Source organism: Chromobacterium sp. Ag138 (assembly GCF_055181315.1).
In genome coordinates this window covers 4,232,653-4,278,057 of record NZ_JBUPWA010000001.1, presented here as the reverse complement: position 1 = coordinate 4,278,057, position 45,405 = coordinate 4,232,653, and the positions used below count along the sequence as shown (strand labels likewise).

Genomic DNA, 45,405 nt, shown 5'->3' with positions numbered 1-45,405 from the left:
GCCGAGCGCAAGGTGATACTCGCCTCGTCGCTCGGCACGGTGTTCGAATGGTATGACTTCTTCCTGTACGGCGCGCTGGCCGCCATCATCGGCAAGCAGTTCTTCTCCGGCGTCAACGAGACCACCGCCTTCATCTTCGCGCTGATGACCTTCGCCGCCGGCTTCGTGGTGCGGCCGTTCGGCGCGCTGGTGTTCGGCCGGCTGGGCGACATGGTGGGCCGCAAGTACACCTTCCTCGCCACCATCGTCATCATGGGCCTGTCCACCTTTCTAGTGGGCATGCTGCCCGGCTACGCCACGCTGGGCATCGCCGCGCCGCTGCTGCTGGTGTCGCTGCGCATGCTGCAGGGCCTGGCCATCGGCGGCGAATACGGCGGCGCGGCCATCTACGTGGCCGAGCACGCGCCGGACCACAAGCGCGGCGGCTACACCAGCTGGATCCAGGTCACCGCCGGCGCCGGCCTGCTGCTGTCTCTGCTGGTGATCCTGGCCTGCCGCAAGCTCACCGGCGAAGCCTTCAACGAGTGGGGCTGGCGCCTGCCCTTCCTGTTGTCCATCATCCTGCTGGCGATCTCCACCTGGATCCGGCTGTCGATGCAGGAGTCTCCCGCCTTCCTGAAAATGAAGGCCGAGGGCAAGCACTCCAAGGCGCCGATCAGTGAAGCCTTCGGCAACTGGGACAACCTGAAAGTGGTGCTGATCTCGCTGTTCGGCTTCAACGGCGGCCAGGCGGTGACCTTCTACTGCGCGCAGTTCTATTCGCTGTTCTTCCTGACGCAGATCCTGAAAGTCGACCCGCAAACCGCCAACCTGATGCTGATCGCGTCGCTGATCCTGACCACGCCGCTGTTCCTGTATTTCGGCCACCTGTCCGACCGCATCGGCCGCAAGCCGGTGCTGATCGCCGGCCTGGCGCTGGGCCTGGCGCTGACCTTCCCCGCCTTCCGCTGGCTGACCGACTACGCCAACCCGGACGTCGCCTCCGCCCAGTCCCGCGCGCCGGTGACGGTGGTGGCGGACCCGGCCAGCTGCCACTTCCAGTTCGACCCCATCGGCAAAGCCAAGCTGAACACCCCGTGCGACCAGGCCAAGGCGCTGCTGGCCAAGAGCGGCGTGCCCTACCAGCAGAAAACCGCGCCGGCCGGCGTCACCGAAATCCATATCGGCGCAAGCGTTCAGCAGGGGTTCGACAAGAAAGCGCTGCAGGACGCGCTGAAAGCCGCCGGTTATCCGGACAAGGCCGACCCGGCCAAGATCAACCACCCGATGGTGATCCTGGTGCTGGTGCTGCTGTCGGTGATCTCCGCGCTGACCTATGGCCCGCTGGCCGCGATGATGGTGGAGCTGTTCCCCACCCGCATCCGCTACACCTCGATGTCGCTGCCCTATCACCTGGGCAACGGCTGGATCGGCGGACTGATGCCGACTGTCGCCTTCTCGCTGGTGGTCTACACCGGCGACATCCTGTACGGCTTGTGGTATCCGATCGTGGTCTACGCCGTCAGCCTTGTTGTCAGCCTGCTGTTCCTGAAGGAAACCTTCCGCAACGACATCCATCGCCACTGAACCTTAAGCACATCCCATCGCACCGCACCTTGCCCCCGCGGCCGCCCCCTCCTCCGAGGGGGCTTTTACTTCAGCGCCATCGCCAGACCCTCTCCCAGCAAAACCAAGGCTCGCGCACCAGCCCCCCGCCTTTCCCTCTGCATCACCAAAAACCGAGCAATCCCGTAAAAATGCAATAACTTGAAATTATCCCTGCCAGCAAAGCCGCGCCCGCCGCGGCGCCCCAAGCAAAACCGCGCGCTGCGGCCAACCCACTATTTTTCATTTTTTATTACTAATAATTCAATCAAACATGGGCTTGATGTTTACAATTGCTGTGCCTATACTTTGCTTAACAGAACAAATTAAATATAAGCAAATTAATTTAAACAGTTTGTTTATATCCTGCGCACAACAGCGCGCGGGCCGCCAACAGGGAGACTCAAATGAAAAAAGCCATACTGACTCTGGCAGCGCTGGCCGCTCTGCAATCCGGCTTTGCCATGGCCTCCAACGGCGGCACCGTCAACTTCAGCGGCTCCATCGTCAAGGAACCCTGCGCCCAGAACAGCAGCACGCTGCTCAGCTACGCGCAAAATCCCCATCAATACCAGGCCGCCCGCAAGATGGCGTCCGGCCAATCCTGCTCCGGCATGGACAACACCCAGTCGCTGAGCATCGCCGCCGTCAACATGACCGGCTCGACCACCCAAAGCAACGGACAGCTGGTCACCATCGTCTACAACTGACCTGACACCACGCAAAAAAGCCTTCGGCCGTTTGGCCGAAGGCTTTTTTCATTGTCGCCGCAGACGGATCGGCTATTGGTACAGCATGTCGATCGTGATCGCCGTCTGCAGGCTGCCCGCCACGATGTTCGCCGTCCGCATGTATTCCACGAACACGCCCAGTTGTGCCATCTGCGACTGCACGTTCACCACCCGGGTGTTGTTGGTGCTGTTGGCGCCGATATTGGCGCCGTCGGCCGAACTGCCAAAGTTGATGGCGACGCCCTGCGCCGAGCCGCCGGTATTGGCGAACAGCACCGGATTGTTCGAATCGGCCGTTCCCGAGAAGCGGAAAGTCGCCGTCCTCACGCCGGTCGAGCAATTGGCGGCAGTGATGGTGAAGGTTTTGCGGGACAGCGCGCTGCCCACCGACGCGAACTGGCCGCTGGCGACCGTGGGCAGATTCACCGTGTACTGTCCGTTCGCGCTCAGATCGCAGGTGCCGCCGGGCGTGAAGGTGACGCTGCCGTTGATCAGCTGATTGAAGTTGATGCCGGGCGCGGCATTGATGCCGCCGATGCCGTCCAGCTGGAACACCGAGTACTGATTGATCGAAGAAGTGCCGCTGGACGGCGCGCCCGTGGTCTTCAACAACACAATCGAATACTGCAGGATCCGATTGACGGAACCGCCCCTCGGCACATAGATGCCGGTGTCGATCGCGCCGCTGCTCTGGGTGTAAGTCTGGCCATTGAAGATGATGCCGATCTGCAAGCCGGGGGCCAAAGCCACCCGCTTCGGATTCACCCAGAAATACACGTTCTCGCCTATGCTCTGCGAGCAGTACAGGCTGAGATTCTGCAGCGACGACTGCCAGATGATGGTGCCGACCGGCGCGTTGGCGGAGACGAACAAATTGCCCGGCAGATTGAACGTGGAGGTCACATTGCCGGAACTGTTGCTGCCGTTCCAGCAACCCAGCGCGTGGCTGGTCGCCGGCATGGCCAGCATCAGCGCCAGCAGCCATCCATATACTCCGCGGCAGATCAGATTCTTCATTTTCCTATCGCTTTCCCGGTATCTCTAGTGGCTCGCGCCCAATGTCACAGCGGCTCGCAAACCGCATCGGTCCGCATATAGGCCGCGTCGCCCGTCTTCTGCGGCAGTTGATAGCTGAAACGGCATTGCTGGCCGGCATCGCTGCCCCAGCTCGCCGTCAACGGCTTGCCTTCCACGCCGCGCAGGAAGGCGCGACCGCCCTGCCCCACCATGGTGAGGAAATCGTCGCCGCCGCTGACCGTCGCGCCCACCGGCAGATGGCTGCCGTCCGGACGCTTCAGCGTCACGATCACCGGCTTGCCCTGCTGGGTGTTGAATTTCAGCATCACGATGGCCCCCGCGCGCGGCGCGTCCTGCACGCTGGTTTCCTGCAATTCCACGTCTTGATCCATGCCCTTCGGATCCAGCGTGATTTCATTGCGGCGGTACGGCATCAGCGAGGACACCACCGCGTAGCCGTTCTTGTTGACGCGCACGCCGTTGGTATTGCTCACCGCCGCGCCTTCGGCTCCCGGCGCCTCCACCACGGCGAAGGATTCGCCCAGCGACTGGGCCGCCGTAACGCCCCCCGGATGGAACACCAGCGCACCGCTGATGCCGGCATTCGCCTGGGAGTTGCCGCCGCTCGAGCTCGCGCCCGCGGTCAGCGTCGCCACCGAGGTGGCGTACTGCACGCTGCCGCCGCCGCCGCCGCTGTTGGCGCCGGCGCTGCTGCGGTTGCCGCTGGCGTAGACGTTGTAGCTGAGGTTGCGCAACTCGCCGGTGGTGCCGCTCAGATTGATCTGCGCGTTGCCGCTGCGATCGCTGCTGCCGCTGACGCTGGTGCTCAGCAGCGGAGAATACGGCTCGCGGCCCAGCGGCATCGACAGGCTCAGCATGTACTGGTTGACGATGCGGCCGGTCGAATCCTGGGTGCGGCCGGCGGACAGGTTCAGGCTCACCGACTTGAAGCTGTTGCTGTAACCCAGCTGGTAAGTCAGATCCCGGCCCTTCTGGTTCCAGTAATCCTGAGTGGAGCCGGTGAAGAACAGTTGCCCGCGGCCATCGCCCAGCGGCTGGTCGGCGTTGAGCTGGAATTTGTTCTTGGCGCGGTAGACCACGCCGACCTGGTTGATCAGGTTGGCGTAGTCGCGCAGTTCCAGATAGCCATCGGTGGAGAAGCGATAGGCGGCGACCGTGAAGTTGGTGCGCGTCGATTCCATCAGCTTGCTGTAGGTTACCCGGTAGCTCTGGCCCTGCATATTGGCGGCGTTGGCGTTGTACGGCAGATTGCTGGCCCAGGACTGGGTCACGTCTAGCGCCAGCGCGCCCAGCGGCGTATTGACGCCGGAGCCGAACAACGCCGACTGGTAATGGTCGGCGGCGATCAGGCCGCCATACAGGGTCAGGCTGTTGCTGATGCCGCGCTGGTAGGTCGCCTGCACGAAATCGGGACGCTTGTTGAGCGAGTTGTCGCGCCATTGCGCCGCGGTGACCGCGTAGCGGGATTGCCCTTCGCGCAGCAGCTGGGGCACGGCGGCGTAAGGCACGACGAATTTGCGAACGCGGCCGTCCGCCTCGGTGACCGTCACTTCCAGGTCGCCGGAGAAGCCGGTGTTGTAGAGATCGTCGATGCTGAATTCGCCCGGCGGCACCACGTTCTCGTAAATCAGATTGCCGTTCTGGCGAATCGAGACTTTGGCGTTGGTCTCGGCGACGCCGCGCACCACCGGCGCGTAACCCTGCATCGACTCCGGCAGCATGCGGTCGTCGGAGCTCAGCTGCACGCCGCGGAAGGGCACGCTGCTGAACATGTCGGAGGGCGTGAAGTAATCGCCCAGGGTCAGCACCGAGTGCCAGTCGGTCACATCGCGCTGGGTATAGGCGGACGCGCCCTGGTAGTTGCGCTGGCTCCGGCCGTTGCCGCTATCCTGTTGCGTCAATGAGCCGTTATAGCGGAAGCGCCACAAGCCGATGTTCAGGCCGGCGTTGGCGCCGAAATAATATTGCGTCGACTTGCCGGCGCCGCCGTTGTCGTAGCGATAGCCATTGGCGTTGTAATTGAGGAAGCCGGCGAACGGCGCGCCGGCGTCCCAGTATTCGGGCGCGACGTAGCCGCGCGCCTGGGCCCGCATGTATTTCTGCGGAATGCTGACATCCAGGCGCAGGTCGGAGCTGTTGAAGCTGGAAAATGCGCCGGGCACCACCGCGGCGATGTCGACGCAGCGGGCGGGCTCGTCCCGTCCCGGCGCGCCGGCGGCATTCCCCACCTTGGCGAAGTCCACGCCCAGCTCGTCCAGCATCGCGCGATTGAAGCAGGCCAGCACCTTGCCTTCGGCCATTTCCTTCATCTGCACGTCGCGGCGGCCGATCCAGACACTATTGGCGTAGACGTCGGCGCGGTAATTGCCCGGAAACGCTCCGCCCATCTGGTTGAAGCGGGAAAGATCGACTTTTTTCCCGTTGGAATTCTGATTGATGAAGACGGGATTGAACTGCACATCGCCCAACGCGGCGTTTTCCGCCGCGGACGTATCCGCCAAGGCAGCCTGGCCGCCGAACAAGCCGAAAATCAACAGGCTGAGCGGGCGAAGGGCCCAGCTGTGATCGGACTGTCGTGTCATCAAGTGCTTCATGGCTAGATCGTCTCCTGCGGGAGCGCGCAGCCCCGGCAGGCCTACGCTGGAATTATCAGGGAGCTAAGGGCGCGCTGTGCATGACTGGAGCGCCGTAATCGTTGATGCTTTCGTAAGTGAGCTTCGCGCCGGCATCCGGCTTGAGTTTCAAGTCCTTCAGCGCGAAATCGTGGCTGCCGCCCGGCGGCACCATGCCGCCGTCGGTTTCGTACTCATGCTTGCCCACCAGCAGCATCGCCCGGTTCAGCGAGACGTTGTACGCGGCGCGGTTGGACGCGCGCAGGATGTAGCCCTTGCCGCCTGCCTGCGGCAGCAAAGACCAGAAAAGCTTGTCGGCTGCGTCGTCCGGCGTGCCCGGCAGGCCGGCGGGACGATAGAACAGCTTGATGCGGGAACGGAAAGCCACTTGCATGAAATTGCGCTGCTCGTTGCCGGCCTTCGGCAGCGGCGGCACATCCAGCACGTTCAGCCAGAACACCGATTCCCGCTCTTTGGGCAGATCGGCGCCGGTGAAGGTCAGGCGCAAGGTTTGGCCTTTGGCCGGGTCCACGCGGAAAATCGGCGGCATGATCAGGAAAGGCGCGTCGGCGGTGTCGGGAACCGATTTCTCGTTGCCGCTGTCGGCCCACACCTGCACCAGGGACGGCTCCTTGCCCGGATTGTTGACCTTGACGGTCACTTCGCGGTCTTCCGCCTTGTACACGACGCGGGTTCCGGAAACCACCACGCCGGCCGAGGCCGCGCTGCTCCATACCGAGCCGGCGACCGCCAGGGCGAGCGCTCCTCGCCATACTGCTTGTTTCATTTCCTAACCCGCCTCCATGCAAAAGATGCCGGCGGGCGGCTCGCGGGCCGCCTGCCGGATGACGCCTGTTACTGGTAGGTCATCGAGTACTGAACGCTGGTATTCACCGAACCCGCGCCAGCCGCGCCGGTGGCGATGTACTGAGCGTAGTAGCCCATGGTGGCGGAGCCGCCGCTGATGGCGACTTGCTGGGAGTTGGCGTTGGTGCTCAGGTTGATGGCGTTGAAGGTGTTGTTCAGCAGTTGAACTTCAACGTTGGAGGCCGAGCCTGCGCCGGTGCTGTTCAGCAGGTTGCCGGAAGTCGGGTTCACGGTCGGGCCCACTTCGAAGCGGGTCTGCGCGCTCTTCAGGCTGGACGGGCAGTTGCTCAGGTTGATCGCGAACGGGGTCGCGCCGGCGGTCTGGCCCGCGCTGGCCAGCGAGGAGGCGCCGACGGTCGGCAGGTTCACGGTGACGTTGGTACCGGAGGTGCCGGCGATGGTGCAAGTCTGGGCAACAATGTTTCCAGTGACGGTGATTTTGCCGTCAGCGGCCATGGCGCCGGAAGAGTACACGCCCAAGGCGATCAGAGCTGCAGTTACGATCTGTTTCATTTAAAAGTCTCCGTTGAAATTGCAGGCAGTGCGTTTGCCCGATTGCTTGCCCGCAGGGGGCAGAAGTTGAAGAGCTGTCCGACACGTCAAGGCATCTTCGGCAATCTTGCGATCCCTGCCTGCACTTGAGATGTTCCGGCGCCGAGTCCGTCCCGCGGCCGGCTTCATTGCCGCCAATTTTCAACAAGGCAATAATCAGATTTCACAAAACACATCAAATCTGATCAAAGCCATCTGACAGTCGTTCGTCATCAGATTGAAAAAACAGGCGGGCAAACCCCTGAAGATCGGCGGCGGACACCGTTGAAAACGGCGGTCCGTCGCCTTCCATGGCTGGACAATGCTCAGCTTCATCGCATCCAGCATCCCTTGAGGGAGCCTCCGCTTGCGCGGTTTAGCTGCGACATGGGCATAAGGTTAAATCAAAAAAGACATAACTTTCAACATCCTCTTACTTGAGCATTTATGTCAAAGTTAAAATCAATCCATTGATTGCAAAGGGATTTTCTCAAGATAACAGTTTGTCATGACTGTACTGGCGTGTCGCATTATTGCATCAAATTAACAACATTTTAAACTTTTAATTTAATAAATACGCCAAATTCCAAAGAAAAAGCAAATCATGATGACATTTTCATTTTCATTGCCAAAAATGCCCCAGCCGCCACTATCCGCTCCGTCATCGCGCAGTTAGACTGGACAGCTGCGCACCGAACGGAACCCGCCCGACATGACGCCCGCCTCCAGCCAATACCTGACGCTCAATCAACGCCGCTGCCATCTGCGCCGCTGGGGCGACGACGACGCGCCGCTGCTGGTGCTGCTGCACGGCTGGATGGACAGCTCAGCCACGTTCCAATTCATGGTGGACGCGCTGCGGGAAGACTGGCAAGTCGTCGCGCCCGACTGGCGCGGCTTCGGCGATAGCCAATGGAATGACGGCAGCTATTATTTCCCCGACTATCTGGCCGACCTGGACGACCTGCTGCGCCAGCTGTCGCCGGACCGGCCGGTCAACCTGCTGGGGCACAGCATGGGATCGATGATCGCCGGCATCTATGCCGGCGTCTGTCCGCAAAGAGTAGCGAAGCTGGTGCTGGCCGAAGGCTTCGGCCTCAACCCCACCCGGCCGGCCGAGGCGCCCGGCCGTTACAGCCGCTGGCTGCGGGAAACCAGCCAGGCCATGAGGTTCGAACCGCTGGCCGATGCGGAACAGGCGGCGAGCAAGCTGATCGCCCGCAATCCGGGGCTGACGCCCGAGCGGGCGCTTTGGCTGGCCGCGGAACTGACCAGGCCGGTAGACGGCGGCGTGGTCTACCGCGCCGACCCGCGCCATAAAATGGTCAATCCGGTGCTGTATCGGCTGGAGGAGGCGATGGCCTGTTGGCGCCGCATCACCGCGCCGGTGCTGTGGCTGCTGGGCGAACATCCGTTCGGCCACCCTGTCGTCAACGACGTGATGGCCACGCTGGACCAACGCCGCGCCTGCTTCGCCCGCCTCAGCGAGGCCACGATCGCCGGCGCCGGCCATATGCTGCAATGGGAAAAGCCGGAACAGATGGCGGCCGAAGTCGAGCGCTTCCTGCTGCGGCAAGACTGAGCGCCACCAATAAAGTCTCGCGGAAGACCTGATCCCAGCAGCGCCGGCCATAAGACAAGGAGGCGCGCCTCAGGATCAGGCTTTTAGATAGCGGGTAGAAAAGGGCGGTAACGGCTCCGGCCCTCGGCGTCTAGCCCAGATAGCGCGCTTCCAGATGGGCGCGGTAATGCGCCGGATTCAACGCTTCGCCGGTGGCGCGCCTGACCAGTTCGTCGGTGGTCCAGCGGCTGCCCTGGGTCCAGATGTTTTCGCGCAGCCAACCGAACACCGGCTCCAGTTTCCCGCCGCCGATCTTGTCGTCCAGCCCCGGCTCCCGCCGCCGCAACGTCGCGAAATACTGCGCCGCATACATCGCGCCCAGCGTATAGCTGGGGAAATAGCCGAAAGTGTCGGTCCAGTGGATGTCCTGCAGACAACCGTCGCGATAATTGCCGCGCGTGTCCACGCCCAGATAGGCCATCATCTTTTCATCCCATAGCGCCGGCACGTCTTCGGCTTCGATCTCGCCGTCGATCAGCGCGCGCTCGATCTCAAAGCGCAGGAACACGTGCGCCGGGTAGCACAGCTCGTCGGCGTCGACGCGGATGTAGCCGGGTTCGACCCGGGTGAACAGCTTGGCCAGGTTGTCGGCGTCGAAAGCCGGCTGATCGCCGAAGTGGCGTCGCAGCATCGGCGCCAGCAGCTGCAGGAAACCGCGGCTGCAACCCAATTGCATTTCGAACGACAGGCTCTGGCTCTCGTGTATGCCCATCGAACGGGCGCGCCCGACCGGCAGCGACAGCAAATCTCGCGGCAGGCCCTGCTCGTAGCGGGCATGGCCGGTCTCATGAATGATGCCCATCAGGCTCTGGACGAAATCATCGTCGCGATAACGGGTGGTGATGCGCACGTCCTCCGGCACTCCGCCGCAGAACGGATGGGCGCTGACATCCAGCCTGCCGCCGTCGAAATCGAATCCCAGCAGCTTCATCGCCTCCAGGCCCAATTCGCGTTGCCGCTCGACCGGAAACGGCCCCTGCGGCCGGATCACCGTCTCGCCGGCCTGCTTGGCGCGTACCTGGGCGATCAAGCCGGGCAGCCAGGTCTTCACGTCGTCGAAGATGCGCGCGATCTCGGCGCTTCGCATGCCGGGCTCGTACTTGTCCAGCAACGCGTCGTAGCGGCTGACGCCGTTGGCCTCGGCCAGCAGCGCCGCCTCTTCCCGCGCCAGCTTCAGCACCTCGCGGAAATTGGGCAGGAAACCGCGCCAGTCATTGTTCTTGCGCTGGCCGCGCCAGGCATGCTCGCAACGCGCGGCGGCCAGCGTTTTGGCCTCCACCAGCTCGGCGGGCAGCAGATTGGCCTGCCGCCACTCGCGGCGCATCTCGCGCAAGTTGGCGCGTTGCAGCTCGTCCAGATCTTCCTGCTCCGCGCTGGCCAGCTGCAGCGCCAGTTCCGGCGCGGTGATCAACTGATGCATCAGCACCTGCAGCTCGGCCTGGGCGGCGGCGCGCGCCTCGTTGCCCTTGGCCGGCATCATCGTCGCCTGGTCCCAGCTGGCGATGGAACCCAGATGGCCGAAATGATGCAGCCGTTGAAAAGTGCGGGTCAGGCTCTGATAGGCCGTCTGCTGTCCCATTGCATTCTCCTCTGTGTAGAAAATGCATGTTCACACCGCCAGCCGATCGGGTCAATCATGAGAATTCATCCATATGGGAAAAGGATGAAAAGCGCAACGCACATGGCAGACACAAAATCAACTGATGAGTTTTACTCACCAATATCCTTCACTGCGCCCCCGCTTTTCCGATGGTGGGAAAAGGGGAAGGACTGCCAGTAGCCGAAGTACTCGCGCACCAGCGCCAACAGCCGCTGCCGGGCCCCTGCGTCCGCCAGATGCTGCAACAAGGCGTCCACCGCCATCCGGTAATGGCTGGAAGTGGGAGGATGAGGGTCGAGCAGGAAAAGCAAGGCCTTGAGCATATGTTCGCGCTGGCGGATGTCGGCCTCGTCGGCGCCGTCTTCGAACGACTTGCCCAGATACAGGCCCAGCGAGGGCGGAAAGCGCGAAAAACCGGATTCGCGCATCGCGCCCAGCAGCGCGTCGAAATCGCCATGCCAGGGGAAATCCGGGTTATGGATGGAAAAGCCGGCGCGGGCCGTCATCTCCACCATTTTCTTCATGTCGTCGAGCCAGAAGTAATAGAACTCTCGGGCGCAGGTGATGGCCAGCACCCGCTCGGATTGCCCGCAATCCGCGACAAAGCCGCCGACATGGGCGTGATAGTCGCCGGAAGTCCGCTTGGCGCCGGCGAGCCGGGCCAGCAAGCGCCGCAGCATTTCCCGCCGCGCCGCCACCACCCCGTCGTCGGCGCCCAGCCGGGCGATCAGCTTCAGATAGGCATCCAGCGTCGCCTCGCGCGGATTCATGCCCCAGCCCTCGCAACCATCGCACTCTCCCATGGCGGCGGAAACGCCGCGCCTCCGATAGCGATAACGCAGCCGGAGCCGACAGGAGGACAGACGGCGCTAGACGCGGCGCGGACGCAGCGCCAGCCGCAGATCCCGTCCCACCTTGCCGATGTCGGCGATATTCAGCTCGATCTTGTCGGCCAGATCCTCCAGCGCCGGCCAGGCGAACAGGCCGCGCGCGGCGTCGCCGGCCAGCGACGGCGCCAGGTACAGCACGATCTCGTCCACCAGCCCGGCCCGCAACATGGCGCCGTTGAGGCCGGCGCCGGCCTCGACCATCAGTTCGTTGACGCCGCGCGCCGCCAACTGCCCCAGCAAATCCGCCAGATCGGCCTTGCCGTCGCGGCGCGCCAGCGTCAGCACCGCCACGCCGCGTTCGCGAAAGGCAGCCAGTCCGGCCTCATCCGCCTCGCAAGTGGCTAGCAGAGCTTCGCCGTCCTGGTAGACCCGCGCGCCGGCATCGGTGCGCAGGCTGCCGTCCAGCACCACCCGCAAGGGTTGCGCCGCCACCTGCAGCTCGCGCACGGTCAGTTGCGGATCGTCGGCCAGCACGGTGCCGCTGCCGGTCAGAATCGCGCCATGCGCGGCGCGCAGCCGCTGCACGTCCATCCTCGCCTCCGGCCCGGTGATCCACTTGCTGCGGCCGTTCAGCAGCGCGGTCTTGCCGTCCAGCGTGGCGGCCGCCTTCAGCGTCACCCAGGGCCGGCCGCGCTCGACTCGCGACAGGAAGCCGCGGTGCGTCCAGCGCGCCTCGGCCTCCATCAGCCCGGCAGACGCCTCGACGCCGGCCGCGCGCAGCATGGCGATGCCGCGCCCCGCCACTTCATGATAGGGGTCCACCATCGCCGCCACCACCCGCGCGATTCCCTCCGCGATCAGGCGCGCCGCGCACGGCGGCGTGCGGCCATGGTGGCTGCACGGCTCCAGCGTCACGTAGGCGGTGGCGCCGCGCGGGCTTTCGCCGCGCGCCAGGCAGTCCTTGATCGCCTGGATCTCGGCATGGTCCGATCCAACCGCCAGCGTCGCGCCCTCTCCCACCACCCGGCCATGATTGACCAGCACGCAGCCGACGCCGGGGTTCGGCGCCGCCCGTCGCGTCGCGCCCTCGGCCAGGCGCAGCGCGCGCTGCATGTACAGGTAGTCGTCGGCGCGGTAGTCCGTCATGTTCGATTCTTCCACTCATCGGCCAGCAGGCCGTAACAACGCATATTCCAGAAACGGCCGCGCAGGAACTGCGCGTCGCGCAGCTCGCCCTCCAGCCGGAAGCCCAGACGCTCGGCGACGCGGCAACTGCGCAGGTTCTCCGGCGCGCAGCCCAGCTCCAGCCGGTGCAGGCCCAGGTCCTCGAAAGCGTAGCGCAACAACTGCTCCAGCGCGCGGGACATCACGCCCCGGCCGACGTGGCTGTCGGCCAGCCAATAACCCAGCCGCGCATAGCGATGGGCGGCGCTGATGCCGTGCAGCGAACAGATGCCGGCGATTTCGCCGTCCGCCAGTATCACCCGGTGCGCGCAGCGGCCCTCGTCGTTGCCCTCTGCCTGCAGCCGGAGAAAAGCCTCGGCATCCGCCGCCGATCGCGGCCTGACGATGCCCGACAGCCACTGCGACAAGGTATCGCGGTGGCGCTCGATCAGCGCGTAGACCAGCGGGGCATCGCGCGCCGGTTCCGGCGGGCGGATCTCCACCACGCTCATCGCCGCGCCCGCCACTCGCCGGCCAGCATGCTGTACTGGCAGGCGTCATGATAGCGGCCATGCAGGTGGAGCCCCTCGCGCTGCGCGCCCTCGCGGATGAAGCCCAGGCGCTCCGCCACCGCGCGGCTGCGAGCGTTCTCCACGCCGGCCAGGATGGCGATCCGGTTCAGCTCCAGCGCGCCGAATCCGGCATCCAGGGCTTGCGCCGCGGCCTCGCCCATCACGCCCTTGCCTACGAAACGGTCCGCCAGCCAGTAGCCCAGGAAGCCCGACCGGTGCAGCTTGCTGATGCCGTGGATGTCGATGCAGCCGGCCAGCTCTCCGTCCAGCGCGATCAGCCAGGACGCGCAGACCGCGCCGCTGCGCGCGCCCTCGGCGACGCCGGCCAGGAACTGCCGGCTGTCCTCCGCGCTGCGGGTGGCGTCCACCCAGGGCAGCCAGGCCCGCAGCGTTTCGCGGCTTTCGTCTATCAATGCGAACAACCGCTCGGCGTAGGCAACGTCGGGCGGCAACAGGGCAACGCGTTTCTGGGCAATGACAGTCATGGCGTCTCGCGAAATGACAATTAAATTGCCAAAGCTAATCAAGCTGCCGACAAGCTGTCAATGCGAGGACTTCTGAATTTCCTTGATCGCGTCGGTAAATTCGGAAATATCCTGGAAACTGCGATAAACCGACGCGAAACGCACATAGGCCACCTTGTCCAGGCGCGCCAGCTCGTTCATCACCATCTCGCCGATCTGGCGGCTGCTGACCTCGCGCTCGCCCAGCTGCAGCAGCTTGTGGCAGATGCGGTCTATCGCCTCGTCCACCAGTGTGGTGGACACCGGCCGCTTGTGCAGCGCGCGCAGGAAGCTGGTGCGGACTTTCTCGATGTCGAACTCGGAACGGTGCCCGGCGGTCTTCACCACCTGCGGCATGCGCACATCGGCGGTTTCGAAGGTCGTGAAACGCTTGTCGCAGACCGGGCAGCGGCGGCGGCGGCGGATGCTGCTGCCGTCCTCGCTGACGCGGGAATCGATCACCTGAGTGTCCGGGTTGCCACAAAACGCGCATTTCATGACAATAATCCTGTGAGTTGCAATAGTTGGATGTTATCAGCAATGCCGTCCGGCCGCACCGCCGGCCATGGCTCAAACCGGCCCAGGCAAAGAAAAAGCCGCCCCTGCGGGCGGCTTTCTGCATCCGGACGAACCGGTTGATTACTTGGCGTACACCGGGAAGCGGTGGCACAGCGCGGTGGCCTTCTCGGCGATGCGGGCGATCAGCGCGTCGTCGTTCGGGTTGTCCAGCACGTCGGCGACCATATTGGCCACTTCGATGGCTTCGGCTTCCTTGAAGCCGCGCGTGGTGATGGCCGGCGAGCCGATGCGCACGCCCGAGGTGACGAACGGGGTTTCCGGATCGTTCGGGATCGAGTTCTTGTTGACCGTGATGTGGGCGCGGCCCAGCAGCGCGTCGGCTTGCTTGCCGGTCAGTCCCTTGGGACGCAGGTCGACCAGGAACACGTGGCTCTCGGTGCGGCCGGACACGATGCGCAGGCCGCGCTCGGCCAGGGTCTTGGCCATGATGGCGGCGTTCTTCAGCACCTGCTGCTGGTATTCCTTGAATTCCGGCTGCAGCGCTTCCTTGAAGGCGATGGCCTTGGCCGCGATCACGTGCTCCAGCGGGCCGCCTTGCAGCGTCGGGAACACATTGCTGTTGATGCTCCTCTCGAACTCCGCCTTGGCCAAAATGATGCCGCCGCGCGGGCCGCGCAAAGTCTTGTGGGTGGTGGAGGTCACGAAGTCGGCGTGCGGCACCGGGTTCGGGTACAGGCCCGCGGCCACCAGGCCGGCGTAGTGGGCCATGTCGACCATGAAGTAAGCGCCGACCTTCTTGGCGATCTGGCCCATGCGCTCGAAGTCGAAACGCAGCGCGTAGGCGGACGCGCCGCCGATGATCAGCTTCGGCTTGGTTTCCATCGCCACGCGCTCCATGTCGTCGTAGTCGATTTCTTCCTTGTCGTTCAAACCGTAGGCGACGATGTTGAACATCTTGCCGGACAGGTTGGCCGGGGAGCCGTGGGTCAGGTGGCCGCCGTGGCCCAGGTTCATGCCCATCACGATGTCGCCCGGCTTCAGGATGGAGAAGTACACCGCCTGGTTGGCCTGGGAGCCGGAGTGCGGCTGCACGTTGGCGTATTCGGCGCCGAACAGCTGCTTGACGCGATCGATGGCCAGCTGCTCGACGACGTCCACATGCTCGCAACCGCCGTAGAAGCGCTTGCCCGGGTAGCCTTCGGCGTACTTGTTGGTCAGCTGGGAGCCTTGGGCTTCCATGACGGCCGGGCTGGTGTAGTTTTCCGAGGCGATCAGCTCGATGTGATCTTCCTGGCGTTGGCATTCAGCCGCGATGGCGGCGGCGAGTTCTGGGTCGAATTTGGCGATCGTCTGGTCAGCAGCGAACATCTTTGACTCATCCATCAAAGGGTTAACGATCCGGGCATTCTACACGAAATGCCCGGATCGAAACCTTAACGTGAAGCAAGCTCGCCGAGGCCGCGCCGCGCCTCTCACACCGCCCAGCAGGAGCAGCCGAGCGCGCCGAAAAAGCCCTTGGCGTCCGATACTGGCAGCGCCGTCCCCCAGGCCCGCGCATGCTGGTGGCCGTGCAGGCCGCAGGCGCTGGCGCAGCCGCAAGCGGCCGCGGCCTGGCGATGCAGCGAATGGCGGCCGGCGCCTTGCGGATCGCCCCAGGCGGCGTAGCCCTTGAAGGTCCGCGCCGGCGACCAGTCCGGCATCGCCGGCGGCAAGGGATTGTCGTCCAGCTCGGCGAAACCGCCCGCGGCGTAGACGACGCGGCCGCCCACCATGGTCAGCTCCGACACCAGGAAAGAGATGTCGTCCTCCGGGCAGGAGAAGAAGTCCTTGTCCGGCACGACCAGATCGGCCAGCTGCCCCACTTCGATGCGGCCGCGCCCGCCCTCCTCGTTGCTGAACCAGGCCACGTTCTCGGTCCACATCCGCAGCGCGGTTTCGCGGTCCAGGCAGTTGCGCTGCGGGTAGAGCCGCAGGCCGCCGACGGTCTTGCCGGTGATCATCCAGGCCAGCGACACCCAGGGATTGTAGGAGGCGACGCGGGTGGCGTCGGTGCCGGCCGACACTTTCAGTCCTTTTTCCAGCATGCGGGCGATGGGCGGCGTGGCCTCGGCCGCCGCCGCGCCGTAGCGCTCGACGAAATACTCGCCCTGATAGGCCATCCGGTGCTGCACCGCGATGCCGCCGCCCAGCGCGGCGATGCGGTCCATCGAGCGTTCGGAGATGGTCTCGGCATGGTCGAAGAACCAGTTCAGCCCTTGCAGGGGGATGTCGCGGTCCACCTTCTCGAACACGTCCAGCGCGCGGGAGATGGTTTCGTCGTAAGTGGCGTGCAAGCGCCACGGCCAGCGGTTCTGCGCCAGGATGCGCACCACTTCTTCCAGCTCGCCCTCCATTTCCGGCGCCATGTCCGGCCGCGGCTGGCGAAAGTCCTCGAAATCGGCGGCGGAAAACACCAGCATCTCGCCGGCGCCGTTGTGGCGGAAATAGTCGTCGCCCTGCTTGTAGCGGACGCTGCCGGTCCAGGCCAGGAAATCCTCCTTTTCCGCCTTCGGTTTCTGGGTGAACAGGTTGTAGGCCAGCCGCACCGTCATCTGCCCGGCCTCGGCCAGTTGCCGGATCACCTCGTAATCGTCCGGGTAGTTCTGGAAGCCGCCGCCGGCGTCGATGACGCCGGTCACGCCCAGGCGGTTCAATTCGCGCATGAAGTGGCGGGTTGAGTTGAGCTGGTAGTCGAACGGCAGCTTGGGGCCCTTGGCCAGCGTCGCGTACAGGATGGCGGCGTTGGGCTTGGCCAGCAGCAGGCCGGTAGGGTTGCCGCCGCCGTCGCGGACGATCTCCCCGCCCGGCGGCGCCGGCGTGTCGCGGCCGTAGCCGACGGCGCGCAGCGCGGCGCCGTTGAGCAGGGCGCGGTCGTACAGGTGCAGCAGGAAAACCGGCGTGTCCGGCGCGATGGCGTTGATTTCGTCCAGCGTCGGCAACCGTTTCTCGACGAACTGGTGCTCGGTGAAGCCGCCCACCACCCGCACCCATTGCGGCGCGGGCGTGACCGCCACCTGCCGCCGCAGCATGTCCATCGCGTCGGCCAGCGAGCGCACGCCGTCCCAGCGCAGCTCCATATTGAAGTTGAGTCCGCCGCGCACCAGGTGGGTGTGGTTGTCGATCAGGCCGGGCAACGCGCGCCGCCCCTTGAGATCGACGACGCGGGTGGCCGGCCCGGCCAGCGCCATGATCTCGGCCTCCTCCCCCACTGCCAGGAAGCGGCCATCCTTGACGGCGACGGCGCTTGCCTGCGGCCGCCGCCGGTCCAGCGTGGCGATGCGGCCATTGCGCAGAATCACATCAGCTGTAGCCATGATGGCTTCTCCCTTGGATATCGGCCGCCGCCGGCGGATAGGCGCGGCCGGCGGCGGCGCGGCGATCAGCCTTCGTGGCCGCCGAACATGGTTTTCGCGTAACGGATGCCCAGGCCGTAGCCGCCGCCCAGCTTGGCGGCGATGCCGGTGGTCAGCTCATAGGTGTCGGCGCGCGCCCAGTCGCGCTGCAGCTCCAGCAGATACTGCAACGAAGTGATCGGCCGCGCGCCGGCCTGCACCATGCGCTGCATCGCGCGCTCGTGCGCCTCGGCCGAAATGTCGCCGCAGGCGTCGGCGATCACGTAGACCTCGAAGCCCTGGTGCAGCGCGGACAGCGCCGGTCCGACGATGCAGACGCTGGTCCACAGGCCGGCCAGCACGATGCGGCCCTTGCCGATCTGGTTGACGCGGTCGATCACCGCGGCGTCTTCCCAGGTGTTCATCGACGTGCGGTCCAGCATGCGCAGGTCAGGGAACGGCGCGGTCACCTCGTCGAACATCGGGCCGGAGAAGCTTTTCTCGGCCACGGTGGTGAGGATGGCGGACACGCCGAATCCGGCGGCGGCGCTGGCGACCAGGCCGGCGTTGTTGCGCAGCGTCGGGATGTCGATGGAATGGGTGGCGAAGGCCATCTGCGACTGGTAGTCGATCAGGATCAGGGTGTGATCGCGCGGGGTCAGCAGCAAGGGGCTGGGCGCGGCGCTAGCGGTCGGTTTCATCACGGTTTCTCCATTCTGTGCATGGCGGCGGCCGGTTCGGTAAGCCGGCGCCAGAGGGGCCGCCGCCCCTGCGCGCCAGGCGTGTCATTCCCGGGTGTCCACCAGAATCAGTTCGGCGTCCTCGCCGGCCTCGACGCGGACCACATCCTCGTCGCGGATGGCCGCGCCGTCGCCTGTCTGCAGCGCCACGCCGTTCACCCGGGCCGATCCGGCCGACAGCACCAGATAGCCGCAACGGCCGGCGCCCAGCCGGTAGTCGGCGCTTTCGCCGGCCTTCAGCGTGGCGCCCAGCACCCGGGCGTCGGCGCGTATCGGCAGGGCCTCGTCGTCTCCGCCCATGCCGCTGGCCAGCGCGACGAAGACGCCGGAGCGGTCGGCCTTGGGAAAGGGCTTGCTGCCCCAGGCCGGCTCGCCGCCGCGGCTGTCCGGGTAGATCCAGATCTGGAAGATGCGGGTCGCGATCGGCTCCAGGTTGTATTCGGAATGAACGATGCCGCTGCCGGCGCTCATCACCTGCACGTCGCCGGCTTCGGTGCGCCCGCGGTTGCCCAGATTGTCCTGATGGCTGATCGCGCCCTCCCGGACATAGGTGATGATCTCCATGTCGGCGTGCGGGTGCGGGGCGAAGCCGCTGCCCGCGGCGATGGCGTCGTCGTTCCACACCCGCAGCGCGCCCCAGTGCATGCGCGCCGTGTCGCGGTAGTCGGCGAAAGAGAAATGGTGTTTGGCGTCGAGCCATCCGTGTTGGGCTGCGCCCAGGCTGGCGTAGGGGCGGTGTTCGATCATGGCTTGCTCCTGCGATGGCGGAAGAATGATGTAGCCACTATAAACAGCCGGCATCAGGATTAAAATGGAATAGATTGAATAGCATCATTTCTATTTTGATCATAATCAACGCGCCATCCTGGCAGTTGACTGCTAGACTTTGCCCCCGACCTCCCCCTTTCCGGCATGGAACATGAAACGACTTCCCGATCTTGAAGCCTGGGCCATCTTCGCCAAAGTGGCCGAATGCGGCTCCTTCGCCCGCGCGGCCGAAGAACTCGCGCTGTCGCAGGCCACCGTATCCAAGGCGGTGACGCGGCTGGAAGCGCGGGTGAAAACCACGCTGCTCCATCGCACTTCGCGCCGGCTGGCGCTGACGGCGGCTGGCGAAGCCGCGCTGGAACGGGCATCTCGCATCCTGGCGGAAGGCGAGGCGGTGGAGGCCGATGTCGCCGAGCAGTCCGGCAGCCTGCGCGGAACGGTGCGCGTCGCCGCGCCGATGTCCTTCGGCATCTCCCACCTGGCCCCTTTGCTGCCGGAATTCATGGCGCGCCATCCCGAGGTGGAGCTCGATTTTCACTTCAGCGACGAACAGGTGGACCTGGTGGCGAACCGGATGGACCTGGCGCTGCGCATCGCCTCGCCCGCCGATTCCAGCCTGCTGGCCAGGCGCTTGTGCGCGGTGCGCATCCTGCTGGTCGGCGCGCCCTCGTATTTCGAGCGCCACGGCAGGCCGCGCCATCCGAGCGAGCTGGCCGGACACCGCGCCTTGCGCTACAGCAACGCGCAAGACCGCCATTGGCGTTTCCGCCATGCGGAGCAAGGAGAGTTCGCGCTGGAAATGCCGACGGCGCTGCGCGTCAACAACGCCGAAGCGCTGGCGCCGGCGCTGCGGGCGGGGCTGGGACTGGCCTTGCAACCCGAGTTTCTGGCCTGGGAGGACTTGCAATCGGGCCGGCTGGAAGCCGCGATGCCGGGCTGGGAGATCGATCCCATCGCGCTGTACATCCTGACGCCGCCGGGACGCGGGCGGCCGGCACGGGTGCAGACGCTGATAGCCTATCTGGCGGCGAAACTGGCCGGCGCGCCCTGGGCGCGGGCGGGGGACTCCGCCGGCTGACAGGCAAGATAAAGCCCCGCTCGAAGCGGGGCTGATTTTCGAAGATCGCGGCCTTACAGATCGTCGGCGGTGAAGAACAGCGGCACGCCATCCCGGCTTTCCGGCTGCAGCTCCGCCAGCACATGCACGTCGCGCACATGGCATTCTCGCATCAGCTCGCGGAAGTTCTCTTCTATCAGCTTGACGTTGTCCAGCGACGCCAGCGGCCAGACGAAGCCTTCCCAATTGCGCTCATCGCCCTTGGCCGACAGGGTGAAGTGCAACTCGCCGTTGTCGTGGGCGGATAGAATCGCCACCGGGTCCTTGTCCAGCTCGCGCAAGCGGCGGATCTGGCTGCTGGCGAACACCTGCAGCGCCACTTCGAAGCGGGCGAAGTTGCCGGCCACCAGCGCCTGCATCGCCGGCAGCGGCGGACGGGCGATCGGGAACAGCGTCACGCCTTCGGTCTTCAGCTGCTCGCCGAGGAATTTCATCACCGGCATGCCCCAGGCGCCGACCGAGCCGCCCAGCTTCACCGGCGGCTCCTCGCCGTCGCGCAGGGTCGCCGCGCCCAGCAGATAGCGCAGGAACACGCCCTCCTCTTTCACCGTGACCGGCGCCGGCTGGTTCGGCAAACCGCCGCGCGCGTCCGCGCCCTGGCGCGACATCTCGTACAGCTTGACCGCGTCGAGGCCGGTCAGGCTGTCCGGGTGCAGCAGCGCGCCGCCCAGCGCGGCGTCGCCGTCGGCGCTGAATACGCCGTGCCGGCGCAAGAGATCGTTCAAGCCGTCGATGTCCGCGATCTCGGCCAGCAGCGTCGCCTGCTCGCGGCTGCCCGCCACCAGCACCAGCGGCAGCGCGAACAGCGCCACATTGGCGCTGCCGCCCTCCACCGTCTGGCGCAAGGCGTCCCACACCACCTGATAGCAAGCCTGCGACGGCACCATCGCCAGCGCGACGGAGATGGACAGCAGCTCACGCCGCTGCAGCATCTCGTCCATCGCGCCCGCCAACGCCTGCCGCCACATCTCGCGGTCGTCCGCGCTCGGCGCGTCCAGCGCCGACTGGGCGTGGTGGATCAGACGGTTGGTCAGGGAAACCTGCGGGTGGTACTGGCGCGGATCGGGAAGAATATGGCGGACGGCGTCCATGGTGCTGACATCCTGCAACTATCGAAAACGCCTATTGTGGCACAGCCGCCACGTTCTTGCGCGAAGGGAAGCGAGCCATGCCAACGGGCTGAAGCAATGGAAAATCAGGCACTTCAGCAGGCAATGTATCAAGGCGCGACAAAAACTTACATTTCTCGACATTTTCGAAAACGCACATGTTGACACTCGGTACCGCAATCCGGATAATCCGTTCTCGTTGAGATGCAGCAATTGCTTCTTGATAGTTTCTCCTCTATTTCTCCTTTGTAGACTTGGCGCGGGCCGTAAGGCACCGCGCATTTTTTTTGCCCTCCGCCAGCCGCACGCCCCCAAAAATATTAAAAATCATTGCGATACGGACATTCCGTCACAATAGCGCCTTCCAGAACGACGCGTTGCTTCCAGGCCCGCGCAAAGCGCCGCGACCACCGCCATGCTCACGCTCTGCAGTCTATCAAAATGACAATGATGTATAATTGAAAATAACTAAATTCCATATGAATTTAACAGATATTTCATTTTCGAAACAAAACGAATCTTCTGCAGGCAGTATTGTTCGGTTTTTCACGAAGTGAACCGAGCAAACTGAGTGAAAAGCATGGAGAAGGGGCATGTGGACGGACTGCGCGCCGCTTGACGAGTTCCCTACTGTCTGACAGCGCAGGCATATGCTAACAGGATCGCGCTGCGGCATTATGACAATAATCAATACCCAACAACTTTGATCCAGCCGGGAGCGCACCCATGGCCCGGCAAAGCCGGAACCGTCCTCGGCGCCGTACGGTCTCAGCCTTTTCCGCCTCCTTGAACAGCCCGCATGCCGATACACAGCCTTTGCCTCGCCGGCTTCCGCTCGATACGCAAGCTGACGCTTGAACTCGATTCGCTCAACGTCGTCGTCGGCGCCAATGGCTGCGGCAAATCCAATCTGTACAAAGCCATCCAGCTGCTGCACGCGGCGGCCGAAGGCCGCTTGTCCGCCGCGCTGGCCGAGGAAGGCGGCGCGCAGAAGGCGATGTGGGCCGGCGGCGCCCGCCGCGGCGACAAGGCGCGCGCGCCGAAGCGGATGATCCTGTCCGCGCGTCTGGACGACTACGACTACGAGCTGCAGCTGGGCTATCCGGAACCCAGCCTCAGCCTGTTCGCGCTGGACCCGCTGGTGAAGGAGGAAAGCCTGTGGCTGGCCGGGCACGGCCGGCGGCCTTCCACGCTGCTGCTGGAGCGCCGCAACCAGGCCGCCTTTCTCTGCGGCGTGGAGGGCGAACGGAACAGCTACCCGGCCAGCCTGCGCGCCGAGGAGTCCATCTTTGGCCAACTGGCCGAGCCGCACCGCTATCCGGAACTGTCCCAGGTCCGCGAAACGCTACGCAACTGGCGCTTCTACCACGAGTTCGCCGTCTGGCCCGGCTCGCCGCTACGCGCGCCCCAGGTCGGCATACGCTCGCCGGTGCTGGCGCATGACGGCGCCAATCTGGCCGCCGCCTTCCAGACCATCGTCGAAATCGGCGACCATGAACTGCTGGACAGCATGCTGGCGGACGCCTTCCCCGATTGCCGCTTCCAGGTCGACGCGCAGCAAGGGCGATTCCAGATGCTGATGCAGCGCGATGGCCTGCTGCGGCCACTGGAAGCCGCCGAGCTGTCCGACGGCACGCTGCGCTTCCTGTGCCTGGCGGTGGCGCTGCTCAGCCCCAGGCCGCCCGCCTTCATGGCCTTGAACGAGCCGGAAAACAGCCTGCACCCAGCCTTGCTCCCGGCGCTGGCGCGGCTGATCGCCGAAGCCAGCCGCCACAGCCAGCTATGGGTGACCAGCCACTCGCCGGAACTGGCGGAGCGAATCCGCCGCCATCGCCCGCTGAAGACCTTCCAGCTCGCCCAGCAGGACGGCGAAACCCTGCTGCGGGACGACTGAGGTCCCCGCATCGGCAAGCCGCCTCCAGGCGGCTTTTTTCATGCCATTTTTAAGAAAATTCGCCTATTTTCGCCCATATGCCGATCCATTAGCGTGATATGCGGGGAACTCCGGCCATAGGGGCAAGGTCCTACCCCTGTCTTGTTTATTTTATTCAACACTATGTGTAAAAAATTCTTCTCCCCTTTGCTCGTTGCCTGGCTGATTTTGATGGCGGCCATCGCCTGTGAAATCGTCGGCACTTCGTTCATGGCGGTCGCCGCCCGCAGCGGCGGCTATCTGGGCTATGTCTGGATGTCGCTGGCGCTGGCGCTGTCCTACTATTTGCTGTCCCTCGCGCTGCGCGCGATCTCGGTCGGCGTCGCCTACGCGGTGTGGGAAGGTTTGGGCTTGGTCGGCCTGACCGCGGTCAGCGTCTGGCTGTTCGGCGAGAAGCTGGCGCCGCAGGAAGTGCTGGGCCTGGGCCTGGCGCTGCTGGGTCTGGTCTGCGTGACGATGGGCGAAACGCATGATGAGGAGGCCGCGGCATGAAAACCGTTTACCTGCTGTTCGTGCTGGCTTCCGCGCTGATAGAAGTGGGCGCCAACCTGATGCTGGAAAAATCCGATGGCTTCCGCCGCCGCGCCTGGGGCATCGGCGCCATCCTGCTGGTGTGGCTGGCCTTCGCGCTGCTGGGCCAGGCGGTGAAGGGCATGGATCTGGCCATCGCCTACGCCTTGTGGGGCTCCATCGGCATTCTCGGCACCGCCATCGGCGGCCGCCTGCTGTACAAGCAAAAATTGAAGCCGATAGGCTGGGCCGGCATCGGCATCGTCGCGGCGGCGGTGGTGACCTTGTCCACCGTCTAAGACAGCCTGGCCCGAAAATTCCACCGTCCCATCGGGGACCGCGGCGAAATTTTCAGGCCCGCCTGGAACAAAAAGGGGAGGCGCTTGGCCTCCCCTTTCTCTATCCGATCATGTCCGGTGCGTCGCCCCTGCGGGGTGACGACACCCTACCGTGGATTATTTACGTTCCACTTGCGACACATCGCGCACCGCGCCGGTGTCGGCGCTGGTGGTCATCGCCGCATAGGCGCGCAAGGCCGGGCTGACCACCCGTTCGCGGCCGACGGGTTTCCAGGCGTCGCGCCCTTTCGCCTCCATCTCCGCGCGGCGCCGGGCCAGCTCCTCATCGGAAACAGCCAGGTGGATGCGGCGGTTGGGGATGTCGATCTCCACCGTGTCGCCCTCTTGCGCCAGACCTATCGCGCCGCCCTCGGCCGCCTCCGGCGAGGCGTGGCCGATGGACAGGCCGGAGGTGCCGCCGGAGAAGCGGCCGTCGGTCAGCAGCGCGCAGGCCTTGCCCAGGCCCTTGGACTTCAGATAGGAGGTCGGGTACAGCATTTCCTGCATGCCCGGACCGCCCTTCGGCCCCTCGTAGCGGATGATGACGATGTCGCCGGCGACGATCTGGTCGGCGAGGATGCCTTCCACCGCCGCGTCCTGGCTTTCGAAGATGCGGGCGCGGCCGGTGAATTTCAGTATCGATTCGTCGACGCCGGCGGTCTTCACGATGCAGCCGCGCTCGGCGATATTGCCGTACAGCACCGCCAGGCCGCCGTCCTGCGAGTAGGCGTGGGCCTGGTCGCGGATGCAGCCGTCGGCGCGGTCGTCGTCCAGCGTCGGGTAACGCATGCTCTGGCTGAAGGCGATGGTGGTGGCCACGCCGCCCGGGGCCGCACGGAACAGGCGGTGCGGCTCGCTGCCTTCGCCGTGGCGCATCACGTCCCACTGCTCCAGCGCCGAGCCCAGCGTCGGGCTGTGCACGGTGGCGACGTCGCGGTGGATCAGGCCGGCGCGGTCCAGCTCGGCCAGGATGCCGATCACGCCGCCGGCACGGTGCACATCCTCCATATGGTATTTCTGCGTCGCCGGCGCCACCTTGGACAGACATGGCACGCCGCGGCTGATGCGGTCGATGTCGGCCATCTTGAAATCGACGCCGGCCTCGCTGGCGGCGGCCAACAGGTGCAGCACGGTGTTGGTGGAGCCGCCCATGGCCACGTCCAGGCTCATCGCGTTCTCGAACGCCTCTTTGGTGGCGATGCCGCGCGGCAGGATGGAATAGTCCTCGCCCTCATAATGGCGCTTGGCCAATTCGACGATCAGGCGGCCGGCCTTGAGGAACAGTTCTTTTCTGTCCGCGTGGGTGGCCACCAGGCTGCCGTTGCCGGGCAGACTCAGGCCCAGCGCCTCGGTCAGACAGTTCATCGAGTTGGCGGTGAACATGCCGGAGCAGGAGCCGCAAGTGGGACAGGCGGAGCGCTCGACGCGGTCGACGTCCTCGTCGGACACCGCGCTGTTGGCGGCCTCCACCATCGCGTCCACCAGGTCCAGCTTGCGCACTTCGTTGCCCCACTGCACCTTGCCGGCCTCCATCGGCCCGCCGGAGACGAACACCACCGGGATGTTGAGCCGCATCGCCGCCATCAGCATGCCGGGGGTGATCTTGTCGCAGTTGGAGATGCACACCAGCGCGTCGGCGCAGTGGGCGTTGACCATGTATTCCACGCTGTCGGCGATCAGGTCGCGGCTGGGCAGGCTGTACAGCATGCCGCCATGGCCCATGGCGATGCCGTCGTCGATGGCGATGGTGTTGAATTCCTTGGCGACGCCGCCGGCTTTTTCTATCTCTCTCGCCACCAACTGGCCCATGTTCTGCAGGTGCACGTGGCCGGGCACAAACTGGGTGAAGGAGTTGGCGATGGCGATGATGGGCTTGCCGAAGTCAGCGTCGGTCATTCCTGTGGCGCGCCACAGCGCGCGGGCACCCGCCATGTTGCGGCCGGCGGTGGAAGTGCGGGAACGGTATTGAGGCATGATGCTTCCTTAATCTGTAAACAAAACCGGTCGCCGTTCCGTCACGCCAGCAGGGTAAGCTGGCGGTGGTCGGTCCGCGGGTGCCGGGTGGACCAACCAGGATGCCGCATCGCCGCGGGTAAGCGGCGCGACGGCGGGGAACGCTTTCCGTATAATCTCGTCACATTTCTTTTACCGCAAACGCACATCACTGACAAATGCTGATTCATCCTCAGTTCGATCCGGTGGCCATCCACCTGGGCCCGCTGGCCATTCATTGGTACGGCCTGATGTACCTGCTGGGCTTCGCCCTGTTCCTCACCATGGGCAAATACCGCCTGAAAAACGGCAACGACGTGCTCACCGTGCCGCAGCTGGACGACATGCTGATGTACGGCGCGGTCGGCGTGGTGGTGGGCGGCCGCCTGGGCGAGGTGCTGTTTTACCAGCCCGGCTACTATTTCAGCCATCCTCTGGAAATCTTCATGGTGTGGAAAGGCGGCATGTCCTTCCACGGCGGCTTCCTCGGCGTGCTGATCGCGGTGGCGATCTACGGCCGCAAGGTGGGCCGCGGCTTCTGGCAGCTGACGGACTTCGTCGCGCCGCTGGTGCCGCTGGGCCTGGCCGCCGGCCGCGTCGGCAACTTCATCAACGGCGAGCTGTGGGGCCGCGTGGCCAGCCCGGACCTGCCATGGGCGATGCTGTTTCCGCAGGCGCGGCTGGAAGACATCGCCGAGGCGCAGCAATCGGCCGACCTGATGAACATGCTGATGCAGTACGGCGGCCTGCTGCGCCATCCGTCGCAGCTGTACGAGTTCGCGCTGGAAGGCATCGTGCTGTTCGGCGCGCTGTGGATCTACAGCGCCAAGCCGCGCGCCACCGGCAAGGTGTCGGCGCTGTTCCTGATCGGCTATGGCCTGGCCCGCTTCATCAGCGAATACTTCCGCAACCCGGATGCCGGCATCTTCGGCAAGTCCGACGTGATCAGCATGGGCCAGTGGCTGAGCCTGCCGATGATCGTGATCGGCGTGGCGCTGCTTGTCTTCTTCGGCCGGCGCAAGCAGGGCTGAGCGTTTTCGATGCGAAGGGCCGGGACATCCCGGCCTTTTTTGCGCCCGGCAAACGCGACACGCCGGCTTTAAAACAAATTCAGGAATATATAACTAATTTTTTATAATTTCTGGATATTAATTCATTCGGGTAAGATGGCGGCAATCAGCTTCACATCGGCAAACAACCCTACAAGGCTCGCCATGAAAAAGACCATTGCCCTCGCACTCGCCGTTGCCCTGACCTCCACCGCCGCCCTGGCCGACCGCCTGGACGACATCAAGAAAGCCGGCGTGCTGCGCGTCGCCGCCTTCGACAGCAATCCGCCGTTCGGCTTCCTGGACGCCAAGACCCGCCAGATTTCCGGCCTGGACGTCGACGTGGCCCAGCACATCGCCAAGAAGCTGGGCGTGAAGCTGCAGCTGATCCCGACCAACCCGGCCAACCGCGTGCCGCTCTTGGTGTCCGGCAAGGCCGACATCGTGGCCGCCAACTTCACCGTCACCGACGAGCGCAAGAAGCAGGTGGACTTCAGCCTGCCCTATTTCGCCTCCGGCCAGCAGTTCATCGTCCGCAAGGGCGCGCTGCAGAAACCGGAACAGCTGGCCGGCCTGCGGGTAGGCGTGGACAAGGGCACGACGCAGGAAGTCTACCTGCGCGACAAGTACCCGAAGACCACCGTCGTCGCTTATGACGATACCCCGCTGGCCTTCACCGCGCTGCGCAACGGCAACGTCCAGGCCATCACCCAGGACGGCTCCAAGCTGGCCGCGCTGCTGGCCAACGCGCCGGACAAGGCCAAGTACGAACTGGCGCCGTTCACGCTGACCCGCGAATTCCAGGCCATCGGCCTGCCCAAGGGCGAGACGCGGCTGACCAAGGTAGTCAACGACACGCTGCGCGAACTGGAAAAGAGCGGCGACGCGGCCAAGATCTACGACCGCTGGTTCGGCCCCAAGACCAAGGCCCCGCTGCCGCGCGATTTCAAGATCGGCGACGCGGCCTGATCCCAGGCTTGTCCCGCATCGCAACCGCCGGCTCCCCCGGCGGTTTTGCCGTTTCATGTTGTAGGAAGAAAACCGCATGACCCCACCCGCCTGGCTCGGCCACAACTGGCTGGAGCCGCACTATCTCGTCTGGCTGGGCAAGGGCGCGCTGCTGACCGGCTGGCTGTCGCTGCTGGTCATCGCCGCCGCCAGCCTGCTCGGCATCGCGCTGACCGCGCTGCAGGACGGCGCGCCGCGGCCGCTGCGGCTGGCGACGCGGCTGTTCGTCGGCCTGCACCGCAACACGCCGCTGATGGTGCAGCTGCTGCTGTGGTATTTCGGCGTGTCCGGCCTGCTGCCGGACGAAGCGAAAATCTGGCTGAACACGCCGCGCGCGCTGGCGCTGCCCTTCGGTCTGGCCCTGCCGTGGCCGTCGTTCGAATTCCTGGCCGCCTTCACCGCGCTGACGCTGTACAGCGCCGCCTTCATCAGCGGCGAACTGCAGGCCGGGCTGAACGCAGTGCCCAAGGGCCAGCGGCTGGCGGCGCGGGCGCTGGGCATGAGCGGCTGGCAGGTCTTGCGCCTGGTGGTGCTGCCGCAAGCCTGGCAGCTGGTGAAGCGGCCGCTGGTCGGCCAGTACACCGCCATCGTCAAGAACACTTCGCTGACCATGGCGATCGGCCTGGCCGAACTCTCTTACGCCTCGCGCCAGGTGGAAACCGAAACGCTGCTGGCCTTTCAATCTTTCGCCGCCGCCACCGCGCTCTACCTGGCGCTGGTGCTGATCACCCAATTGCTGGCCCAGCGGCCGGAGCCTGAATGGAGAACATTGCGATGATCCCGCCGGTGATACAGGACAATCTCGACTACCTGCTGTGGGGCAATCTGTCCGGCGGCGAGCCTGGCGGCCTGCTGCTGACCGCGGCGCTGAGCCTGGCCGCCGCGCTGCTGGCTAGCCTTCTGGGACTGGCGCTGGGCATCGCCCAGCTGATGGGCGGCCCCATGCTTCGCCGCGTCCTGACGGCGGCCACCGCGGTGCTGCGCGCCGTTCCGGTGCTGATGCTGATCTTCTGGTGCTATTTCCTGCTGCCGCTGCTGTTCGGCGTCGACATCCCCGGCCTCGCGACGGTGATCCTGGCGCTGGCGCTGATCCACTCGGCCTATCTGGGCCAGGCGGTGCTGGCCGGCCTGACGGCGGTGGGGCGCGGCCAATGGCACGCCGGGCTAGCGCTGGGCTTCTCCCGCTGGCAGACGCTGCGCTGGCTGATCCTGCCGCAGGCGCTGCGCATCATGCTGCCCTCCTTCGTCAACCAGTGGGTGTCGCTGCTGAAGGACAGCTCGCTGGCCTACATCGTCGGCGTCGCCGAGTTCACCTTCGTCGCCACCCAGGTCAACAACCGCGAGCAGGTGTATCCGCTGGAAATCTTCAGCGCCATCGCCGTCGGCTACCTGCTGCTGTGCGGCCTGCTGCAATTCGGCGGGCACTTGGCCGAGCGTCGCTGGCGGCAGCCGCGGACGCAGCCGTAGCGCTTCAAGCCGGCGGCGTTTTCCGCTAAGGTGACGCGGTTCCCTCTCCCCCCTTTCATGCCATGCATCCAAACCATGCGGCGAACGACCGCGGCTTCTGGCGCATCCTGCTGGTTTTCCTGAAACTGGGCCTGACGTCGTTCGGCGGCCCGGTCGCCCACCTCGGCTATTTCCGCGCCGAATTCGTCGAACGCCGCCGCTGGCTGCCGGAGCGCGACTACGCCGACCTGGTGGCGTTGTGCCAGTTCCTGCCCGGCCCCGCCAGCAGCCAGGTGGGCATGGCGCTGGGCATGGCGCGCGGCGGCCTGGCCGGGGCGCTGGCCGCCTGGCTGGGCTTCACGCTGCCGTCGGCGCTGCTGATGCTGCTGCTGGCGCTGGGCCTGGCGCATCACGCCCAGGCCGTGCCGCCCGGCGTCTTGCATGGACTGAAGCTGGCCGCGGTGGCGGTGGTGGCGCAGGCGGTGTGGAACATGGCGCGCCAGCTGTGTCCGGACCGGCCGCGGTTGACGCTGATGGCCATCGCCTGCTGCCTGGCCTTGCTGATCGCCGCGCGCTGGCTGCCGCTGGCCGCCATCGCGCTGGCCGGCGCCGCCGGACGCCTGTGGCTGGCCGCGCCGGCCTCAGCCGCATCCCTTGCCGACGGTTCCCCGGCGCCCAGCCGCCGCCGCGGCGCGCTGTGGCTGGCGCTGTTCTTCGCGCTGCTGGCCGGCCTGCCGCTGCTGGCCGCGGCCTGGCCCGGCTACCGGCTGGCCTTGTTCGACGCCTTCTACCGCAGCGGCGCGCTGGTGTTCGGCGGCGGCCACGTGGTGCTGCCGCTGCTGGAAGCCGCATCCGTCGCCAGCGGCTGGGTGCCCAGGGATGTCTTCCTGGCCGGCTACGGCGCCGCGCAGGCGCTGCCCGGCCCCTTGTTCGCCTTCGCCGCGTTTCTGGGCGCGGCCGGCAACGGCAGCTGGCAAAGCGGCGCGCTGGCGCTGATCGCCATCTTTCTGCCCGGCTTCCTGCTGCTGGCCGGCGCGCTGCCGTTCTGGCGCCGCTTGCGCGCCGCGCCCGGCGCCCAATCGGCGCTAGCCGGCGTCAACGCCGCGGTGGTGGGCCTGCTGCTGGCCGCGCTGTACCAGCCGGCCTGGACCAGCGCGGTGCGCGCGCCGGCCGATTTCGCCGCCGCGCTGCTGGCCCTGCTGGCGCTGACCGCGTGGCGGCTGCCGCCCTGGCTGGTGGTGGGCCTGTGCGCGGCGGCGGGTTGGCTGACGCCGTAAATGAAACAGCCCGCAGGGCGGCGGGCTGAAATGGCTGGCGCTGCGGACGATCAGTCCAGGTATTTCTTGAAGAACCGCTCCATCGCGCCGTAGGCGGCGAAACGGTTTTCCTCGTTGTGGAAGCCGTGGCCTTCGTTGTCCTTGACGATGTACTCGACATCCACGCCGCGTTGCTTCAGCGCGTCGACGATCTGGTTGGACTCGTTGATGTTGACGCGCGGATCCTTGGCCCCCTGCAGCACCAGCAGCGGCGACTGGATGCGGTCGACGTGGAACACCGGCGAGCGCTCGCGCAGCAAATCCTTGTCCTTTTCCGGATGGCCCACCATCTCGTACATCGAATCCAGGAACGGCTTCCAGTACGGCGGAATGGTCTTCATGAAAGTGAAGAGATTGGACACCCCGACGTAATCCACCGCGCAGCGGTACAGTTCCGGGGTCTTGGTGATGCCGGACAGGGTGGCGTAGCCGCCGTAGCTGCCGCCGTAAATGCACACTTTTTTCGGATCGGCCACGCCCTGTTTGACCAGCCAGTCTACGCCGTCGCTGACGTCGTCCTGCATCTTGCCGCCCCATTCCTTGAACGAAGCCTCCCAGAACTGGCGGCCGTAGCCTGTGGAGCCGCGGAAATTCATCTGCAGCACCGCCCAGCCGCGGCTGGCGAAGAACTGCACTTCCGGATTGAAGCGCCAGCTGTCGCGATACCACGGTCCGCCATGCGGATTGACGATCACCGGCAGATCCTTGGCGTCCTCCTTGCCGCGCGGCAGCGTCAGGTAGCCGTTGATGGTCAGGCCATCGCGGCTGCGGTACTGGATAGGCTTCATGCTGGCCATCTTGTCTTCCGGCAGCCAGGGCGTGATCTCGGCCAGCAGCGTCAGCTTGTCGCTCTTCTTGTCATACAGATAGCGCTTGCCCTGGGTCTTGTCGCTCCAGGCCGCCACCACGAAGCGGTCTTCGTTGCGGTTGCCGGAGGTGATGTCCACCTGGTAGCCCGGAAAATGCGCCTGCAGCCTGGCGTACAGTTCGCGCGATTGCGGATCGAAGCACTCGCGGCCCGGCTTGTCGGTTTCGAAGCCGGCGCAGGTGATCACCTTGCGCTTGTGCGAATAGTCGAGGCTGGAGACATCGACATCCTGGCGCGCGTAGATCTCCTTCGCCTCCTTGCCTGTCTTGGGATCGTATTCGACGATGGCGGCCTTGTCGCGGCCCAGGCTGCTGGCGGCGTAGAAACGCTGGTTGTCGAAAGTGAAGAACAGCGGCGAGAAGTTCTGGCGGAAATTGGTGGTCATCAGCTTGCGGAACTTGCCGCCGGGCTGGTCGCGGTACAACACGGTGTTGTTGACGCCGTCGGTTTCGATCGCGATGCGGATATTGCCCTTGTGATCGGTGATCCAGCTGGCCACCTTGCCCGGATTTTCCGCTTCCAGCGTCAGCTTGCCGGTTTGCAGGTCGATGCGGTAGACGTCGAAGATTTCCGGGTTGCGCTTGTTCAGGCTGATCAGCAGTTGCCTGTCGTTGTCGATCAGGCCATCGACGATCTCGGCGCGCACGCCGGGAAACGGCGTCAGGTCGCGGGTCTTGCCGCTTTTCAGGTCCACGCTGTACAGGTGGAAGTTTTCGTCGCCGGCATTGTCCTTGACGTAGACCAGCCTGTCGTTGCCCTTCCAGAAATAGCCGGACAGGTCGCGGTCCTTGATGGCGGTGACGCGCTTGTCGGGCTGGCCGGGACGACGCACCACGAGGTTGCGGCGCGACTCCCACGGCGACAGGAAGGCCACGCTCTTGCCGTCCGGCGACACCGTGAAGTTGCTTTGCTCGGGATTGCGGAAAAAGTCGCGCAGCGGGATGTCCGCCGCCGCCATCACGGAGCTGGACAACAGCGACGCCAGCAGCATAGTCAGGTTTTTGGTTTTCAACGCGGTTTCTTTCTTGGTGAGGACGTGGAATCCGGCCATCGCTGCGGCCTGGCGCCAAGCGCGGCATGCGCGCGGAAAAATCATGTTACCGCCAGGGCAACCCATCATCAACATGCAAATGGAATTCTTACTGATTAAAATTTTCATAGCAAAAACCACAGCAATAACGCAGGAAAAACCTCCCGTTTGACAGCCATCAAGCAGGATGGATCAGGCAATCCGAAACACGCGGCACAAGGCGTAAGCTGGCGCGATCCTCACTCCCGGAGCATACGATGAGCCGCCTCCTCCCTTCGCTGACTTTTCTCGCCGCCGCGCTGGCCAGCCTGCCCGCCGCCGCCTCGCCCGCCTCGCCCGCCGCGCCCGACTACGTCGATCCCGGCCAGTTCCTCCACTCAGCCGGCCAGCGCGTGCTGCCGCCGGATATCCCCTGGAGCGGCAACAGCCAGCAGTTCGCCGCCGCCAAAGACGACCCGTGGGCCACGCCGCTGGAAGCGTCCGGCTTCGCCCACACGCCGCCCTATCCGGAAACGCTGGCCTATCTGCAAAGGCTGGCGGCGGCGCAGCCCGGCCTGATCCAGCTGACCGAGCTACAAGAGAAAACCGGCGAGGGTCGGCCGTTCATGATTGCGGTGGCGTCCAGCAGCGCCGACAAGTCCGCCGCCGGGCTTAAGGCTTCCGGCAAGCCGACCGTCTACATCGAAGCCGGCATCCACCCGGGCGAAGCCAACGGCAAGGACGCCGGCCTGATGCTGCTGCGCGACCTCACCGTCGGCGGCACGCAACGCGCCGTGCTGGACAAGGTGAATATCCTGTTCGTTCCCACCGTCAACATCGACGGCGACGTGCGCTACGGCAAGTACGGCCGCATCAACCAGAACGGCCCCGACGAGACCGGCTGGCGCGTCAACAGCCGCAACCTCAACCTGAACCGCGACTTCGCCAAGCTGGACAGCCCGGAGATCCGCAACGTGGCGCGCGTGCTCGGCCAGTACCAGCCGGACTTCTTCATCGACACCCACAGCACCGACGGCGTCAACTACCAGTACGACGTCACTTACTGCAACAACGGCCAGGGCTGGTCGCCGGCGTCCAGCCGCTGGATGGACCAGGTGATGACGCCCTATGTCTACCGCGAGCTGCGCGCCTACGGCCACGAGCCCAACGTCTGCATCTCGATGAACGACAACGAGGACATCGGCAAGGGCTACTACCCCTACTACAGCGACCTGGCGCGCTTCTCCAACCAGTACGCCGACGCGCGCGGCATCCCCGCCATCCTGGTGGAGCTGCACGCGCTCAAGCCGTACAAGCAGCAGGTACTGGGCAATTACGCGCTGTACAAAGCCATCCTGGAAAGTGTGGCCGCCAACAAGGACAGCCTGCGCGCCGCCATCGCCCAGGACCGCGCGGCGCGGCCCAAGGACGTGACGCTGACCTGGAAAGCGGCCGACGGCCAGCCGCAGATGGTGGACTTCAAGGGTGTTAAATTCGACAAGGCGCAATCGCCGATCACCGGCGACAAGATCGTGCGCTGGAGCAACCAGCCGCAGCACTACAAGATCCCGATCACGCCGCAGTCCGAGCCCGACCTGGTCGTCGCGCGGCCCAAAGCCTACGTGGTGCCAGCCCAGTGGAAAGAAGTGATAGAAAGGCTGAAGACGCACGGCATCGCGATGAGCACGCTGGAGCAGCCGACCGCGCTCGACGTCACCGCCTATCGGCTGGATGAGGTCAAGCTGGGCACGCCGTTCGAGCCGGACCGCGAATCGGCCGACAAGATTCCCGGCTACGAAGGCCGACTGCTGATCAGCGGCAAGCCGGTGGCGATGGCGCGCAAGGTCACTTATCCGGCCGGCTCTGTCGTCATCGATCCCGATCAGCCGCTGGGCGCGCTGGCCATGGTGCTGCTGGAGCCGTCCAGCCCGGACTCTTTCCTGAGCTGGGGCTTCTTCAACGCCAACCTGACCTCGGCGGAAGCGCCGGAAGCCTACGTGATGGAGCCGATGGCGCGCCGCATGCTGGCGGAAAGCCCCGCGCTGCGCCAAGCCTTCGCCGCCAGACTCAAGGCCGACCCCAAGTTCGCCAAGGACCGCAACGCCCGGCTCAACTGGTTCTACGAGCGCACGCCGTTCGCCGACAGCAACCGCTACCTCTACCCGGTGGGGATCATCCGCTGAGCACGCTCCGGCCGCCCCCTGTGGCGGCCGGGTCTACAATGCAGGTGCCGGCGGACGGCAAGCCCGCCGGCGGCCTGACCCAACCATGATCCGCCTCCTGGAGACCCCGCGATGCAAGGCTACCAACTGTCGTTCTTCACCCAGCAGGGACACCGCCATCACGGCGTGCCGCTGGCGGAATGGATCTTGCAGGAAGCCCGCAGGCTGGGTATAGGCGGCGCCACGCGGTTCGCCGCTAGCGAGGGCTTCGGCGGCGACCGCCGCATCCACGCCGCCCGCTTCTTCGAACTGGCGGACCAGCCGGAAGAGGTGACGATGGCGCTCAGCGCGCAAGAGGCCGAGCAACTGCTGGACCGGCTGCGCGGCGAGGGCGTCAAGGTGTTCTACGTGAAGACGCCGGTGGAGTACGGCATGCTGGGAGAGAAGTAAGGCCGGGAGCGGCGACGACCGCCCCCCAGGCCTGGCGGGGTGGTCACGACGCGGAAAATCAGAACGTCACATCGAAGCCGGCGTCGGCTACCGCTGCGGCCAACTCCTCCGGCGACACCGTCGCGGCGTCGTAGGCCACCCGCGCCTGCTTGTCCTCCAGGCTCACCTGGGCGTCGCTGACGCCGGCCATGCCGCTCAGCAAGCCGGTCACGCTCTTCACGCAGCCGCCGCAGGTCATGCCGTCTATGTTCAAAATCAGTTCTGCCATGTTCATCTCCATCGTGGTAAGGGTTGATTGCAAGCTTCAGCGCCAGCGGCGCAGCAACAGCGAATTGGACACCACCGACACCGAGCTCGCCGCCATCGCCGCGCCGGCGATGACCGGGTTCAGCATGCCGACGGCCGCCAGCGGAATGCCCAGCACGTTGTAAACGAAGGCGAAGGCCAGATTCTGGCGGATCTTGGCCAGGCTGGCGCGCGACAGGCGGATGGCGTCCACCGCGTGCGCCAGGTCGCCGTGCATCAGCGTGATGTCGGCGGCGGCGATCGCCACGTCGGAGCCGGCGCCCATCGCCAGGCTGACATCGGCCGCCGCCAGCGCCGGCGCATCGTTGACGCCGTCGCCCAGCATCGCCACCTTGCCCCCCTGCCGCTGCCAGTATTTGACCACATCGGCCTTGTCTTGCGGCTTCATGCCGGCGCGCCATTCATCTATGCCGGCCTCTGCGGCGATGCTGCGCGCGGTGCTTTCATGATCGCCGGTCAGCATCACCACCTTGACGCCCAAGCCGCGCAGCGCTTTCACCGCGCCCTTTGAACTGTCCCGCAGCGGATCGGACAGCGCCAGCAGGCCCAGCGGCCTGTCGTCCAGGCTGACCGCCACCACGGTATTGCCCTCCAGCGGCCAGGCTGCCGCCTCGGACGGCAGCGCCAGTCCTATCCAGGACGGCACGCCCACCTTGACCATGCCCGCGCCCGGCAGCGCGGCCTCGACGCCGTTGCCGACATCGGCGCGGAAACGCTCGCAGGCCAGCAAAGGCAGTTCCCGCTCTTTCGCCCGCTGCAGCAAGGCGTGGGCCAGCGGATGCTCGGAGCCGGCTTCGGCGCTGGCGGCCAGCTGGATCAAGCGGTTCTCGTCGCCATCCAGTGCCAGCGCGTGGCGCAGCGTCGGCCGGCCCTCGGTCAGCGTGCCGGTCTTGTCCACCAGCAGCACGTCCACCTTGCCGGCCTGCTCCAGCGCGGCGGCGTTGCGGAACAATATGCCGCGGCGCGCGCCGTTGCCCACGCCCACCATCACCGCGGTCGGCGTGGCCAGGCCCAGCGCGCAGGGGCAGGCGATCACCAGCACCGCCACCGCGTGGATCAGCGCCTGCGCCCAGTCGCCTTCCAGCCAGCCGGTCAATAAAAAGGTCAGCAGCGCCACCGCGCTGACCGCCGGCACGAATACCGCCGAGATGCTGTCGGCCAGGCGCTGGATCGGCGCCTTGCTGCCCTGGGCCGCCGCCACCATGCGCACGATCTCGGCCAGCTGGGTGTCGCCGCCGACGCCGGTGGCGCGCACCTTGAGCATGCCATCCTGGTTGCGGGTGGCGGCGTAGACCTTGTCGCCCGCCTGCTTGGCCACCGGCCGGCTCTCGCCGGTCAGCATGCTCTCGTCCAGCCAAGCCTGGCCGTCCACCACCTCGCCGTCCACCGGAAGGCTGTCGCCGTGGCGCACCACCACCACGTCGCCGCGCCGCAGCTTGTCCACCGCCACCTCGACCAGTTCCCCATCGCGCTCGACGCGGGCGGTGCGCGGCGCCAGCTTCACCAGCGCGGCGATCGCCGCCGAGGTCTTGCCCTTGGCCCGCGCCTCCAGCAGCTTGCCCAGCAACACCAGCGTGATCACTGCCGCGCTGGCCTCGAAATACACGTGCTGGTCTTCCAGACCCAGCAGGGTCACCGCCGCCGACAGCAGCCAGGCCATGCTGGTGCCCAGCGCCACCAGCACGTCCATATTGGCGACGCCGCCGCGCAGCGCCTGCCAGGCGCCGCGGTAGAAGCGCCAGCCGATGATGAACTGCACCGGCGTCGCCAGCGCCAGCTGCCACATCCTGGGCAGCCAGCCATGGTGGCCGCCGGCGAACATCGCCGCCATCTCGACCATGAAAGGCAGCGTCAGCAGCGCCGACGCGGCGAACCACGCCAGCTCGCGGCGATAGCGCGCCGCGGCCTCCGCCCCGTCGCCGCCATTCTCGTGCGGCGAGGGCTCGAAACCGGCCTTGCGCACCGCCTCCAGCACCCGGTCGCGGTCCGTCAGCCCCGGCAGGTAATCGATACGCGCCGACTCGGCGGCGAAGTTGACGCTGGCCTCCACGCCGGGCAGCCGGCCCAGCGCCTTCTCCAGCCTCGCCGCGCAGGCGGCGCAGCTCATGCCGCCGATGTCCAGCTCCAGCGTCTGGCGCGGCACGTCGAAACCGCAGCGGACGATGGCGTCCACCAGTTGCTGCGGCTTGGTTTGGTCCGGGTCGTAGCGCAGCTGGGCGCTTTCATTGGCGAAACTGACCGCCGCCTCCACGCCGTCCATGCGGTTCAGCTGCTTCTCGATGCGAGCCGCGCAGGCGGCGCAGCTCATGCCGGCGACCGGCAGCGTCAACAGGGATTGTGTCATCGCATCCTCCTACCCTCGTTATACCCCCATGGGGTATTAAACGCAAGCGTGGAAAGCCTCGCTCCCCCTTTACCGGCGCGCTCGCCCGTGTTAACAAGATGGAAGACGACAACAACAAGGTAGTCCCATGCCCCTGAAACGCTATGGTGCCGACTGCGCATTGCTGGTGGTGGATGTGCAGAACAGTTTCTGTCCGGGCGGCGAGCTGGCCGTGCCGGGCGGAGACGAAGTGGTGCCCTTGATCAACCACCTGTCGCTGCTGTTCGAAAACGTGGTGCTGACCCAGGACTGGCATCCGGCCGGACACGTGTCGTTCGCCTCCCGCCATCCCGGCATGCAGCCCTTCCAGAGCCTGGACCTGCCCTATGGCCCGCAAACGCTGTGGCCGGACCATTGCGTCGCCGGCAGCCATGGCGCCGATTTCCACCCCGAGCTGGAGACCGAGCACGCCCGACTGATCGTGCGCAAGGGCGTCCACGCGCAGGTGGACAGCTATTCCGCCTTCGTCGAGGCCGACCGCGCCACCACCACCGGCCTGGCCGCTTACTTGAACGCTTTGGGCGTCAAAAAGGTCTGGCTGGCCGGCCTCGCCACCGACTTCTGCGTCGCCTGGAGCGCCATCGATGCCCGCGCCGCCGGCTTCGAGACTTTTGTGGTGGAAGACGCCTGCCGCGCGATCGACATGGACGGCTCGCTGGCCGAGGCCTGGATGAAGATGCGCCAAGCCGGCGTCAAGCGGTTGCGCTCCGACGAGGTGTGAGCCCGAAATGAAAACGGGGAGAACCGCTCTCCCCGTTTTGCCCTCCCCGCTAGCGGATCAAATCCAGCGCCGCTTCCAGAACCACCAACTCATGCCGGCGGAAATGCCGCCCATCGCCAGCAGCACGATGAAGTAGCCGTAGTGCCACTTCAGTTCCGGCATGTATTCGAAGTTCATGCCGTAGATGCCGGCTATCAGCGTCAGCGGCATGAAGATCATCGTGATCACCGTCAGCACCCGCATCTGCAGGTTGAGCCGGTGCGATTGGGTGGACAGATAGAGGTCCATCATGTCGCCGACCATCTCGCGGTTCATCTCCAGCGATTCCAGCACGTGGACCACGTGGTCGTAGGCGTCGCGCAGGTAGACGCGGGTATCCTCGCCGAAGCGCTCCTCGTCGCCGCGGTTCAGCGACAGCAGCACCTCGCGCAGCGGCAGCAGCGCGCGCCTGAGCTTCAGGCAATCGCGCTTCAGCCGCTGGATCTGGCGCAGCACACCGTTGTCGCGGCCGGACAGCAGCTGGCCGTCGGTACGCTCCACCTTGTCGTTGAACTGGCCGAGCACGCCGAAGTAGTCGTCGATGATGGCGTCCAGCAGCGAATAGGCGAGGTAGTCGGCGCCGCGCCTGCGCAACGCCCCTCTTCCCTTGCGCAGCCGTTCGCGCACCTGCTCGAACACGCCGGTGGGCTTCTCCTGGAACGACAGCACGAAACCGTCGCCCAGCACCAGGTACATCTGGTCGGATTGCAGCCGCCCGCCCTGCTGGTAATCGAACACGCGGCAGGCGAGGAACAGATAGTCTTCGTAATCTTCCAGCTTGGGCCGCTGGCGGGCGTTGAGGATGTCCTCCTGCACCAGCGGGTGCAGGCCGAAGCGCTCGCCTATCGCCTGAATGGCGGCGGCGTCGCCGAGGCCGTAGACGTTGAGCCACAGCACCTCGCCCTGGCGGCGGTAGCTGGCAAGATTGGCCAGCGGCAGGTCGGCCAGCTCGATCGCCTCGTCGGCGCAGAAGTCGAACAAAGACAGCTTGGTGCCCGCGTGCTTGGCCTCGCCCACCGGCAGCAGCGTCCCCGCCTGCTCGCCCAGCGTCGGCAGCCTTTCCTTCAGTTCCGGATGGCGCATGGCCGGCCTATTTCTGCACGATGTCGAGCTGGAAGCCGACATTCTTCCACTGGCTCACTTCCTGCTGGAAGCTGCTGGCCGACAGCGGGTTGGCCTCCAGCCAGTCTCCGCTCAGCGACAGCGTGAAGCCGCGCGCGTGCTGGCTCAGGTCCAGCTCGGCCGGCAGCGCGGCGTTGATGCGGCTGCGGTAGAACAGCACCGCCACGCGCAGCGCCACCACCGCCTGCCACAAGGCCGGCTGGCTGATGTATTGCGCCATCTTGCCCATGTCGCCGCGGTGGCCCAGCACGATGGCGGCCAGCGTGGCCTGCTCGCGCTTGGAGAAGCCCGGCATGTCGGCGTTCTGCAGAATGTAGGCCGAATGCTTGTGGTAGGCGGTGTGGGCGATGGTCAGGCCGATCTCGTGCAGCTTGGCCGCCCAGGACAGGCGCTTGAGCATGTCCTGGTCGACGTCCTCGCCGGCCAGCATCCGGTACAGGCGCTCGGCCAACTGGTTGACGCGCTCGGCCTGCTGCGTATCGGCGTGGTAGCGGCGCTTGAACAACGCCACCGTGCTGTCGCGCATATCCTTCTCGCGCTGGCGGCCCAAGAGATCGTAGAGCACGCCGTCGCGCAGCGCGCCCTCGGTGACGATCATCTTCTCGACTTCCAGCTCCTCGAACACCGCGATCATGATGGCGAGGCCGCCGGCCAGCACCGGCGCGCGGTCGGCCTTCAGGCCGTTGACCTTGACCGCGTCTATGCTGCCCTGCTTGATCAAGACTTCTCGCAGCTGCTCCATGCCGGCCAGCGTGATGTCGGCGCGGCTCCAGTCGTTGATCTCCAGCACGTCGCGCAGCGAGCGCGCGGTGCCGGAGGTGCCAACGGCGAGCTGCCATTCGCTGGGACGGTACTCGTGGCGGATGCGCTGGATCTCGTTGCGGGCGGCCAGCGTGGCGTCGCGGAAATTGCCGCGGGTCAGCTTGCCGTCGGGGAAGAAGCGCATCGTGTAGCTGACGCAGCCCAGCGGCAAGCTTTCGGTGACCAGCGCCTTGTAATGGCTGCCGATGATGAATTCGGTGGAGCCGCCGCCGATGTCCACCACCATCCGGCGCTCCTTGGTGTCCGGCAGCGAGTGGGCGGCGCCCAGGTAGATCAGCCGCGCCTCTTCGCGTCCGGCGATCACTTCGATCGGGAAGCCCAGCCGCTCTTCGGCCTCGGCGATGAAGGCTGGCGCGTTCCTGGCCACGCGCAGCGTGTTGGTGCCGACCACGCGCACCTGGGCCGGCACGAAGCCGCGCAGCCGCTCGCCGAAGCGGGCCAGGCAAGCCAGCGCGCGCTCTTGGGTGTCGTCGTTCAGATGTTTGTCTGCGGTGAGGCCGGCGCCCAGGCGCACGGTTTCTTTCATCACGTCCAGGGCGTACAGCTGGTCGTCCACCACGCGGGACACTTGCAGCCGGAAGCTGTTGGAACCCAGATCGATGGTGGCCAGCACGGTGTGCGGGGGCGTGGCGTGTGTCAAGGACACCCCTTTTCTTGTTCGGTTGCGCCCGCGGGGCCGCAGCGGAGCGAACAACGCCCGGCGCGCCCGGCAAGCAAAATGGCGGTAACCGCGAGATGTTACCGCCATTTTGCGCTCAGCGTCATGTCCGGACCGCGCCGCTCAGCGCCCCATGGTTTCGCGCTTGATGTCTTCCAGCGTGGTGTGGCGGATGTCCTTGCCCTTGACCAGGTAGACCACGTATTCGGAGATGTTCTTGGCATGGTCGCCGATGCGCTCGATCGCCTTGGAGATGAACAGCGTGTCGATCGACATGCTGATGGTGCGCGGGTCTTCCATCATGAAGGTGATCAGCTGGCGCAGCTCGGACGCGAAATTCTCGTCCAGCCGCTGGTCTTCCTCGGCCAGCTCCAGCGCGGCGCTGGTGTCCAGCCGTGCGAAGGCGTCCAGCGCGCGGCGCAGCATCGCCAGCGCCACGTCGGCCATCTTTTCGATTTCGCGGAAGCGCGGCATCTGGAAGCGTTCGGACTGGTGGATGGTCTTGCCCATCCGCGCGATCTTGGCCGCCTCGTCGCCGATGCGCTCCAGATCGGTGATGATCTTGATCACGGTGAAGACGATGCGCAGATCGCTGGCGGCCGGCTGGCGGCGGGCGATGATGTGCAGGCAGTCGTCGTCGATGCCGACTTCCATCGCGTTGACCAGCGCGTCCTCGGCCATCACCTTGTCCAGGCGCGGCACGTCGCCGGCCATCAGGGCATCGACGGCGGACAGGATCTGCTGCTCCACCAGGCCGCCCATCTGCAGCACACGGGTACGGATGGTTTCCAGCTCCAGATCGAACTGCTTGGAAATGTGTTCTGCCATGTTTGCCTCGGGAATCTCGCGAAAATGGTAAATTGTAAGACAAGCAGATGACAGCCGCGTGACATGCCATCTTCGCCCGGCCGCGTCCAGCCGGCCGGGACGGACAGGATTCGCCTCAGCGCAGCACTTCCACGCCGCTCTGCTTGCCCAACACCAGCACGTCGGCGCGGCGGCGGGCGAACAGGCCGCAGGTGACGACGCCGGCGATGTGGTTGATGACTTCCTCCAGCTCCACCGGCTTCATGATCTGCAGGCCGTGCACGTCCAGGATCACGTTGCCGTTGTCGGTGGTCACGCCCTGGCGCAGCTCCGGATGGCCGCCCAGACGCACCAGCTCGCGCGCGACATAGCTGCGCGCCATCGGAATCACCTCGATCGGCAGCGGGAAGGTGCCCAGCATGGCCACGTACTTCAGCTCGTCGGCGATGCAGATGAACTCGTCGGCCACGCCGGCGACGATCTTCTCGCGCGTCAGCGCCGCGCCGCCGCCCTTGATCATGTGCAGGTGGTGGTTGATCTCGTCGGCGCCGTCGATATACACCGGCAGCTTCTCCACCTCGTTCAGGTCGAACACCGGGATGTGATGCGCCTTCAGCCGGGCGGTGGAGGCCTCGGAGCTGGACACCGCACCCTTGATGCGCCCCTTGATGCCGGCCAGTTCCTCGATGAACAGATTGACGGTGCTGCCGGTGCCCACGCCGATGATGGCGTCTTCCGGCACGAATTCCAGCGCCTTCTTGGCGACGGCGAGTTTCAGTTGATCCTGGGTCAGCATGATGGGGCCTCCTGGTTGGTGTTGTGCCGCCCATGCCCGGCATGAGCGATGATGCGCGATTATCCCACAAGCGGACTGCGCCGGCATGACGCCTGGCCGCTGGTCCAAAATCTTGCGGAGCAAGTTGATCATCCTGCTGGCCCGGGGCTCGGCCAGGCAGGCCATTCAAGCCGCGCGGCGCGGAGACCCGGCGCAGGACCAGTATTTTTGGCAGCGGCGCTAGACTGGCATCAGCAGGCAGACGGCCTGCGCCTCTATCGCCTCGCAGCGGCCCAGATAGCCCAGCTTTTCGTTGGTCTTGCCCTTGACGTTGACCGCGCCGACATCCAGCCCCAGATCGGCGGCGATATTGGCGCGCATCGCGTCGATGTGCGGCGCCAGCTTAGGCTTTTGCGCGATCAGCGTGCTGTCCACGTTGACCGGCCGCCAGCCGGCCGCCCGCACCCGCGCCGCCGCCTCGCGCAGCAGCGCGCGGCTGTCGGCGCCCTTGAACTCGGCGGCGGTGTCGGGAAAATGGCGGCCGATGTCGCCCAGCGCGGCCGCCCCCAGCAGCGCGTCGGTGATCGCGTGCAGCAGCGCGTCGGCGTCCGAGTGGCCGAGCAGGCCCTTGTCGTGCGGGACGTCCACCCCGCCCAGGATCAGCGGGCGGCCTGCCACCAATTGGTGCACGTCGTAGCCTTGTCCGATGCGAAACATGTTCTTCCTTGCTGTTCAGTAGTCTTCGCGCGCGGCCAGGATGGCGCGGGCCAGCGCCAGATCGCGCGGATAGGTGACCTTGAAATTCTGCGCGTCGCCCTCCACCAGCAGCGGCTTCAGCCCCAGGCGCTCGACGGCGGCCGCCTCGTCGGTGATGTCCTCTGCCGCCACGCCGCGCAGCGCGTTCTCCAGCACCCCGGCGCGGAACATCTGCGGCGTCTGCGCCAGCCACAGGCCGTTGCGCGGCACGGTGGCGGCGACATGGCAGTCGGCGTCGGCGCGCTTGACGGTGTCCGGCACCGGCAGCGCCAGCAGGCCGCCCACCTCATGGCCGGACAAGGCGGCGATCAGGCGCTCCACCGCCGCCACCGACAGACAGCAGCGCGCAGCGTCGTGCACCAGCACCCAGTCGTCCTCGGCGCAGGCGAGCGCGGCCAGTCCGTTGGCCACGCTTTCGGCGCGGCTGGCGCCGCCGACTCGGCGCACCGACAGCTTGGGCAGATCCCAGTCGAAGCCGTCGAACCATTCGTCTTGCGGCGACACCACCACCGCCACTTCGTCCACGCCCGGCACCGCCGCCAGCGTGGCCAGCGTGTGCCACATCAGCGGCTTGCCGTTCAATTGCAGATATTGCTTGGGGCTGGGCGCGCCGAAGCGGCTGCCGGAGCCCGCCGCGGGCACCAGCGCGATCATTCTGGCCATCGCCTCAATCCCCCGCTTGCGCCGGTTGTTCCAGGCCGCGCCAGACGCAGGCGCCCTTCACCGTCTTGTCCAACACATCCAGATAAGCCTGGTGCTCGGCCTCTTCGGCCTCGCTGGCGGCCAGCACTTTCAGCGGCTTGCGCTCGAACTGGATGGCGCCGGCGTCGCCGGGCAGCTCCACCTCGATGTCCATCGCCAGGCTTTCCTGGCCGCGCGTCATCCATAGATAGACTTCGGACAGCAGCTCGCAGTCCACCAGCGCGCCGTGCAGCGTCCGGTTGGAGCGGTCGATCTCGAAACGGTCGCACAAGGCGTCCAGGCTGTTGCGCTTGCCGGGGAACATGTCGCGCGCTTCGCGCAGCGTGTCGATCACGTTGGCGCACAGCTTGTCGATCGGCTCGATGCCGATCTTGGCGAACTCGGCGTTGAGGAAGCCGACGTCGAAAGGCGCGTTGTGGATGATCAGCTCGGCGCCGCGCAGAAAATCGGCGATTTCCTGCCCCACCTTGGAGAACACCGGCTTGCCGTCCAGGAACTCCAGCGAAATGCCGTGCACGCGCTGGGCATCGGGATCGATCTCCCGCTGCGGATGGATGTAAAGATGCAGGTGCTTGCCGGTCAGCTTGCGGCCGACCATTTCCAGGCCGGCGAATTCGATGATGCGGTGGCCCTGCTGCGGATCGAGACCGGTGGTTTCGGTATCGAGAATGATCATTCGGTTGGACGTCAAATGTAAATTCCAATCTATCCAATGCATACGCAACCGTCTCATTCTACCACTTGCGATGGCTGTCCATCTCGCCGCGTCTGGGCGAGGCGCGGTTCCCCGCCGCAGAAGCTTGCGCGGAGGGCGCCCGGTCCAGCCGGCTGGCGACCGCGACGGCGGCGCGATCCTGACGGATCACGTTGGCGCCAGCTTGTCCGCCTGCGCGGCGGCTCATCGGTCCGTCTCGAAATCCCGCCCGAATCGATCAATAAAAGACAATTTATTCTAG

At 65.6% G+C, this 45,405-nt stretch carries 41 protein-coding genes; 15 read left to right on the top strand and 26 right to left on the bottom strand.

Annotated elements, in window-relative coordinates; all coding sequences use genetic code 11:
- Both ACY3GB_RS19960 and ACY3GB_RS19955 read left to right on the top strand, forming a co-directional pair.
- A partial coding sequence (locus ACY3GB_RS19960; protein ID WP_463090272.1) for an MFS transporter occupies positions 1-1,566 on the top strand: 1,566 nt, incomplete at its 5' end.
- Between the two features lie 425 nt (positions 1,567-1,991).
- On the top strand, positions 1,992-2,294 hold the full coding sequence (locus ACY3GB_RS19955) for a hypothetical protein (protein ID WP_463090271.1): 303 nt from the start codon (positions 1,992-1,994) through the stop codon (positions 2,292-2,294).
- A 72-nt stretch (positions 2,295-2,366) separates the two neighbouring features.
- Here the strand turns inward: ACY3GB_RS19955 and ACY3GB_RS19950 are convergent, their stop codons facing one another.
- The 4 genes from ACY3GB_RS19950 to ACY3GB_RS19935 all read right to left on the bottom strand — a co-directional run bounded on the left by ACY3GB_RS19950 (position 2,367) and on the right by ACY3GB_RS19935 (position 7,345).
- Positions 2,367-3,332: a fimbrial protein gene (locus ACY3GB_RS19950; protein WP_463090270.1), complete on the bottom strand. Its 966-nt coding sequence runs from the start codon at positions 3,330-3,332 to the stop codon at positions 2,367-2,369.
- Positions 3,333-3,376: 44 nt separating this feature from the next.
- Positions 3,377-5,947: a fimbria/pilus outer membrane usher protein gene (locus ACY3GB_RS19945; protein WP_463090269.1), complete on the bottom strand. Its 2,571-nt coding sequence runs from the start codon at positions 5,945-5,947 to the stop codon at positions 3,377-3,379.
- A gap of 55 nt (positions 5,948-6,002) precedes the next feature.
- Positions 6,003-6,752 (bottom strand): fimbrial biogenesis chaperone, encoded by a 750-nt coding sequence (locus tag ACY3GB_RS19940; protein ID WP_463090268.1) that lies wholly within the window; start codon positions 6,750-6,752, stop codon positions 6,003-6,005.
- A gap of 68 nt (positions 6,753-6,820) precedes the next feature.
- Complete coding sequence (locus ACY3GB_RS19935) at positions 6,821-7,345, bottom strand: fimbrial protein (protein ID WP_463090267.1); 525 nt, start codon at positions 7,343-7,345, stop codon at positions 6,821-6,823.
- A gap of 730 nt (positions 7,346-8,075) precedes the next feature.
- On the opposite strand from ACY3GB_RS19935, the gene ACY3GB_RS19930 reads away from it, so the two are divergent.
- A complete protein-coding gene (locus tag ACY3GB_RS19930; protein ID WP_463090266.1) occupies positions 8,076-8,945 on the top strand; it encodes an alpha/beta fold hydrolase in 870 nt (289 codons plus the stop codon).
- A gap of 130 nt (positions 8,946-9,075) precedes the next feature.
- Here ACY3GB_RS19930 and ACY3GB_RS19925 read toward each other — a convergent pair whose 3' ends face one another.
- The 10 genes from ACY3GB_RS19925 to ACY3GB_RS19880 form a co-directional block, all read right to left on the bottom strand.
- Positions 9,076-10,563, bottom strand: coding sequence for a carboxypeptidase M32 (locus tag ACY3GB_RS19925; RefSeq protein ID WP_463090265.1), 1,488 nt, complete (start codon positions 10,561-10,563; stop codon positions 9,076-9,078).
- Between the two features lie 131 nt (positions 10,564-10,694).
- Positions 10,695-11,387 carry a hypothetical protein gene (locus ACY3GB_RS19920; RefSeq protein WP_463090264.1) on the bottom strand — a complete coding sequence of 231 codons (693 nt, stop codon included), beginning with the start codon at positions 11,385-11,387 and terminating at the stop codon, positions 10,695-10,697.
- A 66-nt stretch (positions 11,388-11,453) separates the two neighbouring features.
- The gene (gene ribD, locus ACY3GB_RS19915; RefSeq protein ID WP_463090263.1) at positions 11,454-12,560 is read right to left on the bottom strand and encodes a bifunctional diaminohydroxyphosphoribosylaminopyrimidine deaminase/5-amino-6-(5-phosphoribosylamino)uracil reductase RibD; all 1,107 of its coding nucleotides are present in this window, start codon (positions 12,558-12,560) and stop codon (positions 11,454-11,456) included.
- Positions 12,557-13,090 carry a GNAT family N-acetyltransferase gene (locus ACY3GB_RS19910; RefSeq protein WP_463090262.1) on the bottom strand — a complete coding sequence of 178 codons (534 nt, stop codon included), beginning with the start codon at positions 13,088-13,090 and terminating at the stop codon, positions 12,557-12,559. The genes ribD and ACY3GB_RS19910 overlap by 4 nt, the downstream gene beginning before the upstream one ends.
- Positions 13,087-13,635, bottom strand: a complete 549-nt coding sequence (locus ACY3GB_RS19905; RefSeq protein WP_463090261.1) for a GNAT family N-acetyltransferase — start codon at positions 13,633-13,635, stop codon at positions 13,087-13,089. The genes ACY3GB_RS19910 and ACY3GB_RS19905 overlap by 4 nt, the downstream gene beginning before the upstream one ends.
- Before the next feature lie 57 nt (positions 13,636-13,692).
- A complete protein-coding gene (nrdR, locus tag ACY3GB_RS19900; protein WP_463090260.1) occupies positions 13,693-14,151 on the bottom strand; it encodes a transcriptional regulator NrdR in 459 nt (152 codons plus the stop codon).
- Between the two features lie 141 nt (positions 14,152-14,292).
- Positions 14,293-15,540 carry a serine hydroxymethyltransferase gene (gene glyA, locus ACY3GB_RS19895; RefSeq protein ID WP_463090259.1) on the bottom strand — a complete coding sequence of 416 codons (1,248 nt, stop codon included), beginning with the start codon at positions 15,538-15,540 and terminating at the stop codon, positions 14,293-14,295.
- Positions 15,541-15,644: 104 nt separating this feature from the next.
- Positions 15,645-17,525 carry an amidohydrolase gene (locus tag ACY3GB_RS19890; protein WP_463090258.1) on the bottom strand — a complete coding sequence of 627 codons (1,881 nt, stop codon included), beginning with the start codon at positions 17,523-17,525 and terminating at the stop codon, positions 15,645-15,647.
- 65 nt (positions 17,526-17,590) lie between these two features.
- A complete protein-coding gene (locus ACY3GB_RS19885) occupies positions 17,591-18,244 on the bottom strand; it encodes a hydrolase (RefSeq protein WP_463090257.1) in 654 nt (217 codons plus the stop codon).
- An 84-nt stretch (positions 18,245-18,328) separates the two neighbouring features.
- On the bottom strand, positions 18,329-19,030 hold the full coding sequence (locus ACY3GB_RS19880) for a pirin family protein (protein WP_463090256.1): 702 nt from the start codon (positions 19,028-19,030) through the stop codon (positions 18,329-18,331).
- Positions 19,031-19,202: 172 nt separating this feature from the next.
- On the opposite strand from ACY3GB_RS19880, the gene ACY3GB_RS19875 reads away from it, so the two are divergent.
- Positions 19,203-20,129, top strand: coding sequence for a LysR family transcriptional regulator (locus tag ACY3GB_RS19875; RefSeq protein ID WP_463090255.1), 927 nt, complete (start codon positions 19,203-19,205; stop codon positions 20,127-20,129).
- 53 nt (positions 20,130-20,182) lie between these two features.
- Here ACY3GB_RS19875 and ACY3GB_RS19870 read toward each other — a convergent pair whose 3' ends face one another.
- Positions 20,183-21,259, bottom strand: coding sequence for a hypothetical protein (locus ACY3GB_RS19870; RefSeq protein WP_463090254.1), 1,077 nt, complete (start codon positions 21,257-21,259; stop codon positions 20,183-20,185).
- Positions 21,260-22,076: 817 nt separating this feature from the next.
- On the opposite strand from ACY3GB_RS19870, the gene ACY3GB_RS19865 reads away from it, so the two are divergent.
- The 3 genes from ACY3GB_RS19865 to ACY3GB_RS19855 all read left to right on the top strand — a co-directional run bounded on the left by ACY3GB_RS19865 (position 22,077) and on the right by ACY3GB_RS19855 (position 24,019).
- Positions 22,077-23,171 (top strand): AAA family ATPase, encoded by a 1,095-nt coding sequence (locus ACY3GB_RS19865; RefSeq protein WP_463090253.1) that lies wholly within the window; start codon positions 22,077-22,079, stop codon positions 23,169-23,171.
- A 162-nt stretch (positions 23,172-23,333) separates the two neighbouring features.
- Positions 23,334-23,702 carry a DMT family transporter gene (locus ACY3GB_RS19860; protein WP_463090252.1) on the top strand — a complete coding sequence of 123 codons (369 nt, stop codon included), beginning with the start codon at positions 23,334-23,336 and terminating at the stop codon, positions 23,700-23,702.
- Positions 23,699-24,019 carry an SMR family transporter gene (locus ACY3GB_RS19855; protein WP_021476982.1) on the top strand — a complete coding sequence of 107 codons (321 nt, stop codon included), beginning with the start codon at positions 23,699-23,701 and terminating at the stop codon, positions 24,017-24,019. The genes ACY3GB_RS19860 and ACY3GB_RS19855 overlap by 4 nt, the downstream gene beginning before the upstream one ends.
- A 156-nt stretch (positions 24,020-24,175) precedes the next feature.
- On the opposite strand, the gene ilvD is transcribed toward ACY3GB_RS19855, so the two are convergent.
- Entirely contained in the window at positions 24,176-26,032 is a 1,857-nt protein-coding gene (gene ilvD, locus ACY3GB_RS19850; RefSeq protein WP_463090251.1) for a dihydroxy-acid dehydratase, read from the bottom strand.
- A gap of 197 nt (positions 26,033-26,229) precedes the next feature.
- On the opposite strand from ilvD, the gene lgt reads away from it, so the two are divergent.
- The 5 genes from lgt to chrA all read left to right on the top strand — a co-directional run bounded on the left by lgt (position 26,230) and on the right by chrA (position 30,830).
- Complete coding sequence (gene lgt / locus ACY3GB_RS19845) at positions 26,230-27,081, top strand: prolipoprotein diacylglyceryl transferase (RefSeq protein ID WP_463090250.1); 852 nt, start codon at positions 26,230-26,232, stop codon at positions 27,079-27,081.
- A 183-nt stretch (positions 27,082-27,264) separates the two neighbouring features.
- On the top strand, positions 27,265-28,068 hold the full coding sequence (locus tag ACY3GB_RS19840) for an ABC transporter substrate-binding protein (protein WP_463090249.1): 804 nt from the start codon (positions 27,265-27,267) through the stop codon (positions 28,066-28,068).
- 76 nt (positions 28,069-28,144) lie between these two features.
- The gene (locus ACY3GB_RS19835; RefSeq protein ID WP_463090248.1) at positions 28,145-28,885 is read left to right on the top strand and encodes an amino acid ABC transporter permease; all 741 of its coding nucleotides are present in this window, start codon (positions 28,145-28,147) and stop codon (positions 28,883-28,885) included.
- The gene (locus ACY3GB_RS19830; RefSeq protein ID WP_463090247.1) at positions 28,867-29,574 is read left to right on the top strand and encodes an amino acid ABC transporter permease; all 708 of its coding nucleotides are present in this window, start codon (positions 28,867-28,869) and stop codon (positions 29,572-29,574) included. Before ACY3GB_RS19835 ends, ACY3GB_RS19830 begins: the two co-directional genes overlap by 19 nt.
- 62 nt (positions 29,575-29,636) lie before the next feature.
- Positions 29,637-30,830: a chromate efflux transporter gene (gene chrA / locus ACY3GB_RS19825; RefSeq protein WP_463090246.1), complete on the top strand. Its 1,194-nt coding sequence runs from the start codon at positions 29,637-29,639 to the stop codon at positions 30,828-30,830.
- A 50-nt stretch (positions 30,831-30,880) separates the two neighbouring features.
- Here chrA and ACY3GB_RS19820 read toward each other — a convergent pair whose 3' ends face one another.
- Positions 30,881-32,749 (bottom strand): S9 family peptidase, encoded by a 1,869-nt coding sequence (locus ACY3GB_RS19820; protein ID WP_463090245.1) that lies wholly within the window; start codon positions 32,747-32,749, stop codon positions 30,881-30,883.
- 275 nt (positions 32,750-33,024) lie between these two features.
- Here ACY3GB_RS19820 and ACY3GB_RS19815 point away from each other — a divergent pair, with 275 nt between their 5' ends.
- Positions 33,025-34,929, top strand: coding sequence for a M14 family metallopeptidase (locus ACY3GB_RS19815; RefSeq protein WP_463090244.1), 1,905 nt, complete (start codon positions 33,025-33,027; stop codon positions 34,927-34,929).
- A 111-nt stretch (positions 34,930-35,040) separates the two neighbouring features.
- Positions 35,041-35,358, top strand: a complete 318-nt coding sequence (locus ACY3GB_RS19810; protein WP_463090243.1) for a DUF190 domain-containing protein — start codon at positions 35,041-35,043, stop codon at positions 35,356-35,358.
- Positions 35,359-35,416: 58 nt separating this feature from the next.
- Here the strand turns inward: ACY3GB_RS19810 and ACY3GB_RS19805 are convergent, their stop codons facing one another.
- Together ACY3GB_RS19805 and ACY3GB_RS19800 are read right to left on the bottom strand one after the other, a co-directional pair.
- Positions 35,417-35,626, bottom strand: coding sequence for a heavy-metal-associated domain-containing protein (locus ACY3GB_RS19805; RefSeq protein WP_046157292.1), 210 nt, complete (start codon positions 35,624-35,626; stop codon positions 35,417-35,419).
- Between the two features lie 36 nt (positions 35,627-35,662).
- Complete coding sequence (locus tag ACY3GB_RS19800; RefSeq protein ID WP_463090242.1) at positions 35,663-38,008, bottom strand: heavy metal translocating P-type ATPase; 2,346 nt, start codon at positions 38,006-38,008, stop codon at positions 35,663-35,665.
- A gap of 127 nt (positions 38,009-38,135) precedes the next feature.
- Between ACY3GB_RS19800 and pncA the strand changes: the two genes are divergently transcribed.
- Positions 38,136-38,768 carry a bifunctional nicotinamidase/pyrazinamidase gene (pncA, locus tag ACY3GB_RS19795; protein ID WP_168227234.1) on the top strand — a complete coding sequence of 211 codons (633 nt, stop codon included), beginning with the start codon at positions 38,136-38,138 and terminating at the stop codon, positions 38,766-38,768.
- A 57-nt stretch (positions 38,769-38,825) separates the two neighbouring features.
- On the opposite strand, the gene corA is transcribed toward pncA, so the two are convergent.
- From corA to dnaQ, 7 genes are all read right to left on the bottom strand, one after another.
- On the bottom strand, positions 38,826-39,890 hold the full coding sequence (gene corA, locus ACY3GB_RS19790; protein WP_463090241.1) for a magnesium/cobalt transporter CorA: 1,065 nt from the start codon (positions 39,888-39,890) through the stop codon (positions 38,826-38,828).
- Between the two features lie 7 nt (positions 39,891-39,897).
- Positions 39,898-41,391: an exopolyphosphatase gene (gene ppx, locus ACY3GB_RS19785; protein ID WP_463090963.1), complete on the bottom strand. Its 1,494-nt coding sequence runs from the start codon at positions 41,389-41,391 to the stop codon at positions 39,898-39,900.
- Positions 41,392-41,532: 141 nt separating this feature from the next.
- Positions 41,533-42,237: a phosphate signaling complex protein PhoU gene (gene phoU, locus ACY3GB_RS19780; protein WP_021476968.1), complete on the bottom strand. Its 705-nt coding sequence runs from the start codon at positions 42,235-42,237 to the stop codon at positions 41,533-41,535.
- A gap of 115 nt (positions 42,238-42,352) precedes the next feature.
- Positions 42,353-43,012: a ribose-5-phosphate isomerase RpiA gene (gene rpiA / locus ACY3GB_RS19775; RefSeq protein ID WP_463090240.1), complete on the bottom strand. Its 660-nt coding sequence runs from the start codon at positions 43,010-43,012 to the stop codon at positions 42,353-42,355.
- A 219-nt stretch (positions 43,013-43,231) separates the two neighbouring features.
- A complete protein-coding gene (ispF, locus tag ACY3GB_RS19770; protein WP_463090238.1) occupies positions 43,232-43,708 on the bottom strand; it encodes a 2-C-methyl-D-erythritol 2,4-cyclodiphosphate synthase in 477 nt (158 codons plus the stop codon).
- Between the two features lie 15 nt (positions 43,709-43,723).
- On the bottom strand, positions 43,724-44,410 hold the full coding sequence (gene ispD / locus ACY3GB_RS19765; RefSeq protein ID WP_463090237.1) for a 2-C-methyl-D-erythritol 4-phosphate cytidylyltransferase: 687 nt from the start codon (positions 44,408-44,410) through the stop codon (positions 43,724-43,726).
- 4 nt (positions 44,411-44,414) lie between these two features.
- Entirely contained in the window at positions 44,415-45,125 is a 711-nt protein-coding gene (gene dnaQ, locus ACY3GB_RS19760; RefSeq protein WP_463090962.1) for a DNA polymerase III subunit epsilon, read from the bottom strand.
- Between the last annotated feature and the right edge of the window lie 280 nt (positions 45,126-45,405).

Excerpts from the sequence above, each read along its gene's own strand:
- ACY3GB_RS19890 (WP_463090258.1), bottom strand. The coding sequence starts at position 17,525 with ATGGCTACAGCTGATGTGATTCTGCGCAATGGCCGCATCGCCACGCTG.
- ACY3GB_RS19935 (WP_463090267.1), bottom strand. The coding sequence starts at position 7,345 with ATGAAACAGATCGTAACTGCAGCTCTGATCGCCTTGGGCGTGTACTCT.
- phoU (WP_021476968.1), bottom strand. The coding sequence starts at position 42,237 with ATGGCAGAACACATTTCCAAGCAGTTCGATCTGGAGCTGGAAACCATC.
- corA (WP_463090241.1), bottom strand. The coding sequence starts at position 39,890 with ATGCGCCATCCGGAACTGAAGGAAAGGCTGCCGACGCTGGGCGAGCAG.
- ispF (WP_463090238.1), bottom strand. The coding sequence starts at position 43,708 with ATGTTTCGCATCGGACAAGGCTACGACGTGCACCAATTGGTGGCAGGC.
- chrA (WP_463090246.1), top strand. The coding sequence starts at position 29,637 with ATGCATCCAAACCATGCGGCGAACGACCGCGGCTTCTGGCGCATCCTG.
- ACY3GB_RS19925 (WP_463090265.1), bottom strand. The coding sequence starts at position 10,563 with ATGGGACAGCAGACGGCCTATCAGAGCCTGACCCGCACTTTTCAACGG.
- lgt (WP_463090250.1), top strand. The coding sequence starts at position 26,230 with ATGCTGATTCATCCTCAGTTCGATCCGGTGGCCATCCACCTGGGCCCG.
- ACY3GB_RS19950 (WP_463090270.1), bottom strand. The coding sequence starts at position 3,332 with ATGAAGAATCTGATCTGCCGCGGAGTATATGGATGGCTGCTGGCGCTG.
- ACY3GB_RS19905 (WP_463090261.1), bottom strand. The coding sequence starts at position 13,635 with ATGACTGTCATTGCCCAGAAACGCGTTGCCCTGTTGCCGCCCGACGTT.
- ACY3GB_RS19885 (WP_463090257.1), bottom strand. The coding sequence starts at position 18,244 with ATGAAACCGACCGCTAGCGCCGCGCCCAGCCCCTTGCTGCTGACCCCG.
- ACY3GB_RS19955 (WP_463090271.1), top strand. The coding sequence starts at position 1,992 with ATGAAAAAAGCCATACTGACTCTGGCAGCGCTGGCCGCTCTGCAATCC.
- ACY3GB_RS19875 (WP_463090255.1), top strand. The coding sequence starts at position 19,203 with ATGAAACGACTTCCCGATCTTGAAGCCTGGGCCATCTTCGCCAAAGTG.
- ACY3GB_RS19880 (WP_463090256.1), bottom strand. The coding sequence starts at position 19,030 with ATGATCGAACACCGCCCCTACGCCAGCCTGGGCGCAGCCCAACACGGA.
- ribD (WP_463090263.1), bottom strand. The coding sequence starts at position 12,560 with ATGACGGACTACCGCGCCGACGACTACCTGTACATGCAGCGCGCGCTG.
- dnaQ (WP_463090962.1), bottom strand. The coding sequence starts at position 45,125 with ATGATCATTCTCGATACCGAAACCACCGGTCTCGATCCGCAGCAGGGC.
- ACY3GB_RS19855 (WP_021476982.1), top strand. The coding sequence starts at position 23,699 with ATGAAAACCGTTTACCTGCTGTTCGTGCTGGCTTCCGCGCTGATAGAA.
- ilvD (WP_463090251.1), bottom strand. The coding sequence starts at position 26,032 with ATGCCTCAATACCGTTCCCGCACTTCCACCGCCGGCCGCAACATGGCG.
- ACY3GB_RS19930 (WP_463090266.1), top strand. The coding sequence starts at position 8,076 with ATGACGCCCGCCTCCAGCCAATACCTGACGCTCAATCAACGCCGCTGC.
- ACY3GB_RS19830 (WP_463090247.1), top strand. The coding sequence starts at position 28,867 with ATGGAGAACATTGCGATGATCCCGCCGGTGATACAGGACAATCTCGAC.
- nrdR (WP_463090260.1), bottom strand. The coding sequence starts at position 14,151 with ATGAAATGCGCGTTTTGTGGCAACCCGGACACTCAGGTGATCGATTCC.
- ACY3GB_RS19835 (WP_463090248.1), top strand. The coding sequence starts at position 28,145 with ATGACCCCACCCGCCTGGCTCGGCCACAACTGGCTGGAGCCGCACTAT.
- ACY3GB_RS19870 (WP_463090254.1), bottom strand. The coding sequence starts at position 21,259 with ATGGACGCCGTCCGCCATATTCTTCCCGATCCGCGCCAGTACCACCCG.
- ACY3GB_RS19800 (WP_463090242.1), bottom strand. The coding sequence starts at position 38,008 with ATGACACAATCCCTGTTGACGCTGCCGGTCGCCGGCATGAGCTGCGCC.
- ispD (WP_463090237.1), bottom strand. The coding sequence starts at position 44,410 with ATGGCCAGAATGATCGCGCTGGTGCCCGCGGCGGGCTCCGGCAGCCGC.
- ACY3GB_RS19865 (WP_463090253.1), top strand. The coding sequence starts at position 22,077 with ATGCCGATACACAGCCTTTGCCTCGCCGGCTTCCGCTCGATACGCAAG.
- ACY3GB_RS19815 (WP_463090244.1), top strand. The coding sequence starts at position 33,025 with ATGAGCCGCCTCCTCCCTTCGCTGACTTTTCTCGCCGCCGCGCTGGCC.
- ACY3GB_RS19910 (WP_463090262.1), bottom strand. The coding sequence starts at position 13,090 with ATGAGCGTGGTGGAGATCCGCCCGCCGGAACCGGCGCGCGATGCCCCG.
- ACY3GB_RS19860 (WP_463090252.1), top strand. The coding sequence starts at position 23,334 with ATGTGTAAAAAATTCTTCTCCCCTTTGCTCGTTGCCTGGCTGATTTTG.
- ACY3GB_RS19805 (WP_046157292.1), bottom strand. The coding sequence starts at position 35,626 with ATGGCAGAACTGATTTTGAACATAGACGGCATGACCTGCGGCGGCTGC.
- ACY3GB_RS19810 (WP_463090243.1), top strand. The coding sequence starts at position 35,041 with ATGCAAGGCTACCAACTGTCGTTCTTCACCCAGCAGGGACACCGCCAT.
- ACY3GB_RS19840 (WP_463090249.1), top strand. The coding sequence starts at position 27,265 with ATGAAAAAGACCATTGCCCTCGCACTCGCCGTTGCCCTGACCTCCACC.
- ACY3GB_RS19945 (WP_463090269.1), bottom strand. The coding sequence starts at position 5,947 with ATGAAGCACTTGATGACACGACAGTCCGATCACAGCTGGGCCCTTCGC.
- rpiA (WP_463090240.1), bottom strand. The coding sequence starts at position 43,012 with ATGCTGACCCAGGATCAACTGAAACTCGCCGTCGCCAAGAAGGCGCTG.
- ACY3GB_RS19920 (WP_463090264.1), bottom strand. The coding sequence starts at position 11,387 with ATGGGAGAGTGCGATGGTTGCGAGGGCTGGGGCATGAATCCGCGCGAG.
- glyA (WP_463090259.1), bottom strand. The coding sequence starts at position 15,540 with ATGTTCGCTGCTGACCAGACGATCGCCAAATTCGACCCAGAACTCGCC.
- pncA (WP_168227234.1), top strand. The coding sequence starts at position 38,136 with ATGCCCCTGAAACGCTATGGTGCCGACTGCGCATTGCTGGTGGTGGAT.
- ACY3GB_RS19940 (WP_463090268.1), bottom strand. The coding sequence starts at position 6,752 with ATGAAACAAGCAGTATGGCGAGGAGCGCTCGCCCTGGCGGTCGCCGGC.